Source organism: Microvirga lotononidis (assembly GCF_034627025.1).
Classification (GTDB): domain Bacteria; phylum Pseudomonadota; class Alphaproteobacteria; order Rhizobiales; family Beijerinckiaceae; genus Microvirga; species Microvirga lotononidis.
In genome coordinates this window covers 789,507-845,882 of record NZ_CP141048.1, presented here as the reverse complement: position 1 = coordinate 845,882, position 56,376 = coordinate 789,507, and the positions used below count along the sequence as shown (strand labels likewise).

Here is a 56,376-nt window from a genome sequence, read left to right as displayed (position 1 = left end):
ACAGACTGAATGCCTGGCGCCCGAAGCGAGGATTAACCCATGAGCTGGCTTCCGTCGAACGATCCCATCCTCGGTGACACAAAATCCTGCGACGCCCTCGAGTTGATCATCATCCCGCGCGTCCGCGATCTAGGCGGGTTCGAGGTCCGACGGGCGCTGCCGCACGGCAAACGCCAGATGGTCGGGCCGTTCATCTTCTTCGATCACATGGGCCCGGTGCAGTTCCTGGCCGGGAGCGGCATGGACGTGCGACCGCACCCGCATATCGGCCTCGCCACGGTCACCTACCTCTTCGATGGCCGGATTCTGCACCGGGACAGCGCAGGCAACGTGCAGGAGATCGTGCCCGGCGCCATGAATCTTATGACGGCCGGACGCGGCATCGCCCATTCCGAGCGCACGCCGGAACCCGCGCGCGTGAGCGGGCAAGCCATGCTGGGGATCCAGAGCTGGGTCGCACTTCCGGCCGGCCGGGAGGAAATTGACCCATCGTTCCAGCATTTCGATGCGGACATACTCCCCGTCGTCGAGGCTCGCGGCGTTCGGGCACGGATCATCACCGGGTCCGCGTTCGGTGAGACCGCGCCCGTCCGTACCGTTTCCGACTGGTTCTATGTCGATGTCAGGCTGGAGGCCGGCGCCAGCGCACCGCTCGACCCGGACTATGAGGAACGCGCCATTTACCTGGTGGACGGCGAGATCCAGATGGCGGGCGATCGATTCACTGGCCCACGGCTTCTGATCTTCCGCCCGGGCGATCGCATCACGGTGCGGGCGGTCCGCGCCTCGCGTCTGATGTTCCTCGGTGGTGCGGCACTGGAGGGGCCACGTTACATCTGGTGGAATTTCGTGTCCTCGAGCCGGGAGCGCATCGAACAGGCGAAGGAGGATTGGAGGACCGGCCGCTTCGCCCCGGTGCCGGATGAAACGGAGTTCATCCCCCTCCCTGAGTAGACGCAGGCTGGTCGACGGAGCGCGGACGAGGGCCAAGCTTAGGTCGACGTACTCGGTTGGGAAAGGCGATGGGCAGGATGGATCGAAGAGGACGATCAGATAGCCCCTTGCAGTCAGCTTCTCGGCGCTGTCAGGCCCGACTACCGTAATCGAGCAACGGCGCGGACCTTCGTCGAAACCATGTCGCGCGTTCCGCGCCTCCGGCGTCGCAGAACGGAACACCGAAGCAGCGCGAATCCAGCTGTCCTCGCGGCTGCCGACGAGCCCGCAAGCATAAGGCGAACTGACCTTCAGAAATCAGGGCAACGGCTCAGCTCGACTCGATTTGCCAGCGTCCCGCTCGACCCTGATCGAGCCTTCATGCGCAATCCTCCAGCGGGGAACTATCCTCTTGATGGCGATCCAGGCGATGTGGGTTCTGCATCTCCATCCCGGTCGTGAAGCCAGACCAGGCAAACGCCTCCACCTGATGCCAACGTATATCTTTCCTCACGGCCAGAATGCTCGGGCGGGAGCAGCGCAGCGAGCCAACGGCGTACTTTTATCAGCATTGAAACCTCCAATGAAGCCGCCGGGTTCAAGCAAGTGCCATGCCAAATTCCCTGCATGAAATTTGCGCAGCGACTGACGTCGTGAGAGGCATCTCACTGCAATTGCTTCTTCGGAACCGTGTCTGAATCGTATACGAACATACGAATTGGCTACGATGAGGATGAAGAGTAATGCGGGTGCCGATTACTTATCCGGGAACGAAACAAGAGGACCGTCCGATGGGGTCGGCGCCTCTCTCGCCTGCCGTGCGTTTGGGGAACACGCTCTTCATCTCGGGGCAGGTCGCTATCGATCCGATAACGGGAGCGATCGTGGGTGACGATGTCGCGACGCAGACGCACCAGGTTCTGACAAATATCAAGACGCTGGTCGAAGCGGCCGGCCTGACCATGAAGAATGTCGGCAAGGTCGGTATCTTTCTCACCGACGTTGCCGATTTCGACACGATGAATGCCGTTTATGCAGAATTCTTCGATGCGCCGTTCCCTGCGCGCGCAACGGTGGGCATCACCTTGAACAATCCAAGCCTCCTCGTTGAAATGGATGCCATCGCGGTGGCAGTGTGACGATGCATTCCAATTTGCGCATCCACATCGAAAACGATCCGGCCACTCCCTCGCTGATGCTCGATGAGCAAGCGCTGCGGCAGCGTTTGAATGCCATCCCGGGCCTCTCAGTGGCGATCAGCGTCAATAGCACGGGACGAAGCGAGTCCATCGGACATAATGCCGATATCCTGCTCGCCTGTCGTAAACTGAATATCGACGAGGCAAAAGCCGCAAACCCGAACCTTCGCTTCGTGCAGACAATCTCAGCGGGCGTCGAGGCTTATCTCGATCATTTGCCGGCGGATGTTTCCCTCGCCAATGCCTCGGGGGTTCACGCCGCCAAGGGCGCTGAGTTCATCCTCTGCGCTGCGCTCATGCTCAATTTCAGCATTCCCCACTTCGTGACCGATAAGGAGCATTGCGTCTGGGCTCCAAAGTTCGGGGGAACGATCGCCGAGCGAAAGGTCCTGATGCTGGGTGTCGGATCCATCGGCTCTGCCGCCGCGCGTGCGCTGCGGTCCCAAGGGGCTTACGTCATCGGCATCACGCGATCGGGCGCCCCGCACAACGATTTGAACGAGTCGTATCCGATTGAACGGCTCGACCAGGTCTTGGATCAGGCCGACCTCGTGGTGTGCACGCTTCCGCTCACTCCGGGTACGCGCAACCTGATGAATGCGGAGAGGCTTGCCCGTCTGAAACCCGGTTGTGGAATCGTCAATGTCGGGCGTGCAGGAGTGATCGATTATCAGGCACTCGAAGACCGCTTGCGATCCGGTGATCTATCCGGCGCTGTCCTTGACGTCTTTCCCGAAGAACCGCTGCCGGTCGCTCACTCCCTATGGGATTGCCCGCGATTGGTGATCACGCCGCATTGCTCACTCGACGATCACACAACCTACATGAACGCCTGTCTCGACATATTCGCCGAGAACGTCGGCCGCTTCGCCCGTGGTGAGGATCTCATCAACGAGATTGATCGGCATGCTGGTTACTGAGGTGCCGGCTTAGAAGGCATCAATGCTCAAAATATGCACTCGACAATCCATCAAGGACGATGCTTGCTTCGTATACGATTAGACGAAAAATCCCACTTTCTCCTCGATGGCGGCGTCGGCGCACGTACGCCCCGCATTTGCGGCCTCAACTCGCGTCAGGAAAGCATGTCATGAAAAAGCTGGTTACCCCATTCTTCGTCTTCGCAGCAACATTGTCGGGAGCTTTCGTGGCCGCAGCAGCCGAGCCGATTACGCCGGATGCTTCCGCCTTTGCGGCCATGCCCGAATGTAAAGCTCTTCGGGCCAAGTATCCTGCACTGGCCGGGAAGAAGCTCATCATCGGCCTTGGTGGCTACAACAAGGGCTTTCAATCCCCAACTGCTGCCGATCCCAACAAGCTCGAAGGTCTCGATCCCGACCTGTTCGACCGCATCGGAGCATGCCTTGGGTTCACTTATGACTTCCAGATGGGTTCGTTCAACGTCCTCGTGACATCGATCGCGAGCGGCCGCGTCGATATGGGCCCGTCGCTCTACGTCACCGAACAGCGCATGCAACAGGTCAGCTTTGTCTCCACCTATCAGGTGATTAACGGCGCGGTCGTCCCGTCCGGCAACCCCAAGAAGCTGACGTCGCTGGACAGCCTGTGCGGTGTGACGGTGGCTGCTGCGGCTGGGACCTACGAAGCGGTCAATGTCGTGCCGCAGCAGACGGCTCTCTGCGAGAAGGAAGGCAAGCCGAAGGTGGAGCTTCTTCTCGTTCAGAATACTGACAACGCAATTCAAACCGTGCAGAGCGGCCGAGCCGATATTCACATGACATCCCTGGCCGTCGCGAGAGCATTGGTGGCCGGAGACCCGAAACTCGAGCTGGCGTTCAACGTCGACCTGCCCATCCGCAATGGATATCCCGTCGCAAAGAACAACGCCGAACTGAAGGATGCCCTTCGCGACGCATTCAAGGTTCTCCAAGCGACGGGCGTCGAGAAGAAGCTTCTCGAAAAATGGGGCCAAGGCGGTCACGCCGAGCGGCCGGTTGAGATCTTCGGCTGATCACCGCAACTGTAGAGATTGGATGAACGATGCAGACGTTCCTGCACTACCTGACGTTTCCGTTCCTCTGGCAAGGCGCACTCGTGGCCATCCAATTGATGATCGGGGCACTTGTCGGCGGGGTCGTCATCGGCTTCTTTGTCGCCCTCGCGAGCCTGTCGCCGCATGCGTGGATCCGGCTCCCCGTACAGGCCTATATCTATCTCCTGCGCGGAACCCCTGTCCTCCTGCAGCTGATCCTTCTCTTCAACGTCCTGCCACAGTTCGGCATTCGATTGTCGCCGTTCATGAGTGCCCTTTTGGCACTCATGATCAACGAAACCGCCTACTGCGCCGAGATCATCAGGGGCGGCATCTCATCGGTTGATCGCAACCAGAGAATGGCTGCGCAGGCCTTCGGGTTCAGCCGTACGGCCGAGATGACCCACGTGGTCCTTCCTCAAGCTCTGCGTGCCATTCTGCCGACTCTCGGCAACGAGGCGGTCGGCCTTCTGAAATCAACGGCCCAAGCCTCTGTTGTGGGCGTGAATGAACTGACCCTGCGCAGTCAGACCATCGTATCGGAAAACTTCCTGTTCATACCCGTGCTGATGGCATCGGGCATGATCTATGTCGCGCTTTCGACCTGCATTGCGGGTGTCCAGTGGTGGCTGGAAAGCCGTTTCGCCCTGGATATGCGGGCTCGCAGGGTCAAGCGGAAATTGGAACGCGGGGCCGTCACGCTTCCCACCGCGAAGCCCGTCATCACAGGGAAGTCGTCGGCATCGGGCCCGCCAGCCCTGACGGTCCAGAACCTGAAGATCGGCTACAATGGCAAGACTGTCCTGAAGGATGTCTCCCTAAAAGTGGACCGCGGCGAGGTGGTTGCCCTTCTCGGACGGTCAGGTTCCGGGAAGAGCACGCTGCTCAAGTCGATCGTTGCACTGACCCCCGTCGAGAGCGGTGACATCCGCGTCGGCGGCAAACGGATTGGGAAGGATGCCAACGGCAATCCTCTTCCGGCACGGCATCTTCCCCGCGACCGTGCAAGTTCCAAGGTCGGCATCGTATTTCAGCACTTTGCCCTCTTCGACCATCTGAGCGCCGAGGAGAACGTCATGACGATCCCGAGGATCGTCCAGAAGAGGTCGCATCACGAAGCTCATGCGGCCGCTTGTGCAGCTCTCGAAGCGGTTGGTCTGTCGGCCTTCAGGCATCACCTGCCGCACGAATTGTCGGGAGGGCAGCAGCAGCGTGTCGCAATTGCAAGGGCTCTCGCAGCCAATCCCGAACTCATCCTCTTCGACGAGCCGACATCGGCCCTCGACCCGGAACTCGTGCGGGAGGTGAATCAAACCATTCGCAAGCTGGCTCAAACAGGAATCACGTTGGTCATCAGCACCCACGACGTCGCCTTTGCGTCGACCGTCGCCGATCGCATCGTCTTCCTGCAAGGCGGGACGCTGATCGAGCAGGGGAGCCCGGATATCCTCCAGTCTCCCCGGACGGCCGAGTTCGCGGCATTCCTTCGCCAGGAGCGTGACCACCACCTACAGGACGCGACGCCATGACGCTGCCATTCGAGAGCGCCGCACGCGAAAAGCTCGGGGATCCCCTTTTCAGCTACCTTCTCGGTCGACAGGGGGAACAGGCTACAGGCGCCGACGCGAACCAGGAGGCTCTGGCGCCGTATCGACTCGTTCCGCATGTCCTTACAGGTGCCAATGGCATCTCTACGGAGACGAATTTGCTTGAGCAGACCTTTGCGGCGCCGCTCGCCGTGGGGGCTTTCGCAGGCGATCGGATTTTCCATGCGGAGGGCATCCTGCCGCTCGCCCGTGCCTGCGCCAAGGCGCGGCTTCCCTTGATCGTATCCGAAGAGACCGTAACCCCTCTTTCGGAAATCACGCAGGTGTGGCCCCAGTCCTGGTTCCAGGTCCGCGCCGCCGGGCCTGTTCGTCGTACGTTCGACCTCATCGATCTAGCGGCGCGCTGCGGCGTCAAGACTGTCGTCATGACTGTGCTGGCCCCGACACATCCGCGACCCGGGCTGCAGCCGGGCGGGTACAGCATCGCAGCCGAGATCAAGGCGCGCGGATGGACCACCATCGGTTCCGATGGGCCCGGCGTCATGGCGCTGCCGTCATTTCCCCAATGGTCCCACGCGGATTTCACGTCTGTCGTGGCGCATGCCAGCCGCGGCGGCATTCAAGTGGTTGCAAAGGGCATTCTGTCGACCGGTGATGCACATCGGGTTCGCGAAGCCGGATGTGGCGCGATTATGGTGTCCAACATCGGTCTGCGGCAGACCGGTGAATGGATTCGGTCATCGGACGCCCTGCAGGAGATGGCCGGGCAGGTCGCGCAGGTTCCGCTTCTCCTGGATGGCGGTGTCCGCAGAGGGACGGACGTCATCAAATCCCTGTGCCTAGGAGCCTCGATGGCCGTGGCCGTGCGCCCCTTCGTGACGGCTCTGGCGGCGGCGGGCCAGAGCGGGGTGGAGGAGGTCATACAGGCATGGCTGGACGAGATCGCGGCAGTCTCAGCCTGGATGGGGGTCGAGCGAACCCATGACCTGGACCGTTCTCATCTTTACTGCGAGCGAGACTCACGATGAAATCCCAACGCCCCCTCAAGCTGAACCTCGGCGATCCCAGCGAGAGCCGCGTCTACTACATTCCTCATTATGTCGCTCAAAGCCGAGGATATTTCACAGAAGAAGGCGTCGAGGTCATTTTCACGTCCACCACGTCCGGCGGCACAACCGTCCAAGGAGGGCAGATTCCGGCCATTGTCTCAGGTGCCGCAGATCTGACCGTCGGTGGGCCGATGGTCATCATGAGGATGCGACAGGACCACGAGGCGCATCTTGTCGCGTTCTGTGCGACCGTGAACGTGAATCCGTGGTTTCTTGCGGGCCGATCGACCTGCATCGGCTTCGACCTGACGGATCTGGCCGGCAAACGCGTCATCGACATATCGAACATCACCACGGCCAATCTGTGCTTCCGGTGGCTTCTGAAAGCCGCCGACGTGAAGGGTGTGACCATCCTGCCCGGGAGCCGCGATGAAGCTGGGGACCTTGCATCGGTCCTGACCGGTGAGGTCGACTATGCGCTTCATTCCTTGCATGGATTGGCGCCTCATCTCGTTGCGAACTCCAAACTCGCGTTGGTGGCCGATCTTGCGGGCGCAACCGGCCCGGTGCCGTGGAGCGCCTACATCGCAGATCCTCGGATATTGGCTGAACGACGGGGTGATTTCCAAGCATTTACCCGGGCCATCGAACGTGCGCTCACCGATATCGCGAACGCTCCGCCGCAGGAGATCGCCCAGTGGCTCAAACCCTATTATGACGGCTACCCGCATCCCGCGTTAACGCTTGCGATCGAACGCTATCGCGCTGTTGGCGCTTGGCCGAGGGAGAGCCTCATCCCTCCCGAATCGTTTCATCGCTTCAGCGGCATTCTGCAGGAGATCGGCTGGCTCGCCGAACCGGCCGACTATGCGGCCAACATCGACACGTCCTTCGCAGAGGCGCATCAATGACCACGACCGATCGGAGATATGAAACGCTCGTCTGCGGCGGCACGGTCGTCACGGAAACGGGGGCATCGATCCTGACGATAGCCATCACGGACGGCCGGATCGTCGGCATCCTGGATGATACGTCGCTGCATCCAGCCGCCAAAGAGATCATCGACGCGACAGGGCTCATCATCGTTCCCGGCGCAATCGACGCCCACACCCACTTCACGGGATCCAATCCGTTCCCGAGAGAGGAGGTGTCGGAGGGTACGAAGGGTGCTGCTCGCGGGGGAGTGACTACCTATCTGGAAATGCCGCATTCCAACCCTCCGGCGACGACGCTGGCAGGCTTCCTGGCGAAGCGAGAACTGTTGAGCAACCACTCGGCTGTCGATTTCGGCCTCTGGGCGGGTCTGACCGGGGCGAATCTCGATGAGATCCCGGCGCTTGTCGACGCAGGAGCGGCAGGCTTCAAGGCGTTCCTGTGCAGCCCGGACCCCGGCGGCGACGCACCTGACCCCAGTGGCCTGCCTCGCCTCAAAGACGGCGATCTTCTCAAGGCCATGCGAGTGATCGCTCGATACGATTGCGTTATCGGCATTCACGCGGAGAACCACGATCTTCTGCAATCGGCCGGGCAACGGCAGCGGCGCGACGACCGGCACGATGCGCGCGCCCACGCGCTCGCTGGTCCTGAAATCGCCGAGATCGAGGCCGTCAATCGCGTCGTGCTTCTGGCTCAGGAAGCTGGGGTTCGCGCTCATATCGTGCACCTGAGTTCGGCGCGGGCCGCCGCCGATGTGCAGCATCGTGAGCGAGGGGCTCGGGTCAGCATCGAAACATGTCCGCAATACTTGCTGCTGACAGAAGACGATCTTGCCGAGATCGGGCCTTTCGCGCGCTGCGGGCCGCCTCTGAGAAGCGTCGGAACTGTCGAGGAGCTTTGGGCCGCTTTGAAGCAAGGCCTGATCGATACCCTCGCGTCCGACCACTGCCCTTACCTGGTCCAGGACAAGGAGCGCGGCAGGTCGTCCATCTGGGAGGCCGGAATGGGGTTGACCGGGATCGAGACAGCCGTCCCGCTCTTCTTCTCCGCCTGTCGGGCGCGAGGGGTCGGGCTCGTCCAATTTGCCCGAATGACGGCGACCAATCCGGCCAAGGTCTTCGGGCTCTATGGACGGAAAGGTGCGATCAGCGTCGGATTCGATGCCGATCTCGTGTTCTACGACCCAGACCAGGATTGGACGGTCCAGGGCCGGACATTCCTCGGACACGGCAAGTGGAGCGCTTTTGAAGGAAGGCAGTGCCAAGGGAAGGTTGTGCGAACGATCTTGCGTGGAAAGACGATTTTCGAAGATGGCCAGCACAGGCAAATGATTGACACTGGGCGTGAGGTGCTGCGGACAAGCCCCGGCTCCGTGGTCCAAGATCCAGAAAGCGGAAACCATGATTGCCAGCCATCCTAGTTCCATCCTCGAGACCGATGAAAATTGGGGCATCACTCGACCGAGGACACTCGTCGATCACGCCGTCGACGCCATCATATCGGCCGCGGCTCGTGGGCATATCCTTCCCGAGGACCGCATCTCGGAACCGGATCTCGTCAGTCAACTCGGCATCAGCCGCGTTCCCATTCGGGAAGCACTTCGGCTGTTGGAGAGCCAAGGTGTCGTGACCAGCGAACCCTATAAGGGCATCCGCCTTATGAAGGTCACCAACGAACGTCTTGATCACATCATAGACGTTCGGATCGCGCTGGAGACACTTGCCTGCCGCCGTGCCATCGAGCAGGGCCGGATCGGCCCGCAGGAGCGCAGAGAACTCGATGGGGCGATCCGTGGCCTCCGCAAGGCGGCTGCGGACAACGACGCTTATGCCTTCGGTCTCGCCGATACGGCATTTCATCGAACACTTTGCGGCTTTGCCCGAAATCCCGTGACGGGCTTTCTGTGGGAATCGCTGGCACGCCAGCTGACCATCATTTTCGGCCTGGCCACGCTGGGCAAGTCGATGAAGGCGATCGTAGCGGAGCATACGATGCTGCGGGATGTCTTCCTCTCGGGAGATGTCGCTGCCACGGAAGCAGCTGTCCGCGAGCACATCTTCGATCAGGCCCATGACATCGATATCGAGACGGTCATCGCGAAGCGCCGTTCCGCGTCCACTCCGACTACCAAAGTTTCAGCGAAGAGAAGAAACAGAAAATGAAAATCACAGATGTCGAAGCCTTCAACCTGCGCCTGCCCGATATTCAAGCTCGCACCGACAGCTCGCAAGATGCCCTTTTGATCAGGATCACGACCGATGCCGGCATCGTGGGATGGGGCGAAGTGGACGGTTGCCCTTCGGTGGTCAAGGCGATCATCGATGCCCCCTATTCCCATACGCTCGTTACCGGTCTGAAGTCGCTGCTCATTGGCGAGAACCCGCTCGAGACGCGGCGGCTCTGGGATAAGATGTATCGAGCGACCCTGTTCTACGGCCGCGGCGGGGCGGTCGTGCAAGCAATGGCCGGCATTGACATAGCCCTATGGGACATCAAGGGAAAGGCACTCGGTAAGCCGATCGTGGAGCTGCTCGGCGGCGCGATTCGGAGCCGGATGCGCGTCTATTCGTCCAACATGTTCCAGTTCAGCGTCGAGGATACCGTCGCCCGCGCAAAGCATGCCGTCGATACCGGGCATACCGGGGTCAAGTTTGGTTGGGAACCTTTCGGCCAAAGCGAGGCGATGGACCTCAAGTATGTCGAAGCTATCCGACGAGCGATCGGTGACGAGACCGATTTCATGCTCGATGTCGGATTGATTTGGGACGCGAAGACGACGATCCGCAGGTCCTCGCTGTTCGAACCTTACAACCTGTTCTGGATTGAGGAGCCGCTCCACCCCGATGATTATGCCGGTTATGGAAAGGTCTCGGCAGGCTGTTCTCAGCGGATCGCCGCGGGTGAGGAGGAATGTACGGTCGTTGGATTTGAGCGCCTGATCGATGAAGGTGGCATCGACGTCGTCCAGATCGACCTGACGCGGACAGGCTTCACACAGGCGATGCGGATCGCCGACTATGCAGCAAGCCGCCGCAGGAAGGTCTGCAACCACAACTTCACCACCGACATCAATACCGCCGCATCACTCCATTTCCTCTGTGCTCTCGAGAACGCACTCGTCATGGAGTACTGCGTCGAACCCGGCGAGCTTTCGAAGAACCTCGCGGTCGAGCCCGTCAAGATCACGGATGGCTTCGCTCAACTACCGGATGCGCCCGGACTAGGGGTTGAACCCCGGATGGATATCATCGAGAAATATCTCGCTTAATCCGGCATAGGGGCTCCGCCGGTCTGCCTTGGCTTCTGACCTGGACATGTGTGACCGAAGGGCCCCGTCTGCACTGGCGGGCCCCGTTGAGGGATATCGTCCTCGCCGATGCGGCCCAAGACTCTCTTCGCAGTCTGCTCTCCTACCGGAGATGTCTCCCAATACACGGGTCCTTTGCAAGTCCTGATCGATCATGCGAGGGCGGGACGAAAACGGAGGTCATGCGGATGAGTCGAACAATGTAGGTTTTCTTGACTGAGGTTTCGATCCAACTCCAAACCGCGAGGATCGCTGTTCTAGCTGTTCCATCCGATATATCGTGATTTTCCAGCGGTGTTTGATCGACCATGGGTTCGGTCAGGCGCCGGCATCTAGCGCTTTATTCCTTCGACGGGGCTTGCGTCAAAGCCAAGCGTGACAATCCGTTTCCCGACATGGTCCAGCCATACGTCCAGGTGGAATGCGTCTTAGCAGCCATGAAGCGCAGGCCGGGTCACACCAAAGGTGGGGCTATCCCGCTCCGGCGAATTGCCATAGGAGCTTGGCGAGCGGGAGACCTCGCAAGGCCTGCCCTCCATGAAACGGGCAAGGTCAGAGGCTAAAACATGGTGACAGCGGCAACGCCTTCCGAGGTACAGCGGGCACGTTCCGGGGTTTTTTACGCCTTGGCGGCGTTCTTCATGTGGGGCTTGGCCGTTCCGCTGCATTTCAAGCTCGTTTCGGCTGTGCCGGCGCTTCAGATTCTTGCTCATCGGATCGTCTGGGCAAGCGTGTTCGCCCTCGGGTTGATCCTCGCGGGCTGGCAGTGGCGCAAGCTCATCGAGGCGCTGACCTCCGGGCGTCGGCTGTTGCTGCTGTGCCTGTCGGCTGGCCTCATCGCGATCAACTGGCTCATCTATATCTGGGCCGTCAATTCGGGTCACCTCGTTCAGACGAGCCTCGGTTATTTCATCAATCCGCTCCTGAACGTCGTGCTCGGAGTTCTTTTCCTCCGTGAGCGACTGAACCCGGCGCAGGTCGCCGCCTGCCTGATTGCAGCCCTGGGTGTGCTGGTTCTCGCCATCTCCTCGGGCGAAATGCCCTGGGTGGCACTCGCGCTGGCCTCCAGCTTCGGCTTTTACGGCCTCGTCAGGAAGATCGTGCCGGTGGCTCCGCTCATCGGCTTCTGCGTCGAGTCGCTTCTGCTCACCCCCTTGGCCCTGGGCTATCTCACCTTCATGGCGGCCGATGGCCAGTCTGTCGCCTTCCGTGGCGATTTGCGCCTGGACGCGCTTCTCATCCTCACCGGGCTCAGCACCGCATTGCCGCTGATCTGGTTTGCAGCGGCCGCTCAAAGGCTCAAGCTCTCCACCATCGGTCTGCTGCAATATCTGGCACCGTCCGGCCAGCTCGCTCTCGGCGTTCTCGTTTACGAAGAGGCTTTCGGATGGATCGACGGCATGGCGTTCAGCCTGATCTGGATCGCTCTCGGGGTTTATACCGCCAGCGCCCTGCGATCTTCGGCACCGAAGCCCGTGGAGGCCAGTGAGACAGCCCGCTGAGGGCGCCCTTCCATGACAGACGCCCTGGAGAGAGGCCTCTCCAGGGCGCGGGTCCGCCAGTGATTGAAGCGTCAGCTCATTTGAGCATGGACGCGACGTTGTCCTTCGTCACGCGGTCGATGCCCGCATAGACGATGTCCTGGACCTTCTCGCCTTTCTTGAGCTGCATCAGGATGTCCATGGCCTTCTCGCCCATCTCGTAGGGACGCTGTCCGACGAGGGCATTGGCATAGCCGTCGCGCAGCAATTCGAGCTGCACCTTCAAGGTATCGGCCACCACGAGGCTGAACTTGCCCTGATCCATGGCCTCCTTGTTTTTGTTGACGAAGCTCTTGTAGGCCTCGGGAACGAACATCGGCCAGCCGCCGACCGGTACGATGGCCGCGAGATCCGGGTTGGCCGTCTTGAGGTCCTGCATCTGCTGCACGGCGAGGGCGAGGTCGTCGTTGCAATAGGTGGGCGAACCGGAGACTTCCGTCCACTTCGAGCCTTTCAGCGCATCGCGCACGCCTTCGACACGCTCCTTCAGGTTGGCGGCCGCCGGACCGCCGGACACCATGGCGTATTTGCCGCCTTCGGGGCGCAGCTTCAGGAGCTCCTCGCCGAGGGCGCGGCCCATGGCCCGATTGTCGGTGCCCACATGCGCCTGACGCGCGGAGTTCGGAGCATCGGCGTCGAAGGTGATCACCGGAATGCCCGCGTCGCGTGCGGATTTGATCACGCGCACGGCAGCCGCCGCATCGGAAACGGAGATGGCGATGCCGTCGACCTTTTGGCTGATCAGGTCCTGGATGATCTGGGCCTGGCTCGCCGGTTCATGCTCCACCGGGCCCTTGTAGATGCACTCGACGTTCCCGAGCTCCTTCGCGCGCTTCATGCATCCGTCGCGGGAGAGGTCGAAGTAAGGATTGTTCATCGCCTTCGGCACAATGGCGAACTTGTAGGTCTGCTGCGCCATGGCCGGGGCGGTGAGTGCCGCGGCAGCGACCGCGGCAAGGATCAGGCGTTTCATCATGTCTTCCTCCTGGTTGGTTCTTTGCCCCATGTTTGGGGTCTCGCGACCGGCTTCTGTCGTCCGGTCTTTCCATGTCCGCTTTCGAGGCAGGTCATCCTTGCCTCCGACAACGGTGTTCAGGATGTCATGCGCAGAGTCCGCAGTCGGTCGACCAGCACCGCCAGGATGATGATCCCGCCCACGAGGACGATCTGCCAATAGGCGTTGATGCCCGCGAGCACGAGGCCGTTGCGGATGACTTCGATGAGAAGGGCGCCGATGACCGCGCCTGCCGGCCCGCCAATGCCGCCGCTGAGGTTCGCGCCGCCGATGACCGCTGCGGCGATGATCGTCAGCTCGTAGCCCGTCGCGAGGTTTGCCGGCGCGGAACCGAGCCATCCCACCATCAGGATGCCGGCAAATCCTGCCGAGAGGGCAGACAGCACATAAACGGCGATCTTGACCCGCTCGACCGCGACGCCCGTGAGCGCCGCGGCCTTCTCGTTGCCGCCGAGCGCGAAGATGTGGCGCCCAAACGCCGTGTGATGAAGGACGACGCCGATGATCGCCGCGAGAACGAGCAGATATATGATGGCCACCGGAACACCGGCGATGTTGCCGTCGGTAATGTCGTAGAAGAGGTTCACGTCCGGCCCAGTCGGCGCCTGCCCGCGTCCCTCCGTGACCGCATAAGCGAGGCCGCGGACGATCGACAGCATGCCTAGCGTCGTCACGAAGGGCGAGAGGCCCACGCGGGCGATGAGCAGGCCGTTCGCCAGCCCGATCAGGAGCGCAACCCCGAGACCGGCGCCGAGGGAGACCAGCATGCCGGCGAGCGGGATGTTGTCGAGCGCCGTGCCGCTCAAGGCCTGCATGACGATGGCGCAGGTGATGGCCGACAGGGCCATGGTCGACCCGACGGAGAGATCGATGCCGCCTGTGACGATCACGAGCGTGACGCCCAATGTCACGATGCCCACGAAGGAGAAGTTCTTCGCCACGTTGGCCAGGTTGCCGGGGCTCAGGAAAGCCGAACTCAGGAACGACATCACGATCATGATGACGATCAGCGCCGCCGCCACATAGGCTGTCTGGCTCGCGAAGAAGCCGCGTCGCCACCAGCGGGCCCGGCCCACGTTCGAGAAGTCGCTCGTGTCGGAGCTTGTTGCCGGAGAAAGTTCGCTCATCACGCGGCTTCCTTGGCGCCCGTAATCAGCGCGGTGACTTCCTCGGGGCTCGACTGGTCGATGGGCTTGTCCGCCACCTTGGTTCCGCGTCGCATCACGACCACCCGTTCGCAGACGGAGAATACATCCGGCATGCGGTGTGAAATCAGGATCACGGCGATGCCTGCATCCTTCAGGCGGCGGATGAGGTCGAGAACTTCGGCGACCTGTCGGACGGAGATCGCCGCCGTCGGCTCGTCCATGAGGATGAGCTTGGCCTTGGCGAGGCGCGTGCGGGCAATCGCGACCGCCTGCCGCTGGCCGCCCGACATGGCACGGACGACATCGTCGGGGCGTGTTTCGGATTTGAGCTCGCGGAAGAGGGCTGCCGTCCGGTGGTTCATGGTGGCATGGTCGAGGAACGAGAAGGGGCCGACCCTGCGCCGCAGCTCTCGCCCCAGAAACACGTTGGCGGCGGCCGTTAGGTTGTCGGCGAGGGCGAGGTCCTGGTAGACGACCTCGATGCCGACAGAACGGGCGTCGACCGGTCTCGTGAAATGGACCTCCTGATCCTCGAACAGAACCTTGCCGTGCGAGGGGGGGAAGTTGCCGGCGATGATCTTCACCAGGGTCGACTTGCCGGCGCCGTTGTCGCCCATCAGGCCGACGACTTCGCCGGGTTTGATTGTGAGATTGACGTGGGACAAGGCTCGGATGGCGCCGAATTCCTTCCCGACGTCTTGCAGGACGAGGAGTGACAAGATCGTTCCTCCCTTTATGTCAGGCTTTCGCCTGTGCGGCGTCTTTGCGCCATGGTTGATCTAAGCACGGGACCGCAGGCGATGTCATCTGCACCTTCGGGGGAAGAGGCATGAGTGGCGTCATGCGCGATTCTCCTTTCGGTCGAGCTTGTAGAAGCGGATGGCATTCGTGCCGAAAACCGCCTCGTGATGGCGAGGCGGCACGAATGCCTCGCTCATCGCGAGCCAATCCTCGTAGTCCGCCGCAAGCCTCAGAACCGGCCAGTCGCTGCCCCAGATCAGGCGCTCCGGGCCGAACAATTCGAGCAGAGTCTCGGCATAGGGCCTGATCGCTCCCGCATCGCGCCGCTGGCCCGCTTCGGTCAGAAGGCCCGACAACTTGCAATGAACGTTCGAGAGAGCGGCCAACCTTGCCATGGCATCGCGCCATGAATCGATCTCTCCGGACGCGATGCGAGGCTTCGCTCCATGATCGATGACGATGGGGAGATCTGGGTGCCGCCCCGCGAAGGCGGTCAAGGCTCTCAGATGCTGCGGCATCACCAAGGCATCGAAGCATAGATCCGCTTCCTTCATGGCCGTGATGGCGGGGTCGAGGTGCGGATCGGCGATCCAATCGACATCCGGAATGTCCTGCAGCATGGGCCGCAGGCTCTTCAACTTCGGATGCGCCGCGAGCCGGGCGACATGGCCTGCCGCATCGGCCGCCTTGAGATCGACCCAGCCCACGACGCCGAGGATGAACGTGTGGCGGTCCGCCAGATTCAGCATGAAGTCGGTATCGGCCATCGTGGGGAGCGACTGCACGAGGATCGTGCCGTCGATGCCGCATGCCTCCAGAAAGGGTCCAAGGTCCTGCGGCATGAAATCGCGATGAATGTCAGCGAGGTCCGGCGGCGGCCATTGGCCCTGTCGGTTGCGCATCAGCCAGAAGTGCTGGTGGGCATCGATCCGCATGGAGCCTATTCACTTTCACGCGGGAGGGGGGCGGCTTCGTCGAGCAATCCGGCTCTCCGCAGTGCCGCCCAGAGTTCGTCGGGAATGGGTCTCTCGAACCAGGCCACATTGGTCTGAAGCTGCTCCGCGTCCCGGGCTCCGGTCACGCAGGAGACGACCGCCGGGTGAGCCATGGGAAAGCGAAAAGCCGCGGCCGGGAGCGGGACGTCGAACTCGTCGCATACCGCCTTCAGGGACTGAACGCGCCGGACGACATCCGGCGGCGCATCCGCGTAATCGAACTTGTTGTTGCCGACCAGGATGCCGGAATTGAACGGGCCGGCAATGACGATCCCGGTTCCTGCACGCGCGCATTTATCGAGCAGGGGAAGGCTCATCTGCTCCAGCAGCGTGTAGCGGCCCGCAAGCATGACGACGTCGAGATCCGCTTCCCCCATGGCATCGTGAACTACCTCGGCCTCGTTGACCCCAAGCCCGATGGCCGTGACATGCCCGCTGTCGCGCAGTTCCAGGAGAGCCCGGAACCCGCCACCGGCGGTCAGCTGGCGCCAGTAATGCTCATGCCGGTCGCCGTGGGTGTAGCGGCCGATGTCGTGAATGTAGAGGATGTCGATCTTGAGAATGCCCAGACGCTGCCGGCTGTCCTCGAAGGACTTCAGGATCGCGTCGTAGGTGTAGTCGTAGACGGGACGGAACGGAAGAGGATGCACCCAACCGTTCTCTCCGGCGCTGACGTTTCCATCGGGCTCCATCAGGCGCCCGGCCTTCGTGCTGAGTACGTAGCTGTCCCGCTCGCGGTCGCACAGCAGGGCACCGAGCCGGCGCTCGGAGCGCGTGTAGCCGTAATAGGGTGCGGTATCGAAATAGCGGATGCCGTGAGCCCACGCCGCGTCGGTCGTCGCTTGAGCCTCCGCGAAGGTCGTGGTGCTGTAGAGCCCACCCATGGGCGCGCTGCCGAGCCCAAGCACCGTGAGCGACAGGTCTCTGCGGGGGAGGGGGCGGCGCTCAGAGACTTTCATGGAATGCCCTAGGCCATCGCGCGACGAAAGACAGGCAGCCGCGCTGCCTCATCGGGCAGTTCCGGCGTGCCGGTGCAATGGTGGAGATGGGCCGTTACGCCGAGCATGCTTCCTCCCTCTGCGACTTGTCTCCCAGCGTGGCCCCCTTCTTCGCAGGGCTCTTTCGCTTGAATTGGTCAGGCCAATCCAGGAGCAATAGGATTATGGCTCGTGCTGACGATCGGTCAAGTCAAATTGAGGGGGGAGAGATCACAAGTGCGCTCCGCATTGTCAGGCATCGGAGCGGGGTCTATGGTCAGGCCAATTGCAGGTTCCAGCCCATGTCCCTCTCTCTTAAATCAACAGAGCCCCGGCGCCTTTATCAGCAGGTTGCCGATCAGATCCGCAGCCTGATCCAAGGCGGCCAGTTCCAGCCTGGAGGCCGACTTCCCGCCGAGCGCGACCTCGCGCAGCAGCTGGGCGTTTCGCGTCCATCGCTCCGCGAGGCCCTCATCGCCCTCGAGATCGATGGCAGCGTCGAAATCCGGTCCGGGTCCGGGGTCTATGTCTGCGGCCCGGACGAGCGCGCCGCCGGCACGATGCATTCGATGGGCGACAGCCCTTCCGAGCTCATGCAGGCGCGTTCCGCCATTGAAGGGACGATTGCAGCCCTTGCGTGCGCCCGCATGACTCCGGAAGGGCTCGCTTCCCTTCAGGCGACGATCCAGGGGATGCGAGCTGACATCGCGGGTGGGCGCGATCCGCTTGAGCAGGATCGGCAATTTCACCTCGCCATTGCGGGTTTGTCCGGCAATTCGGTGCTCATGCGCATCGTGCGCGAATTGTTCGACGAGCGTCATAGTCCGATCTCCTCCCAGATGCGGATCCGGTTCGACAGCCGCGAGGGCTGGCACACGGCGCTATTGGAACACGAGGCGATTTATGCAGCCTTCGAGAGTTCCGATCCTCTGTTGGCTCAGGCTGCGATGCGGGTTCATCTCGATGCATCGAAGAAGCGGTGGCTCGGGATCGAGGTATTGGGTTGACGCCGCTCTCTCTTCCGCAAATGCTGGAAACCGCGCAAAGAAAAAGGCCGGGATGCAATCCCGGCCTTGGGAGTTCGAACCACACACTGTGAGCAATGCTTTCACAGAGTATGATTGGAATCGCAATTCAATGACGATGAAATCGGATGCGTCGGTTCGGTGAGGTTCTCGACCTAAAAAGTGCAAACGCACTATTCACGTCGGATTCTCGAGACCCCGTACCGCCCGCCTCGTGAAATGATCTCCGTCCTAGTGTCGTACGTGATGTAAACGTTGGAGAAAGAGAGCTCGGGTTTCCCGAGAGAGGCAACCAACCCGCATCGTCGCCTGCAAGCGCCGTCGCGCTTCTAGGCGACACCTGAAGCCGCCGGATTGGAAGGCCCAGTCGGTGATGCCCTTGCCGCTTACGTCGTGCAGCTCGGTGCGATAGAATAACTCAGTGTCATTTGTTCTGCCCCGAATTGAATGAGCCTCTTTAGTGGGCCCTTTGAGTAAAGATATGAACTTATATGGAGAGATTGCCAGGAAGACGGCAAGAGGAAAACGCAGTATACTTATAGGTGGGGCCGCGTGCTGAAACTAAACGCTCGAAGCCCTTCGGATATCGAATTTAACGTCTCGATAACCATTAATAGTGTTCTGCTAGCTGAATAAGGCAACATCGTGGCGCCGTGAGAAAAAGCTCACGTAAAGCTTAGAGTGCGATCTTTTCATAAGATACTATGGCTACTAGAGGATTATAAACCAGCAATCGAGCTCGACAGAAAGTGTTCTGCGGCGATACGGATGTTTGAAAATACGCCTGTCGAGTATCGAGCGTCACGCAAAAAGTTTGGTCCCTTGATCGTGCACATCTTTGCGCCTTGGCAAATAACTTCATTGGCCAAGTTTCCTGCGCCAGCGGTGTCACGCGGGACACAATCCAACTTTCGTGCGTATAAGCACGGGAGCTAGAGCATTTTTCGGTGAAGCGGATCCGGTTCACCGCTAAAAAACGCGGCCCAACAAAGACAAGAGATGCTTCCACGCAAGTGGAAACAGCTCCAACCATCTATGCCGAACGCCGGGCAGGCGCGGCGATATGCGATTGATCCTCCAGGATCATCGCGGCTCCTCTTTCGGCGATCATCAGGGTCGGCGAGTTCGTGTTGCCGCTCGTGATGGTCGGCATCACGGACGCATCGATGACACGCAGACCCTCGACGCCGCGCACACGCAGGCGCGAATCCGTAACAGCCATTGGATCGCTGTCGATTCCCATCTTGGCGGTACCTACGGGGTGGAAAATCGTGGTTCCGATGTCCCGTGCTCCGTTCAGGAGCTCCTCTTCCGTCGTCAGTTGAGCGCCGGGCTTGTATTCCTCCGGCCGGTATTTCTGAAGAGCGGGCATCGATACGATGCGCCGGACCAGGCGCAGCGAATCCACTGCTACCCGCTGGTCTTCCGACGTCGACAGATAATTCGGCCGGATGAAGGGGGCATCGTCCGCCGCGCCGCTGCGGATCTTGACGCTGCCCCGGCTGGTCGGTCGCAGGTTGCAGACGCTCGCCGTGAAGGCCGGGAAGGGATGCGGATCTTCTCCGAACCTGTCGAGCGACAAGGGTTGGACATGGAACTGGAGGTTCGGTGTCGCATATTCGGGCGATGAACGCGTGAAGGCTCCCAGTTGAGAGGGAGCCATCGTCAGCGGACCCCGGCGAAAGAGCGCATATTCCAGTCCCATATGGGCCTTCTTGAGAAGGGACCGGTAATCCTCGTTGAGCGTTCGCACCCCATGGACTTTGTAGATCGGGCGTAGCTGGAGATGATCCTGCAGGTTCTCTCCGACCCCCGGCAGGTGGTTGATCACGTCGATGCCGTGCTGCTGGAGATATGCTCCGTCCCCGACCCCCGACAATTGCAGAAGTTTCGGGGACGCGATGGCGCCGGCGGAAAGGACAACTTCCTTCCGAGCGAAAATGCGCTTCAGAGCGCCGTTCTGAAGGATTTCGACCCCGACGGCGCGCTTGCCTTCGAACAGGATGCGCGTGGCGTGAGCCTGGATCTCCACCTTCAGATTGGGGCGCGACAAGGCCGGTTTGAGGAAGCCACGCGCCGAGGACCAGCGCCGTCCGCTCTTCTGGTTCACATGGAAATAGGAAATTCCCTCGTTGCTGCCCGTATTGAAATCGCTGACCCGGGGGATGCCGGCTTCGACGGCGGCTTCGATGAAGGTGTCGAGCAGGTCCCAGCGGGTCCGAGGCGCCTCGACGCGCCATTCGCCGCCGACGCCGTGGTGCTCGCCGGCTCCCAGGTAGTGATCGAGGTGCTGCCGGAAGATCGGCTTCACGTCGTCCCAGCCCCAGCCCGTCAGTCCCATCTGGCGCCAGTTGTCGTAATCCTCGCGCTGGCCGCGCATGTAAATCATCGCATTGATGGCCGAGCAGCCGCCCAGGACCTTGCCGCGTGGATAATTCAGGATGCGACCGTTCAGGCCCGGCTCGGCCTCGGTCTTGAACATCCAGTCGGCCCGAGGATTGCCGATGGCGAAAAGATAGCCGACCGGAATGTGGAACCAGATCCAGTTGTCCTTGCCGCCGGCTTCAAGAATGCAGACCGAGTTCCGCGGATCCTTGGACAGACGGTTCGCCAGGACGCAGCCGGCGGAACCCGCACCGACGATCACGTAATCGAATGTATCGCTGTCCGACATGGCATGGCTCGATGAATAGGAGAGCGCTCGTCGGATCGAGCGCCCGCAGAGTTTTCGTCGCTCTCAGGAAGCGCCCTTGGTCCGGCGCCTCATCAATTCCAAAATCTCTCCCACGATGCCCCGGCGGAACAGGAGCACGCAGATCACGAAGATGATGCCGATCAGCACCGTCACGGGGAAAGCGGAGGCCGCCAGATAATTCTGCAAGGCAATGACGAGACCGGCGCCCACGATGGGGCCGATCATCGTGCCGATACCGCCGAGCAGGGTCATGAGAATGACCTCGCCGGACATCTGCCACTGCACGTCCGTGAGCGTCGCGAACTGGAACACGATGGCCTTCGTGCCGCCTGCCAGCCCCGCCAGTGCGGCCGACATCACGAAAGCGCCGAGCTTGTAGCGATCGACCCGGTAGCCGAGGGAGACGGCGCGCCGCTCGTTCTCGCGAATCGCCTTGAGAATATTGCCGAAGGGCGAGTTCACGATACGCCAGATGGAGAAGAAGCCGAACAGGAAGATCGCCAGCGTGACGTAATACATGGTCAGGGGCTGGTTGAGGTCGATGAAGCCGAGCAGATGGCCGCGCGGCACGCCCTGAATGCCGTCCTCGCCGTGGGTGAAGGGCACCTGCAAGCAGATGAAGGCGAACATCTGCGACAGGGCGAGCGTGATCATGGCGAAATAGATACCCTGACGGCGGATCGCCACGAAGCCGATCACGAGCCCCATGGCGGCGGCTCCCGCCACGCCTAGCAGGATAGCGGTCAGGGGCTCCCACCCCCACACCTTGGCCGCATGGGCGGTGAAATAGGCCGCGCCGCCGAAGAAGGCCGCATGGCCGAAGGAGAGAAGGCCCACATAGCCGATGAGCAGGTTGAACGCGCAGGCGAAGAGCGCGAAGCAGAGCACGCTCATCAGCATCACGGGGTAGAAGACGAAGGGCGCCACCAGCAGGGCCGCGATGGCGACCGCTCCGAAAACCATGGAGGATGTGCGGAGCCGGGGCTGTTGTGCGAGATACTGGGTTCCTACAGCCATGATATCACTCCTCCCGCCCGAAGAGACCCGCCGGCCTGACGAGCAGAACGATGGCCATGATCACGAAGATAACGATACTCGAGGCTTCCGGATAGAAGACCTTCGTCAATCCCTCGAGAACGCCGAGCACGTAGCCGGTCACGATGGCGCCCAGGATCGAGCCCATGCCGCCGACGACGACCACGGCGAACACGATGATGATGAGGTTCGAGCCCATGAGCGGGCTCACTTGGTAGATCGGCGCCGCCAGCACGCCGGCGAGACCCGCCAGCGCCGCGCCGAGGGCGTAGGTCAGCGTCAGGAGCAGCGGCACGTTCACGCCGAAGGCCTGGACGAGCGTGGCATTTTCCGTCGCCGCGCGGAGATAGGCGCCGAGGCGCGTCTTCTCGATGAGAAGCCACGTGCCCAGGCAGATGACCAGAGACGCGATGACCACCCAGCCGCGATAGATCGGCATGAACATGAAGCCCAGGTTGATCGCTCCCGTCAGTTGCGGGGGAGGGGAATAGGGTTGGCCTGCGGCGCCGAACCAGTAGCGGAAGGCGCCTTCGAGGATCAGGGCGAGGCCGAAGGTCAGGAGAAGGCCGTAGAGCGGATCCACGCCGTAGAGCCGGCTCAGCATCGTCTTCTCGATCACGACCGCGATGGCGCCGACGATCAGAGGGGCCAGGATGAGCGCCGGCCAATAGCCGATCCCGAGCCAGCTCAGGAGCAGGTAGGCGGCGAAGGCGCCCAGCATGTATTGCGCGCCGTGGGCGAAGTTGATGACCCGGAGCAGACCGAAGATCACTGCTAGGCCGAGGCTCAGCATGGCATAGAAGGAGCCGTTGATCAGGCCGATGAGGATCTGCCCGTAGAGGGCCGGGGCGGGTATGCCGAAAATGGTGCTCATGATGCTCTACACCCCAAGAACTTCGTGGAGTTCGTCCATGCGCGCATCGAGCTCGTGCCCGGGGAACGAGTTCACCATACGCCCATCTTCCATGAGGTAGAAGCGATCAGCCACTTTCTTCGCGAAGCGGAAGTTCTGTTCCACGAGCAGGATGGTCATGCCGCGCTTCTTCAAGGCGACCAGCACATCGCCGATGCGCTGGACGATGACGGGAGCCAAGCCCTCCGTCGGTTCGTCGAGAAGGATGATCCGTGCACCGGTGCGCAGCACGCGGGCGATGGCGAGCATCTGCTGCTCGCCGCCCGAAAGCTTCGTACCCTGGCTCGAACGGCGCTCGTGCAGGTTGGGGAAGAGAGTATAGATCTCCTCCACGCTCATGCCGCCTTCGGACACCGTCGGCGGCAGCATCAGGTTCTCGGAGACGTTCAGGCTCGCGAAGATGCCGCGCTCCTCTGGCACGTAGCCGAGGCCGGACTGCGCGACCTTGTGGAGCGGCAATCCCAGGAGATCCTTTCCACGCAGACGGATGACGCCCTCACGACGGCGCAGGATGCCCATGATGGCACGCAGCGTGGTCGTCTTGCCCGCGCCGTTGCGACCGAGCAGGGTCACCGTCTCGCCCTCGCGGATGTCGAGATCGACCCCATGAAGGACATGGCTTTCGCCGTACCAGGCGTTGAGCCCGCGGACTTCGAGAAGAGGAGCGCTACTCATGCTCGGTTCCCATATAGGCTTCGCGCACGCGCGGGTCCTGGCTGACCGTGTCGTACGAGCCGTCGGAGAGGATCTCGCCGCGTGCCAGAACGGTGACGCGGTCGCAGAGGTCGGACACCACGTTCAGGTTGTGCTCGACCATCAGGACCGTGCGGTTGCGGGCGATGCGCCGGATCAGGTCGGAGATGCGGCCGATGTCTTCATGGCCCATGCCGGCCATGGGCTCGTCGAGCAGAAGCATGGCGGGATCGAGGGCCAGGGTGGTGGCGATTTCGAGGGCGCGCTTGCGTCCGTAGGACAACTCGACGGCCGGCAGATGCGCATAGGCCCTGAGGCCGACCGCGTCGATCAGCTCCATGGCGCGATCATTGAGCGCCGAAAGGGACGAAGCGGAGCGCCAGAACTGCGTCGCGAGGCCCGAGGGGCGCTGCAGGGCGACGCGCACGTTGTCGAGCACCGTGAGGTGCGGGAACACGGCCGAAATCTGGAAGGAGCGCACGAGCCCGAGCCGCGCGACCTCGGCGGGCTTCAGGTTCGTGATGTCCGAACCCTTGAACGCGATCTGACCGCGGGTCGGCGTGAGAAACTTGGTGAGCAGGTTGAAGACGGTGGTCTTCCCGGCGCCGTTGGGGCCGATGAGGGCGTGGATCGTGCCTTCATTGACGGACAGCGTCACGTCCTTCACGGCCACGAAGCCCCGAAACTCCATGGTGAGGCCGGTGGCGCTCAAGATAGGTTGCGTACTGACCATTGAATGATCCGACACTCTCTTGATGAGGATGCAACGGCTGGTTCGGGCGCGAGGCTCGAGACCAGCCGTTGTCGGATGATGAAGCGGGGCGGCTTGTACCGGCCCGCGCAGCCTGGAGATTACTGCGTGAGCTGACAGCCGCTCTCGGCCATGGACAGATAGGCCTGATCGCCCGGAACCTTGGCGAGTTGCTTGTACATGTCCCAGTCGCTCTTGCTCTCTTCCGGCTTCTTCACCTGGAACAGATACATGTCGTAGACCATGCGGCCGTTGGGCAGAACCTTGCCGTTCTTGGCAAAGACGTCCTGGACGGGCATTTCGTGCAGGAGCTTGGCGACCGGCTCGGTCGCGTCCGTGCCGGCCTTGTCGACCGCCTTCAGGTACTGCGTCACGGCCGAGTAGGTGCCCATGTGGATCATGTTCGGCATGCGGCCGGTCTTTTCCTGGAACTTCTTGGCGAAGGCGCGGTTCTCGTCGCTCTGATCCCAGTACCATCCTTCCGTCAGGGTCAGGCCCTGTGCGGCCTTCAGGCCGAGGCCCTTCACCTCGGCAAGAGTGAAGAGCAGCGCCGCCAGACGGGTGCCGCCCTGGGTGATGCCGAACTCCGCCGCCTGCTTGATGGCGTTCGCGGTATCGAGACCCGCATTGGCGAGGCCGATCACGTTGGCGCCGGAACTCTGGGCCTGCAGCAGGAAGGACGAGTAGTCGGTGGCCGCCAGCGGATGGCGGACGGAGCCGAGAACCTGACCGCCCTTCGACTTCACGAACTTCGAGGTCTCGCCTTCAAGGGAGTAGCCGAAGGCATAATCGGCCGTGAGGAAGAACCACTTGTTGCCGCCGTTCTCCACCAGCGCGCCGCCGGTGCCGACCGCGAGGGCGTGGGTGTCGTAGGCCCAGTGGAAGCCGTAAGGCGTGCACTGCTTGCCGGTGAGGTCGGTGGTCGCGGCTCCGGTGGTGATGGTGATCTTCTTCTTGTCCTTGGAAAGACCCTGGACCGCGAGAGCGACGGACGAAGTGGTCAGTTCCATGATGGCATCGACCTTCTCGGTGTCGTACCATTGCCGGGCAATGCTTGCCGCTACGTCAGGCTTGTTCTGGTGATCCGCGCTGACGATCTCGACGGGCACGCCAAGAACCTTGCCGCCGAAATCCTGCACGGCCATGCGGGCGGCCTCGACCGACGATTTGCCGCCGAAATCCGCATAGACGCCAGATTGATCGTTCAGGATGCCGATCTTGACGACGCCGTCGGAGGCCTGCTGGGCGTAGGCCGACTGCGCGGCCACGGTGCAGCTGAGGGCGAACAGAACTTTACTGAGAACTCGCATCGATTTCCTTCCCTTCCTTCTGGAGCTGGTTGATCCAGCCATCGTTCGGGCCGCCGCATGAGAATGCGGTCGGCGGTGGTCAGAAAGGTATAGAGACTTCTGTCTTGTGCAATGCGATATGGGGTCATCCTTAAGTCGCAGCTATTCTCCTGTTTCTGCCTTATTTTCAGGCATTTCCATCTGGTCGGCCGACGAGCCTCGGCCGCAAGGCCGGCAATCCTGCTCCGCATCTCCTGTGGTTCACAGGGCCGGGTCTAGCCCCTATATCTCGCTGAAGCGTCCCGTCCTCCCCTTGTCGAGATTGGAGTCTTTCAAGATGACCGTTCATGCGAAACCTGTGGATCGCCGCGTTGTGGACCTGAAGGACCCCTCGCTGCTGGTGGGGCAGGCCTATGTGGCGGGCGAGTGGATCGACGCGCCGGACGGCAAGACCATTCCCGTCACCGATCCCTTCGACGGCGCCCTCATCCTCGAAGTGCCCGATCTCGGCCCCGACGCCGCCCGGCGGGCCATCGACAAGGCCCACGCGGTCCAGAAGGACTGGGCCAAGCGCACCGCCAAGGAGCGCAGCGCCATCCTGCGCCGCTGGTACGACCTGATCGTCGCCAATGCCGACGACCTGGCGCTCATCCTCACCACCGAGCAGGGCAAGCCGCTGGCCGAAGCCAAGGGCGAAGTGATCTCGAACGCGGCCTATATCGAGTGGTTCGCCGAAGAGGCCAAGCGCATCGACGGCGACGTCATTCCCGGGGCCACACCGTCCCAGCGCATCGTGGTGCTCAAGCAGCCGGTCGGCGTGTGCGCGGCGATCACGCCCTGGAACTTTCCCAACGGCATGATCACCCGCAAGGTGGGACCGGCTCTGGCCGCCGGCTGCACCATGGTGCTCAAGCCCGCCGCCCAGACCCCGTTGTCGGCCCTGGCGCTCGCCGTTCTAGCCGAGCGGGCCGGGGTGCCGAAGGGGGCGTTCTCGGTGGTCACCGGCGAGGCCAAGCCCATCGGCGAGGAATTCTGCCATAACCCGAAGGTGGCCAAGATCACGTTCACCGGTTCCACGGGCGTAGGCCGCTGGTTGATGAAGGAAGCCGCCGACGGGATCAAGCGCCTGTCGCTGGAGCTTGGCGGCAATGCCCCCTTCATCGTGTTCGACGATGCCGATCTCGACGCGGCCGTCGAGGGCGCGATGGCGTCCAAGTTCCGCAATGCCGGCCAGACCTGCGTCTGCGCCAACCGGATCTACGTGCAGGAGGGCGTGGCCGAGGCCTTTGCCGAGAAGCTTGCCGCCAAGGCCGGAAGCCTCAAGCTCGGCCGGGGCACGGACGCCGGCGTGACCATGGGGCCGCTGATCGACGACCGCGCCGTGGCCAAGATGGAGGAGCACGTCCGGGACGTGCTCGACAAGGGCGGCAAGCTGCTGGTGGGCGGCAAGCGTTCGGATCTCGGCAGCACCTTCTTCGAGCCGACTGTGATGACCGGTGTGACGCAGGCGATGAAGGTGACGAAGGAAGAGACCTTCGCGCCCTTGGCGCCGATCATCACGTTCAAGGACGAGGCGGACGTGATCGCGATGGCGAACGACTCCGAGTTCGGCCTGGCGTCGTATTTCTATGCCAAGGACATGGCCCGCGTCTGGCGCGTGGCGGAGGCGCTGGAGAGCGGCATGGTGGGGGTGAACACGCCCGCGCTCGCCAACGAGATGGCGCCGTTCGGCGGCGTGAAGCAGTCGGGGCTGGGCCGCGAAGGATCCAAGTACGGCATCGAGGGCTTCCTCGAAATCAAGTACATCAACCTCGCCGGTCTCTGAGCGACAGAAAAAGCCCGGCCGCTCACAGCGGCCGGGCTTTTCAACTGATCGGTCCAAGGCCGAACGTTTCTATCCCCTCAGCGTGATCGCCACCGGCTGGTGATCGGATGCCGTGGTTTCGACATCGACCCGAACATCCACGATCCGACGGGCGAGATCCTCCGAGACGAAGATGTAGTCGCGGGAATGCGGTCCCTGGGGCCATTGCCGGTGGTCCGCGACGCCGGTGGTCGGCGGATGCGGGATCGTGCCGTGCCGCGCCGTCCAGGCGTCCAAGAAGGCCGGAATATCCGATGAGAAGGGTCGCTGCATGCCCGCATGAAGGGGATCGTGCGGCTCGATATTGAAATCGCCGCAGACGATGGAGCCGATGGGCGCCGGCAATGTGCGGTAAGGCCCGTCCGAGATTTCCCGAAACGCGAGCCGTGCCCGTAGAGCGGCATCCTCGTACAAGTCCCGCAGGCGCTGGATTTGAGCCTGCCGGTGCTCGTGCGAATGATATTCGAGATGGCAGGTGGTGACGCGGATCGGGCCTGCGTCCGTCGCGACGAACACTTCCAGCGCCTGACGCTGCATGCTGCGCACTTCGCTGGCGGGCCAGGGCAGCATGTGGCTCGTGACCTGCAGGACAGGCAGGCGCGACAGGATCATGTTGCCGAAGACCTGCGGCCTGCCGTCTTGATCCCTCATCTCGACGGCGGGGCGGAAGATTGCCGCATGGTCCGGCAGGAGCGCCGCCAACCGCGCAGGCTGATCGTCATGGCCGTCATGAGCGGCGAAGCCGTGGGAGATCTCCTGGAAGCAGAAGACGTCCGCGTCGCAGAACGCGCGCGCCTCATCGACGATGCGCGCGAGATCGACCCTTCCGTCGCAACCCAGGCCCCATTGAACGTTCCAGGTAACGAGCTTCATCGCGATCGGTCCTATCCGCGTCTTGCGTCCAGCAGCAGGCGGGCGAGTTCGGCGAAGCCGTCGCCCGAATGGCCCTTCGTGATATAGGCGGGCTTGCTGGTCAGGCGATGCGCGAAGGCCTCGATATTGGCGACGCCGACGCTCAAGGGAAAGGCCGCGAACATCGGCTCGTCATTCGGCGAGTCGCCTGCATAGACCACGGCATTCTTCGCTTCGTCCCAGTCCATCCCGAACACGTCGGACAGAAGGGTCCTGGCCATGCTCAGCTTGTTGTAGTCCCCGAACCATCCGTTCACATGAATGGAACTGACCTTCGCCTGCGCGCCCGCGCGCTCGAAAATGGACACGATCCTGTCCACCTCCGACTCAGGCAGAGCGGGCACATCCTCGCAGAAGTCGATGGCGAGATCCGCCATGCGATAGGCCTGGTCGCTGGCGAGCGCCGAACCGGGGACACTCGCGAGCACTTCCGCCTCGATGGCATCGAGCTTGGCGCGGTTGCGCTTCAGTTCCTCGGGGCTTGCCCAGAAGCGCTGCTGCATCGTCTTGCGTTCGCGGTCATAGCGGAAATAGAACGCGCCGTTCTCTCCCACCACAGCATCGACCGGCCACATGCGGGCGATGTGATCGCACCATCCGGCCGGCCGACCTGTCACGGGGATGACGAGGAAGCCTGCGCGATGAAGCTCTTCCAGCGCGCCGTAGGCCGAGGCCGTCAGCATTCCTTCGGACGTGACGGTGTCGTCGATATCGGTCAGAACCACACGAATGGAGCGTGCCGTTTCCAGCGGCATCTGTGAAAGGGGCGTCATGGTCATCCTTGAGAGAGCGAGAAGATCGTGAGGCGGCTAATTGCCTGCCTTTAAGCATGATCCTGCCGTGAGGTCCAAGGGCTTTGACAGGGATACGGGCCGCCTGTGTGCAATCTGCCGCTCGAGGCTTCACGTGCGGGATTTCTGACGTAAAGTGGCACCATGCCAAACGATGCCGAAATTCTCCTCGCCCTGTTCGACGCCGCCCTCAAGGCGGCGCTTCCCGATGGACAGTTCGATGGTCGTCTGCCTCTTCGGCCGAAAGGACGAACGATCGTCCTCGGCGCCGGAAAGGCCTCGGCCCGCATGGCGGCGGCCTTCGAGGAGGCCTGGACCCGCGCGGGAGGAATCTGCGAGGGACTCGTGGTCACGCGGTACGGACATGCGGTGCCGACGCGGAGCGTCGAGATCGTCGAGGCCGCTCATCCTGTCCCGGACGAAGCCGGGCTGAAGGCCGCCGGGCGCATCCTGACCCTGGCTCGCGAGGCCGGTCCCGACGATCTCGTCGTGTGCCTCATGTCCGGTGGAGCCTCTGCGTTGTTGTCGCTGCCGGCCGAGGGGGTGACGCTCGCCGACAAGCAGGATCTGAACCGGGCGCTGTTGAAATCAGGCGCTCCCATCGGGGAGATGAACCTGGTGCGAAAGTCGCTCTCCGCCATCAAGGGCGGCAGGCTCGCGGCCGCCATCGGCAAGGCAAAGCTCGTGACCTATCTGATCTCGGACGTTCCCGGCGACGATCCCGGCAGCATCGGGTCCGGCCCGACGATCCCCGAGCGCGTCGATCCGGACGTGGCCCTCGAGATCCTGCGCAAATACGGCATCGACGTGCCCGACCATGTCCTCCGGACCATCCGGTCCAATGCCGTCACCGAGCCGGTGGCCGGCGGCGCGGTGCATATGCTGTCGACGCCCAAGATGGCGCTCGACGCGGCTGCGACAAAGGCCCGTGAACTGGGGCTGACGCCGCTCATCCTGGGCGATGCGCTCGAAGGCGAGGCGAGGGAGGTCGGGCGCGTCATGGCCGGCATCGCCCGTTCTGCGCTGCTGCACGGGGAGCCCGCGAAAGCGCCATGCGTCCTGCTCTCCGGCGGTGAGACGACGGTGACCGTGCGCGGGCAGGGGCGGGGCGGGCGCAATGCCGAGTTCCTGTTGGCTCTGGTCCTGTCCTTGAAGGGCGAGCGCAGAATCTCGGCCATCGCCTGCGATACTGACGGCATCGACGGCTCCGAGGACAACGCGGGCGCCTGGTTTGACGCAAGCCTGTTCGAGAATGCCCGCGCGAAGGGAATCGATCTGGCGGCACACCTGGACAGGAACGATGCCTACACGGCTTTCGCGCAGCTCGACCGCCTCGTCGTGACCGGCCCGACTCTGACGAACGTCAACGATTTCCGGTGCATTCTCATTCGCCCCTGAAGGACGCGAAACGAAGGTTCATCGGGATGACCGCGCCTCGTTGTTCCCGGCACAAGCATCGTGATTTCCAATCCCGGCCTTCCCGTCTTTGGGTTCCCACCTTGGAGGCATGAATCGCGAGATTGTGTTAGATGACATTGGGGGCTGACCAAGGCGTTCCCGGCTGATGGGCGAGAGAAGTGATGTGCTCAAGATAGGACGGGTTCGGTAAGGCGTCGCAATCGCCCCGAAAAATGTCTTGTTCGTTAAAAAGAAGAGCCGTTCGGGAAATAGGCTGTAAAGCGCGCTTTCCGATCGATTTTGCGCTGGCTGCGCGGATTTAATGCCGCTCGTGTGAGAAATTTGCTCTCGAAATAATTCGTTTAGCTCGCTTTCGGTCGGAATCGTCGCAGGCCGCGGTTTGTTGAAACCAACCTTCCAGACCGGCGTTGCCTCAGCTGAAGTCCAGTTTCAGGAGAACCATCATGGATAACGATCGCGCCGAAGGCAGCATGAAGAACGTGAAGGGCCGCATCAAGGAAGGCCTGGGCAAGGCTCTTGGCGATTCGAAGATGGAAGCCGAAGGCAAGATGGATAAGGCCGAAGGCAAGATCCAGAACACCGTCGGCGGCATCAAGGATTCGCTGCGCAAGAATCCTTGATTGCGGTCAATGGAACGGGCCCGGCGCATGCCGGGCCTTTTCATTTGGAGTGACCGGCCTTGCGGATCAGGAATGTGATCCGTGAGGCTTCCTGCTTCTGCTCTTCCAGAATATCGCCGGTTTCCCGGATCAGGTTCGGCACATCGATCCCTGCGAGCGGATCCGTGCAGATGACATGCAACGTCTCGCCGGGCACCATGGAGCGCAGCGCTTTTCGTGTGCGAAGCACCGGCAGCGGGCACTTCAGGCCGGATAGGTCGAGCTCGGTCATCATCCGCCCCTTTGTAATGCCAGCACGCCCGCCTCGGTCAAATCCTCCGGCGTATTGACATTGAAGAACGGATCGATCGGCTCGACGGGCCATGAGGCCGTTGCATATCCATGGAGCTGCACCCAGTCTCGGATGCTGCGGATCTCTTTGTCCAGGAGCGCCTGACGCAGATCGTTTCGCAGGGAAACAGGCCAGAGGCCGACCGCGAAATGAACCTGCGAGCCCGACAATGCGCAGGCGAGGGGCTGTCCCGAATCGATACGTGCGCCATGCAGCCGCCGAACCAGATCCGCCGGAATGAAAGGCGTATCGCCGGGAACGCTGACGACCCAATCGATATCGGGACGATGGACAGCGCTCCATTCGAGGGCGGTCAGGATACCGGCCAGCGGCCCCAGATGACCTTCAATCGTGTCCGGCACGACAGGATGGAGCGATGTTCCGAGGCGAGAGATGTCGCCATTCGCGTTGACGATCATGCCGTCGCATTGCGGCGCAAGACGCTGCGCCGCATGCTCGAGAAGCGTGAGCCCAGCGACGCTGAGGAGGGTCTTGTCGCCGCCTCCCATCCGCCGCGAAAGGCCTCCCGCGAGTACGGCGCCGAGAGTGGGAGGCTGCACCATACCGGACTTTCTCACTCGATCACGATGCGCGGCGCAGGCCGTGCGGCCGCGCCGCCCGCGAGGGACGCCCAGACCTGCTGCGCCATGTCCTTGTAGATCTTCGCATGCGGCCCGTCGGGATCGGTGACGACGACGGGACGGCCGGCATCCGAAAGCTCGCGGATCGTCATGTTGAGCGGAACCTCGCCCAGGAAGGGCACGCCCAGGCGCTTGGCCTCCTCGCGGGCGCCGCCATGCCCGAAGATGTGGGAGCTCTGGCCGCAATGGGGACAGACGAAGGTCGCCATGTTCTCGACGATGCCGAGGATCGGGATCTCGACCCGCTTGAACATGGAGACGCCGCGTCGCGCATCGATCAGTGCGAGATCCTGCGGCGTGGAGACGATCACCGCGCCGGCCAGGGGCGTCGCCTGCGCCATGGTGAGCTGCGCATCGCCCGTGCCGGGCGGCATGTCGACGACGAGCACGTCGAGATCGCCCCAGGCCACCTCCCGCAGCATCTGGGTGATGGCCGACATCACCATCGGCCCGCGCCAGATCATGGCGGCCTCTTCCTCGACGAGGAAGCCGATGGACATGACCTTGAGGCCGTAGGCCTGCATGGGTTCGAGAACGCGGTTCTCCAGCAGGCGCGGCTTGCCGTGAATGCCGAGAAGCTTCGGCATGGAGGGGCCGTAGATGTCCGCATCCAGCAGGCCGATTCTCAACCCGAGGGATTTCAGCCCGAGCGCCAGGTTGCACGCGGTGGTGGACTTGCCGACGCCGCCCTTGCCCGAGGCGACGGCGATCACATGCTGCACGCCCGGAATGCGCTGGTTCTTGGGCTGGGCCGCCGCTCTCGGATGCGGCTGCGCGGTCGGGGAGGGGGCGGCCGCGCCGGAGCCGGCGGGCCGGTCGGCGGTGAGGCTGGCGAAGACGCCCTTCACGGTCGGCAGGCCCTGGACGGCCGCGACGGCGGCTTGGCGCACCTGCTCCATGGCGGGTGCCTCGGACGGCTCGATGGTGATCGAGAACATCACGCGGCCCGCATCGTCCACCACCACGTCGGACAGGCGGCCCGATGCGACGAGATTGGTTCCGCCTGCATCGACCGGAACGGTCGACAGAGCCTGCAGCACGTGCTCACGGGTTATTGCCACGATGAAGTCTCCTGAATGGCTCCGAGGTTCCAAGACCCTCATGTATAGACCAAGAGCGCGTCCGTTAAGACGCTCTCGATGGGCCGGGTACGATATCCCGAACCAAACTGCACCTTGTCCGTTGTTCACCGGACCCCTCGGGAGCCGGTTCGACCGGTCGTGGCGCTGCCTTCGATGATCGTTCCCGAGAACCTGTCATGCAAGATCGAGGAGACGAGGATGCACCAGCACGGCCATAACGATCCGAATGCCGGAAAGCTCTATGAGCTGATCAAGGACGTGAAGATCGCCATGATGACCACCGTCGATACGGACGGGACGCTTCACAGCCGGCCCATGCACAACCAGGAGGCGGACGAGCATGGCGACCTCTGGTTCTTCACCCAGATCCAGTCTCCCAAGACGACCGAACTCTCCCGCGACAACGAGGTCAACCTCGCCTATTCCGATCCGAGCAGCCAGACCTACGTGTCTGTAACCGGCAAGGCCGAGATCGTGCGCGACAAGGCGACGATCGAGAAGAAATGGTCTGAGCCCCTGCGCGCCTGGTTCCCGAAGGGCGTGGACGATCCGCAGATCGCCCTGATCCGCGTTCATCCGGCCAAGGGCGAATACTGGGACAGCCCGTCCTCGACCCTGGTGCATCTCTACGGTTACGCGAAGGCTGCGATTACCGGCGAGCAGCCAAAGCCGGGCGATCAGGCCAAGGTCAATTTGAGCTGAGGTCTGTTGCAGCGCGAAATATTCAGGGGCCGCGCGCGGCCCCTTTTCTTTGCTCTTATTCGCTCCTTCTGCCGTGGAAGTGGCTTGAATATGATCTATGTTAAGAATTGGCTGGGGAGCGCATTCAAACACGGAACGACAACGACAAAATCATAAGGGGCAGTCCCTCGGAGGAATCGATGAAGTTCATCTGGCTTGCTGCTGTCTCAACGGTTGTTCTTGCGTCCTCGGCTTTTGCCCAGCCTGCTGTCCAGGGAGGCGGCGCGAATACACCATCGGCGACGCAATCGCCGACCGGCAACCTGGAGCGCCTGAGCGGCTTCCGCACCACCGACACGCCGTCGCCCAAACCGGTTCCGCAGGAGGGCCGCAGGGCCGACGCTCTCAGGCGCAATCTCGAGAAGATCAAACTGCCGGACGGCTTCAAGATCGATCTTTACGCCGTCGTTCCCGATGCCCGCCATATGGCCGTCGGCCCCAATGCCGGTGTCGTTTTCGTCGGAACCCGCAAGAGCAACGTCTACACGGTGACGGATCGCGACAAGGATCGCGTGGCCGACGAGGTCGTCCCGTTCGGGGCTGCCGTCACCTTCAAGATCCCCAACGGCGTTTGCTTCTCACCGGACGGGATCCTCTACGTCGTCGAGCAGAACCGGGTGATCCAGTTCCCGGCCGCCGAGTTCTTCTACGAGGGCGGCGCCGACGTTCCCATCTTCCAGGTCGTGAAGCAGGGCGATCTCATTCCACCTGCGGAAGAAAGCTTCAACCACACCGCCCGCGTCTGCCGGATCGGCCCGGATAACAAGCTCTACATCGCCCTCGGACAGCCCTTCAACGTGCCGCCGAAAGACAAGCTCGATCTCTACAAGAAATTCGGCATCGGCGGCATCATCCGCATGGATCAGGACGGCAAGAACCGCGAGGTCTATGCGACGGGGATCCGCAATTCCGTCGGCATAGATTTCAATCTCGCCGACAAGTCGCTCTGGTTCACCGACAACCAGGTCGACGGCATGGGCGACGACCAGCCTCCCGGAGAACTCAACCGCATCGCCAGCATGGGGCAGAACTTCGGCTTCCCCTATTATGGCGGCGGCACCATCCACACGGTCGAGTACAAGGACGATCCGGTTCCGGCCGGCGTGATCGGCCCCCAGGCCTTGATGGATCCGCACGCGGCCGATCTCGGCATGATGTTCTACACGGGCAAGATGTTCCCGCAGACCTATCAGGGCGGCATCTTCTCGGCCCAGCACGGGTCCTGGAACCGCACGAAGCCGATCGGCGCGCGGGTCATGTTCACGCCGGTCAAGGCGGACGGCACGGCGGACAAGCCGCAGGTCTTCGCGGAGGGGTGGCTGACGGAGAACGGCGAATATCTCGGCCGCCCGGTCGATGTCGCCATGCTGCCCGACGGCTCCCTCCTGATATCCGACGATACGGCGGGAGCGATCTATCGCATCTCCTACGAAGGACGCTGAGCACTTCTCGACGGGCGCCTCATCCGGGGCGCCTGCTTCTCCTGGGACCATCCGTCATGACATCGATCCATGCCCTCGCCCTGGCGGGTCTCCTCCTCGGCGGCCTCGCCGCCGACCCAGCCCTTGCCGGAGATGCCAGGGCAGGACGCCAGAAGCTCACCACCTGTCAGGGCTGCCACGGTCTCGATGGGCTCTCGAAAAACCCGGAAGCGCCCAATCTGGCCGGCCAGGTCGAAAGCTATCTTGTCAGAAGCCTCGAAGCCTATCGTTCGGGCGACCGCAAGAACGAATCCATGAACATTGTAGCGAAAGACCTGTCGGACGAGGATATCGCCGATGTGGCGGCCTATTACGCCTCGATCCAGGTCGATGTCCTGCCGCCCTGACGGGGCTGCATGGAAGTCTTGTAGCCGGCACTCTTTCATCCCGGACGGCCCTTCGCTATTGTCTCGCCTCCTTTGAGTGGCAAGGAGCAGGCGATGGTGGACATCGCGACCCGGGTCTACAACCATACCTGGAAGATCGACCCGATCGTCCGGTCCGTCCTGGATACGGATTTCTACAAGCTCCTGATGGCGCAGACGATCTTTCGCCGCCACCGGGACGTGCAGGTCACGTTCGGCATCCATAACCGCACCACCCGCATCCGCTTGGGCGACATCATCGACATCGGTGAACTGCGCGAGCAGCTCGACCATGTGCGCAGCCTCTCACTGACGCGCGGCGAATCCACGTGGTTGCGCGGCAACACCTTCTACGGCAAGCGGCAGATGTTCTCGCCGGAATTCATGGACTGGCTCGAGACCTTCCGCTTTCCGGAATACCTGCTCGAAAAGGAAGACGGCCAATATGTGCTGACCTTCCACGGCCGCTGGATCGAGACCACCATGTGGGAGATCCCGGCTCTCGCCATTCTCAACGAGCTGCGCTCGCGCGGCGTGCTCAAGGGCATGGGCAAGTTCGAGCTTCAGGTTCTCTATGCCCGCGCGATGACGCGGGTCTGGGAGAAGATCCAGCGGCTCAAGCAGCTTCCCGATCTATCGATCTCCGATTTCGGCACGCGCCGCCGCCACGGCTTCCTGTGGCAGGATTGGTGTGTGCAGGCGATGATCGAGGGCCTGGGCGCTTCCTTCCTCGGCACGTCCAACTGCCTCATCGCCATGCGGCGCGAGGTCGAGGCCGTGGGCACGAACGCCCACGAGCTGCCGATGGTCTACGCGGCCCTTACCGACAGCGACGAGGAACTCGCCGAGGCGCCATACCGGGTGCTGGCGGATTGGCAGCAGGATTACGAGGGCAACCTGCGCGTGATCCTGCCCGATACCTACGGCACCACGAATTTCCTGCAGAACGCTCCCGAATGGGTGGCGTCGTGGACGGGCATCCGCGTGGATTCCAAGGACCCGATCGAGGGCGGCGAGGAGGCCATCGAGTGGTGGCGCCAACGCGGGCAGAATCCAAGGGAGAAGCTCGCGATCTTCTCCGACGGCCTCGACGTGGATGTGATCGAGCGGATCCACCGGCATTTCCGCGGGCGCATGCGGATGGGTTACGGCTGGGGCACGCTTCTGACCAACGATTTCCGCGGCCTTGCGCCCGAGGGCGCGCTCGACCCGATCTCCATCGTGTGCAAGGTCATCTCGGCCGATGACAGGCCGACGGTGAAACTCTCCGACAATCCGACCAAGGCCATGGGGCCGAAGGCGGAAATCGAGCGCTACAAGCGCATCTTCCATGTGGGCCAGCAGACGGCCAAACCGGTTCTGGTGTGACGGACATGAACATCGATCTCAATTGCGACATGGGGGAGGGCTTCGGCCCCTGGCCGATGGGGGACGACGAGGCGATGCTCGACATCGTTTCCTCGGCGAACATCGCCTGCGGCTATCATGCGGGCGATCCGTCCATCATGTTCCGCACCGCCGAGATGGCGAAGCAGAAGGGCGTCGCCATCGGGGCGCACCCGGGTTTCAACGATCTGCACGGCTTCGGCCGCCGCGTCATCCGCGGCGACAGCCCGGCCGAGATCGAGCGCATGGTGGCCTACCAGATCGGCGCCATGCAGGCCCTCGCGGCGCTTGCCGGGCACAAGGTCACCTATGTGAAGGCGCATGGCTCGCTCAACAACATGGCGAACGAGGACATGGATCTCGCGCTCGCCATCGCCCGCGCCATCAAGGGCGTCGATGCCAGCCTCGTCAACGTGTGCATGCCCGGCCTTCTGATGGAAAAGGCTTCCGAGCAGATCGGCGTGAAGGTCGCGCGCGAGATTTTTGCCGACCGGACCTACGAGGACGACGGCACGCTCACCAGCCGCAAGAAGCCCGGTGCCGTGCTCCACGATGCGGAATTCGCCGCCGAGCGCATTCTCCGGGCTGTCCAGGACAAGGCGATCACGACGGTGTCCGGAAAGCGGATCCCGCTCGAGATCGACACGATCTGCGTGCACGGCGACGAGCCGAGCGCGGTCGCGATGGCGCGTACGGTTCGCGCGAAGCTGGAGGCGAACGGCATCACCATCGCGCCGTTCGCGAAGGCTGGGTCGTAGAGTTCTCAACTCATCCTGAGTGGCCCGCCCAGAGAGGACATAGCGTGTTTCCCTCCCTTGGTGAGAGGATCAAGGGTGGGGGCCAGCGCTGGGTTGGCCACGTGTGGCACGGGTTTACCTCTCCCTGAGGGAGAGGGCGTAACCCCTCACCCGGACCTGACGGTCCGACCTCTCCCCATGGGAGAGGTGAAGCTGCGGCATCGTCGCGCAACATCTGCATAGGCTATCGCTCACCCCGCACCTCCATCTCCAACCCACAGGCGGGAGGAGAGCCGTCGGCGTATTGTGGTGAGTGAGGGCTAACAGCAGTCGCGGGTGTTTCAGCCTTTGAACGCTCTCGCCAGGAATGGCTCCAACGCCGCCAGCGTTTCCTCCGGCGCTTCCTCGGCGAGGTAATGGCCGCAATCGATGCCGTGGCCTTCCACGCGGTCGGCCCAGTCGCGCCATACGGCGAGAACGTCGTACCAGCGCTCCAGCCCGTTCTTCAGGCCCCAGAGGGCCTGCACCGGACAGGCGATTCGGCGCCCGGCCTTCTGGTCCTCTTCGTCGAGGCGCATGTCGATGGTCGCGCCGGCCCGGTAATCCTCGCACATGGCGTGGATCGTCTCGGGGTTGGTGTAGCAGCGGCGATATTCGGCCAGCGCAGCTTCGTCGAAGAGCGAGCGTCCCCGGCGCAGATAGAACACGTCCGGGTCCGATGCGATCAGGCGCTCGGGGATGGGATGGGGTTGAGCGAGGAAGAACCAATGCCAATAGCCCATGGCGAAGGCCATGTCGGTGCGCTGGAAATGCTCGGCCGTGGGAATGATGTCGAGAACCGACAGTGCGACGATCCGGTCGGGGTGATCGAGCGCCATGCGATAGGCGCAGCGCCCGCCGCGGTCGTGGCCGACGACAGCGAAGCGCTCGAAGCCGAGGGCCCGCATCGCTTCGACCTGATCGCGCGCCATGGCGCGCTTGGAATAGGGCTCATGGTCGGGCGTGGTCGGCGGCTTCGCGCTGTCGCCGTAGCCGCGCAGATCGGCACAGACAATCGTGTAGCTCTCGGCGAGCTTCGGAGCCACCTTGTGCCACATGACATGGGTCTGCGGATGTCCATGCAGCAGAAGGACGGGCGGGCCGTTCCCGCCGTGGCGGAGGTTGATGGTCGCGCCGGAGGTTTCGATTTGGCGATGGGTGAAATTCTCGAACATTCTGCCGTTGTATCGGAGCGGGCGTTCGTCGTCACCAGGAACGACGTTCGCCGTTATCGATATGGATGATGCCGTTTCGATAGATCTTAAGGCCGCCGACCTGGGGGAGCCCCCGCAGATAGGCCATGACGCCCCGCGCTCGGGCATGCACGCGAAAATCGACGGCACGGCAGGCGAGATGCAGGGAATGGCGGGCTCCTCCGGCCCGCCAGTTGCGACCGCGGCTGCGATGGGTCGACTCGACGCTGACGGGGCCGAACTTCTCGGCCACGGAGGCGACCACTTCGCGCAGGTGACCGGGGATGCAGTCCGTCGGAGCGCTGTCGCGCAGGGTGATCGTTCCATGAGCTACCAAGGACGTGAAGCGGGAGAGCGCTTTGGCATCCGGCAGACTTCCGGTGACGTCGGCATCGTCGAGGCCATTATCGGACGGCAGGCTGGCATACTGGGCAGGCGGAACGACCCCGCCGCCCCCATCATCGGCCTTGAGCGCGGCCGGGGACAATCCGGTCAGAAATGCTCCCATCATGATCGCGACCCTGGACACGTGACGAACTCGGGCATCGGTGCTCATCGGGTTCTCCCGTTCTGAGCCCCCACAGAGTGACTGCCGCCGAAACGATATCCGGCGGACCTCGCTGCTGGTTGGTCGCCGGTGGCGGAGGTCGCAGCGTTAGGCACCGCTACCTAAAGTGAGCGTGGTCTTAGGCAAGAACACCTATCCAGATTCGGCCCGGCGGCAGCCTCCCTTGGTCGGCAAAGCTTTGCTCTGCAACGAATCCTATGAGAGGAAATTATGGGTGAGTTATGGGATAACGGGCCCTGAATCTTGCGGAAGGGGCCTGGAATGCACACATCACTGACCGTTGTGCCGGTCACGGGACCGGCCGCTTGGAGATGGGAATGACCACTGCTCGCAGCGCTGCTTTCGACGCCCTCAAGGCCGCCGGCCCGACACAGGCCGACGCGATCGCGCGTGTCACGCTCGTTGCAAGATTGCTGGACGACGCCGTGCTGATCCCCGGCTTGAACCGGCGCGTCGGCTTCGATGCCCTGATCGGCCTCGTGCCGGGCATCGGCGATGCGGTCTCGGCGGTGCTCGCCAGCTACATCATCTGGGAGGCCCGTCGGCTCGGCCTGCCGCGCTGGAAGATCGCGCGCATGATCGGCAACGTCGCGTTCGATACGGCCATCGGGGCGATCCCGATCGCAGGCGACGTGTTCGACGTGTTCTTCAAAGCCAACCGGCGCAACCTGCGGATCATCCACGAGCACCTGGGCATGCCCAAGCGCGGCCCGGCCGAGATCGACGGCACGGCCGTTCGGGTGAGCGAGCGGTCATGAGGCGGATCTGACGTTCTACCCGACACGTCGTCACCAGCCCAGTGCCGGTGATTCCGATCCTATGAAACGCTGAGCCTCACCGTATCGAGATGGCCGGCACAGGGCCGGCCATGACGGGCAACCGAGTCATGACCGTCAGTGCTTCATCGATGGCTCGAGATGAACTGCTTGAAGCGTTCCGATTTCGGGGCGCCGAACACCTCGGTCGGCGCGCCTTCCTCCTCCACCACGCCCTTGTGCAGGAACACGACGCGGTTCGACACGTCGCGGGCGAAGCCCATTTCGTGCGTCACCACAAGCATGGTGCGGCCTTCCTCGGCGAGCGAGCGCATGACGCGCAGCACCTCGCCGACGAGTTCCGGGTCGAGCGCGGAGGTCGGCTCGTCGAACAGCATCACCTTCGGGTGCATGGCGAGCGCCCGCGCGATGGCCGCGCGCTGCTGCTGGCCGCCGGAGAGGTGCGAGGGATATTGATTGCGCTTGTCGACGATGCCGACCTTCTTCAGCAGCTCCTCGGCCTCGGCGATGCACTCCGCCTTCGGACGCTTCTGCACATGCACCGGCGCTTCGATCACGTTCTCCAGGATCGTCATATGGGACCAGAGATTGAAGCTCTGGAACACCATGGCGACGCGCGAGCGGATGCGGTCCACCTGGCGCTGGTCGGCGGGCTCCATGCCCTTGCGGCCCTTCTTGAGGCCGATGGTCTCGCCGCCGATGCGGATCTCGCCGGAATCGGGTACCTCCAGCATGTTGATGCAGCGGAGCATCGTGGACTTGCCGGAGCCGGAGGCGCCGAGGATCGAGATGACGTCGCCTTCCTTCGCGCTCAGCGACACACCCTTGAGCACCTCGAGATTGCCGAAGCTCTTGCGGAGATTGTTGACGGAGACGGCGGCAGCGGCCCCGGAGGCCGCGGATTGGGTCGACAAGGATGCAACTCCGTTAGACATGGGCGGCCTCCAGACGCGGCTCGATGGCCGGGGGGCGGCGCAGATGCGGCGAGAGCCACCATTCGATGGCCATGATGATGCGCGTAATGATGAAGTTGAGGATGAGGTAGATCAGGCCCGCCACGATGAAGACCTCGACCGCGCGGAACGTCTGCGAGATGAGCTTCGCGGCAAGACCGGTCACTTCCATCATGGTGATGATGGAGGCCAGCGACGTGGCCTTCACCATGAGAATGATCTCGCTGCCGTAGGCGGGAAGCGCCTGACGGACCGCGATGGGGAAGACGATGCGGCGGAAGAGCAGGAGGCCCGACATGCCGCAGGCTCTGGCGGCCTCGACCTGGTTGTGCGGCACCGATTGCAGGCCGCCGCGCATGATCTCGCTGGCATAGGCGGCGGTGTTGAGGGTGAGCGCCAGCACGGCGCACCAATAGGGCTCGCGGAAGAACGTCCACAATCCCCATTCCTGCAGCGTCGGACGGAACTGCCCGAGTCCGTAATAGATCAGGAAGATCTGCACGAGCAGGGGCGTTCCCCGGAACACGAAGACATAGGCTTGCGCCGGCCAGTCGAGCACCTTGACCCGTGACATGCGCATGAGCGCAAGCAGCATCGCCAGCACGGCCCCGAGGGCGACCGACATGAAGGCCAGGTTGAGCGTCAGCGGCACCCCGCCCATGAGGGTCAGGAAGGTGTCCCGCATGAAGGCGAAATCCATCAGGAAGCCCTCCGCATGCCACGCATCGAATGAGCCTCTGCGCGCTGGAACAGGTAGGTCGAAACCCAGGTGATGAGCAGGTACAGGATCGCCGCCGTAACGTAGAAGTCGAAGGGCCGGCGGGTGGAGCCCGCCGCGATATGCGACTGGCGCAGCAGCTCGACGAGGCCCGTCACGGAGATCAGGGCCGATTCCTTGAGCACCAGCTGCCAAGTGTTGCCGAGGCCCGGGATGGCGTAGCGCAGGACCTGCGGGGCTATGATGCGGCGGAACATGAGCCAGCGGTGCATGCCGACCGAACGGGCGGCCTCGATCTCGCCGCGGCTCACGACCTGATAGGCGCCGCGGAAGACCTCCGCCTGATAGGCGCCAGACACGATGCCGATGGCGAGCGCGCCGGTGACGAAGGCCGGCACGCCGATGAAGCCCTGGGCACCGAACAGGCTGCCGATGGCACCGAGCGCCGCCGAGCCGCCGAAATAGAAGAGATAGATCACGAGAAGATCGGGAATGCCGCGCAGGACGGTGGTGTAGCCGTCCGCCAGGCTTCGGATCACAACATTGCCGCCGATCTTCCCCCAGGCCACCAGGGTCCCGACGACGGAGCCCGCAAGGAAGCCGCATATGGCGACGGCAATGGTCATCCCCGCCGCGGTGAGAAGGGCCAATCCCCATCCGTTGGGGCCGAACCCGACGAGCTCGAAATAGCTCAGCTGCTGCACGCTTCAACTTTCCTGAATATGTCTCCCCTCCCTGACAGGGCGAGGGGAGACAGGATCCGTCAAATCCGGCCTCCGCCGGATCATGTCCCGGGTCCGTGTAGCAGGATCCGGGACTTTTTTTCCAGTGGGCTAAGGGACCGAATGGATCCCGAAGCGCCAGTCACCTCCGCGGCCGGGCCCGATGTCAGGCCTGCGGGGTCGCGTCGATCTTGAACCACTTCATCGACAGCTTCTGGATCGTGCCATCCTTGATCGCCGCCTGGATCGCCTCGTCGAAGGACTTCTTCAGTTCCGTGTCGTCCTTGCGCATGCCGACGGCGACGCCGCGGCCGAGCAGGCCCCCGCGCATGCCCGTGCCGGCAATCACCATGTCCTTGAACTCGGGCTTCTCCTGCGTGGCCTTCAGCGCCCCCTGGCCGGCGAAGATCGCGTCGAGGCGACCGGCGGACAGGTCGAGGTCGTGCTGCTCCGTGGTCTTGTACTCGCGGATCGTGACCGTGTCCTTCAGGTAGGTCTCCACGAATTGTGCGTTCACGGTCGCGGTCTGGACGCCGACGGTCTTGCCCTTCAGCAGCGGCTTCCAGGCCTCGATCGCCTTCTTGGCACCTTCCGGATCCTTGTCGAGGTTCACGGTCGTGCCGGTCCCCGCCAGCTTGGCGAGGGGAGAATCCTTCATCACCCCGAAGCCATGCGGAGTGGCCGCATAGGCAATGGAGAAGTTGATGGTCTCAAGGCGTTTGTCGGTGATGTTCATGCCGGCCATGATGGCATCGTACTTCTTGGCCTGGAGCGCCGGGATGATGCCGTCCCAGTCCTGGGCGACGATCTCGCATTTCACCTTCATGCGGGCGCACAGGTCGTTGGCGAGGTCGATCTCGAAGCCCTCGAGCTTGCCGCCCGCGCCGGTGAAGTTCCACGGCGCATAGGCGCCTTCCGTGGCGATCTTGACGGTCTTTTCCTGCGCGGAGGCCGCGCCGATGGCGAGGGCGGAGGCCAGCAGGCCGAGACCCAATGTCTTGAAGAATGTCATCGTCTTCCCTCTGGTCAGCTTCAACTGATCCTATTGTCGGATGAGGATCGGTGCCCCCATCGCGCGTCCAGAAGCTAACATTCAAAAGCCAAGCCGGCGCAAGTGCTAAACATGCTGAATAAAGCGTCCAAGCTGGCGAATTCGGTCGCAGTTGATATCCACGGATACAAAAAGGGCGCGACCGAAGCCGCGCCCTGGATATTTCGGTCTCCTGCTACGTCAGAGCCGTCCCCGGACCTGATCCGGGCATCAGTCCCGGCCCTCTCGTCTGGAGAGGCGTCGCGCCTTTCAGCATCGGGATCACCGGCACAAGGCCGGTGACGACGTGGGCGGCGAAATTCCCGCGAGAGGCTGGACGATCAGGAGCGGGGAGTGGTGTCGATCTTGAACCACTTCATGGACAGCTTCTGGATCGTGCCGTCCTTGATGGCGCCCTGGATGGCTTCATTGAAGCTCTTCTTGAGTTCCGTATCGCCCTGACGCAGGCCGACGCCGACGCCGGCACCGAGCAGGCCGCCGGTGATCGACGGGCCGACCAAGGCGTAATCCTTGAACTCGGGCTTCTCGAGGGTGCCGATGATCGCGGTCGCGTCGGCCAGCACCGCATCGATGCGGCCGGCTGCGAGATCGAGGTCGTGCTGTTCCGTGGTCTTGTACTCGCGGATCTCGGCCGTGCCCTTCAGGTACTTGTCGGCGAAGTTCGCGTGGATGGTCGAGCCCTGGACGCCGATGGTCTTGCCTTTGAGGAGCGGCTTGTAGGCCTCGATCGCCTTCTCGGCGGCGGCCTGCTGGCTCGTCAGGTTGAAGGCCTCTCCGGTGCCCGGCATCTTGGCGAGCGGGGAGTCCTTGGCGACGAGGAAGCCGTTCGGGGAGTTGGCGTAGGGACCGGCGAAGTCGATGGTCTTCTTACGCTCGTCGGTGATGCTCATGCCGGCCATGATGGCATCGTACTTCTTGGCCGTGAGGGCGGGAATGATGCCGTCCCAGTCCTGGGCGACGATCTCGCATTTCACCTTCATGCGGGCGCACAGGTCGTTGGCGAGGTCGATCTCGAAGCCCTCGAGCTTGCCGCCCGCGCCGGTGAAGTTCCACGGCGCATAGGCGCCTTCCGTGGCGATCTTGACGGTCTTTTCCTGCGCGGAGGCCGCGCCCATCGCAAGAGCGGAACCGAGAAGAGCCAAGCCGACGGTCTTAACGAATTTCATAGTCGTTCCCTTGTTCGTGGACCCCGGCTCGCACCGGGGCCTGATGTAACGGCAGCCGTCTCCGGCCGCGCCGTGACGCAGTAACAGCCAAACTCGCCAAAAAGGCAAGGGGTGGCCGGGCAGGCCTCAAACGACCTGCAGCTTGATCTCGCCGAGGCCCTCGACGGCCCCGACCATGGTCTGGCCCTTCGTCACCGCACCGACGCCATCGGGCGTCCCGGAGAAGATCACATCGCCGGGGGCAAGCTCGAAATAGGAGGATAGATAGGCGATCTGCTCGGCGACGGACCAGATCATGTCGGACAGGTCGGCCTTCTGCTTCGTCGTTCCGTCCACGGACAGGGAGATGGCCCCGCCTGCCGGGTGTCCAACCTGCGAGACCGGGTGGATCGGCCCGACCGGACCTGAATGATCGGCCGCCTTGCCGAGCTCCCAGGGGCGGCGAAGCTGCTTGGCCTCGTCCTGGAGGTCGCGGCGGGTCATGTCGAGGCCGACCGCATAGCCGAAGACATGGTCGAGGGCCTGCGCGACGGGAATGTCCCGTCCGCCCTTGGCCAGGGCCACCACCATCTCGATCTCGAAATGGTAGTTCCCGGTCTTCGGCGGATAGACATGGTCCGTCGTCTCGCCATCCCTGACGGGCTGGAGCGCATCGGCGGGTTTCATGAAGAAGAAGGGCGGCTCGCGTGTCGGGTCGCCGCCCATCTCCCGCGCATGGGCCGCATAGTTTCTGCCGACGCAATAGACGCGGCGGACCGGGAACAGGTCGGCGGTGCCGGCAACGGGAAGGGCGGGGAGCGAAGGCGCGGGAATGACGTAGGTCATGGAAGCTCGCGGAAGGTCGGAGGGTGGTCGGACACGGTCCGAGAAGAAGGACCTGCTGCTCCCTTCCTACACCTTCGAAGAGGCATCGCAACCCGTCGCGATTGGGATGCGGATAGGGCTTTCGACGAACATGAAAACGCGAGGCCAACCTCTCACACGGCAACTCAACCCGGGACTTGATCCGGTGATCCCGATGCGAGCGTCCCATCCATGTCATTCCCGGAAGGACGCGCAGCGCAGGGGAAGGGAACCCATCGCGCAGCACTTGACCATGAATCTCCGTCCCGAGACTTCGGCTCGCCGGAGATGGCAGCGGAGTGCGTTCTCATGATGCGGGACGGACAAGGAAATGGCCGGCACGAGGCCGGCCATGACAGGGAAGGGATTTATCGGCGGGGCACCGACGACCTGCCGAAAGTGCCTTAGCGGCGACGGGCCGTACCGCCCGGGAGACGCTGAGCGTCTGCCGCATGGTGCTCCAGGTGCGGAACCACCGAGGCCGCGAACTGGCGCAGACCGGGATCGTTGCCGGCCTGGGCGTAGCCCGCATGGAGCGCCAGGGCCTCTTGGTGGGCCATGCGCTGAGCCTGACCATAGAGGCGGTCAAACTGCGGACCCGAGGTCGAGGCGAGCTGGTTCAGCATGGCCATCTTGTCCGGCGGAAGCGGAACGCCGAGGCGCACCGGGCTCACGGAACCGGTCGCCCGCACGTCGGCCGCGGTCCCTGCGGCAGCGCCCGTGGTCGCCCCGACGCCGGCCCCGACAGCCGCGCCGACCGGGCCGCCCACCAGGGCTCCGACGCCCGCGCCCGCAAGCGCGCCGGTCGCCGTGCCGCCGGACGTTCCCGGAGCACCGCTGGCGGCCGCGCCGGCCGTGGCACCGGCGGTCGCTCCGACACCGGCGCCGACGGCCGCGCCGACCGGGCCACCGACGAGGGCGCCGATGCCCGCACCCGCAAGGGTGCCGCCCATGGTTCCGCCGAGGAACTCACCGGACGCGGAATAGACCGGACGGCCGCCGTTCAGGGCCTGGCTGGTCATGCCGTGATCCCTGATCATGTTCTCGGCATAGCGGCGCACCACGGGGTTGCGCGAGCGTTCGAGGGCAAGCTGGCTCGATGCAATCTCGAAAGCGTCCGACTGAGCCGCCATGGTGCGGTAGGTCTGGCTGTCCAGGATCTGGGCAGAGGCCGGAACGGCCGAGACGGACGCAAGCAAAGCTGCGAGAGGAAGATACTTCTTCATCGGGTGACTCCTGTTTCCGGGATCGCAGAACACCGTGCGAAGCCGAGCAGGCTTGCGGAACTCATGGGTGGCTGCTGCATCCGTTCAACGGAGTGCGATCGGGGCGGTTCCAGAAAACCTAAGGATATATTGCCAGTCGAGCTGGATCTTCGTGGCTCAGGCGGAATGAAGGCCTTGAAGAAGCCAGTACAGTCCAGGTTTATACTGGACCTTCTCTCTGCGATCACCGTGCAATGATCTGCCGGTTCGGCAGGGCTTTAAGAGGTCCGCCGGTCAAAGCTTGTCTATAGGCTTGCGAATGCGTGCGAGCGAAAGCATGCCCATGCCACCGACCGTCCCGTCCGGCCTCAAGCCCCGTAGCTCGGCTGTGAGGAGGAAACCGGTCTCGTCCTGTCCGATGGTGAAGAGATGGTAGCCGGCCTTGTGGGTCAGCGTTCCCCCCCGGGCGGAGGCCGAGGGCGCGCCGATCACCGGGATGGGGCCGCGCGGGCCGTCGAGATGGGCGAGCGAGCCCACGTGGTTGTGCCCGTGCAGCACGAGTTCCGCGCCGACCCGGCACAGCATCTTCTCGAAGCGCCGTGCATCGGTGAGGTTTCGCCCTGCTTCGGCGCCGCCCACATGAGGCGGGTGGTGGATCAGCACGATCCGGAAGCAGCCCGGATCGCGCCCCAGCTCGCCGAGAATGTCCTCGACGGCCTTCATCTGCTTCGACCCGACCCGGCCGCTCGCCACGAAGGGCAGGGTCGGGATGGCGGAGGACAGGCCGACGAGGGCGATGGGCCCATAGCGGCGCAGATAGGGGAAGGTGCCCTCGCGCCCGTCGTCGCCCCGGGTCCAGGGCGCGACCTCCCGCAGGAGGCCTTCGAGCGATCCTCGGACATAGGCGTCGTGATTGCCCGGCACGAAGGTGACGCGGGACGGGTCGCCCAGGCCTTCGAGGAAGACGCGGGACGTCGTCCATTCATCGGGCAGGCCGATATTGCAGGTGTCGCCCGTGCAGGTGATGTGGTCGGGCTGCTGCGCATGGATGTCGGCGACGAGCTCTGCCAGGAGCTCCATGTCGTGGAGATCGTGCCGGCTGCGGTGCCAGTTGTACCAGCCGGTCAGGCGCTTGCTGAGGAGCTGCTTGAGGTGCGGCCGGGGAAGAGGCCCCACATGGGGGTCGGTCAGGTGAGCGATGCGGAACATGGCGGCCGGGTTGATGCGAGCGGAAGCGAGAGTTCGCGCGCCACGTCCCGTGCGTCAAGCGCTGCCGATGAAGATACCGGCCAGAAGCACCAGAACGCCGCCGAAGACGACCTGCATGGTTGCGCTCCAGAACGGCGTCTCCATGTAGCGCGTCCGGATCCACGAGATCGCCACGAGTTCGACCGCCACGACGACCGCCGCGATGCTTGTGGCGAGCAGGAAGGCGTTGGGCCAGGAATCCGGGACGAGATAGGGTAGGGTGTGGCCGAGGCCGCCCGCCGCCGTCATGACGCCGCAGATCAGGCCGCGCAGCCAGGGCGAGCCGCGGCCCGTGATCTCGCCATCGTCCGAGAGAGCTTCCGTCAACCCCATGCTGATGCCCGCGCCCACGGAGGCGGCAAGCCCGACGAGGAAGGTCTCCCAGTTGTTCTGGGTGGCGAAGGCGGCCGCGAACAGGGGCGCGAGCGTCGAGACCGAGCCGTCGATGAGCCCGGCCAGTCCCGGCTGCACGTATTGCAGCACGAAGAGCCTGCGGCGGGCGTGCTCCTCGGCGGCCTCGGCATTCTCGGTCAGGTGGGCGGCGTGCAGCTCGCTGGCCTTGCGCTCATGGCCGCGCTCGACCTCCGCGAGCTTGGTGAACAGCTCGCGCACCGATACGTCGAGGGTCTGCTGGGCGGCCTTTTCGTAGAAGCTCGCGGCCTGCAGCTCCATGACCTCGGCCTCCCGGCGCATGCGGTCGAGGTCGAGATGGGGGCTCCACCAGACGGCGCGGCGCTTCAGGAAGCCGCGCACGTCCTCCCGGCGAATGGGCGGGAGGTGCTCGCCGAAGCGGGCGCGGTAGAAATCATAGAGGGAGTTGCGATGGGCCCGCTCTTCCTCGGCCATGTCGTTGAAGATATCGGACGAGGCAGGGAAATCGACACGAAGGCGGTCCGCGAAATCCTGGTAGATCCGCGAATCTTCCTCTTCGTTGGCGATGGCGAGCGCGATGACCTCACGCTCGGAGAGTTCGGACAGAGACTTCATGGCCGCTCCTGTCTAGAAGTATTCTAAACAACAAGCTGTGCCTTCGCCAAGCCCTTCCAGGAGGGCAGGGCGATCAGACGGAGCACCGGGCGCGGACATGGGTTTGCACCCTTCGGGAACACGCCGGTGCGCCGGAAGATCAGTACTGGGCGCCCGGGATCAGGGTCGAGTAGATCGAGCGGTCCTCGAGGTTGAGGGCCGGGGACCAGGAGAAGCGGGCGGAACGGTTGAGACGGGACAGGATCAGCGCGAGAAACATTGGAACACCTTTGGTTGGTGCTGTCTTAGACCTTTGTCTAATGCGGGTCACGTGCCGAATCGCCGGAACAGCTATGCAATTGATGAATGACTACATTCATCCTTCTGTAATCTTGTTGTGATCGACTGGTTCGATGTCTGACTCTCCTCCGCCCCGCCGGGGTGCGCGATTCGTCTCCTGGGGCCTCCACACTTATTGGCGCTTCTCCCGCGGCCTGACGCTGGGTGTGCGCGGCGCGGTTCTCGACGACCGGAACCGGGTCTTTCTCATCCGGCACACCTATGTTCCCGGCTGGCACCTGCCCGGAGGAGGGGTCGAGACCGGCGAGACGGCCCTCGACGCGCTCGGCCGCGAACTCCGGGAGGAGGCCTGCATCGCGCTCGACGGGACGCCAGAGCTGTTCGGGGTGTATTTCAACCGCAGGATTTCCCGGCGCGACCACGTGCTGGTCTACGTGATCCGGCGCTTCACGGTCGTGGAGGTCAAGCAGCCGGACCGGGAGATCGCCGAGGCGGGCTTCTTCCCTCTCGACCGGCTGCCCGAGGGCACGACGGTCGCCACCCTCAACCGCCTGGCCGAGATCCTGAAGGGGCAGCCCGCGTCGGCGAACTGGTGAGAGAGGGTTTGCGCCGCGTTCCCGACGCTGCTATGGCCTAACCGCCTGAGGAAACGCCGAGCTCATGACCGACACCCGGATTTTGCGACGACGACACGGCTGACGTTCATTCAGCCGCCATTCCCGTTTCCTCGTCCCGAGTCCGTCATGACCGAGCTCTCGCTCCTGATCCGCACTGAACAACCCATCGATTCCGAAGCCATCGAGCGCCTGCACGAGCGCGCCTTCGGCCCGGGGCGCTTCGCCCGCACAGCCTCCCGCCTGAGGGAAGGGGCGTCCCACCGGCTCGATCTGTCCTTCACGGCCATGGTCGGCACGCTGCTCGTCGGCTCCGTCCGCATGACGCCGGTGAAGGCCGGCGAAGTCCCGGCCCTGATGCTCGGCCCGCTCACGGTCGAGCCCGCCTTCGAGAGCCGCGGCATCGGCGCGGCCCTGATGCGCCGCTCCCTCGACGCCGCCAAGGCCAAGGGCGACACCCTGGTGCTGCTCGTGGGCGACGAGCCCTATTACAGCCGCTTCGGATTCAAGCGCATCCCGCCGCAGCAATTGCAGCTCCCGGGCCCGGTCAACCCGGCGCGATTCCTGGCGCTGGAACTGGTCGAGGGGGCGATGGCCGGCGCGAAGGGGCTCGTGAGCCCGCTGCCCGATACGGGCGAGTAGGCGGCCCAGCACCGAGGCTGCCGCAGCTTCCCTCTCCCGGATCTCGGGTGTTCCCGAGATCCGTTCCTGCAAGCTCAAGTCGGGAAAACCCGACTTGGGATGGGGAGCGGTCGAGCGCAGCGAGGGTGAGAGCGGCTTCCGGAGAGGGCGTAACCCCTCACCCGCCGTGCTGACGCGCGTCGACCTCTCCCTCAAGGAGAGGTGAACACGCGCCACGCCTTCACAGGCCGCGCCTGCTTTGACCGCGAACTCGCTTATCCCCTCCGGCGTCCCTCGATCAGCCAGGCGGCAAGCGTCGAGCCGATCAGGAGCACGAGGCCGACGAAGCCGAGCGCCATCGGGAAGACCGAGACGCCGCGGACGATGGCGCTGTCGCTGGGCCGGATCCCGATCCAGTCGCCGCCCGACAGGCGGGTGCCGGAATGCACCGCCAGGATGCGCGGCACCGTGATGCTCTGATCGCCCGCCATCGCGACGCGCCGCACCGATCCGCCCGTCGCTTCCGCGATCGGCGTCAGGGCCTCCGTGTTGCTGAACACGTCCATCAGCTCGCGGGGATTGGCCGGTCCGATGCTCACGAAGGCGACGAGGTCGCCCGAGCGGAGCGTGTGCAGCCCGAGTTCGCGGCTTTGCACCTGGGCGGTGAAGAGGCCGGGGCGGCTCTCGGTGAGCGGAACGCTGCTTTCCTGGCCGCTCGGCGCCGTGAGGGTCACGGGATCGGCGGTCTCGGCCATGGTCTGGCGCTCGATGCGGATCGAGCGTCCCTGGGCGCTGGCGCGCAGCGCTTCTTCCTCGAGGGCGGGCTCCTTCATGAGCCAATGGGCGAGGCGACGCAGCAGGTCGAGATGCGGCCCGCCCTCCTGATAGCCGCGCGCCCAGAGCCAGGCATGGTCGGAGAGCAGCAGCGCCACGCGCCCCTTCTCCTCCCGGCGCAGTACCAGGAGCGGCAGGTCGTCGGCGCCCGACATGAGGGTGTCGCCGGACTGCACCTGCGAGCCGATGATGCGCAGCCACTCGCCCCAGGCCGGCGGCGATTGCTCGGAGCCCGGCAGGTCGCGGGTGACCGGGTGCCGGTCGCCCGTCTCGGTGATGTGCGCCTTGTAGGGCTGCTCGACGATGGTGCCGTTGGGCTGGCCGGGAATGATCGGCGCGAGCCGCGTCTGCGCGAGGCTGCCGTAGCTGGCGAATTCCGGCCCCGCCGCCACCAGGATCGCGCCGCCCTCGCGCACGTAGCGCACGATGTTCTCGAAATAACTGGAGGGCAGGATGCTCTGGTTGGCGTAGCGGTCGAAGATGATCAGGTCGAACTCCTTGATCTTCTGCTGGAACAGCTCGCGGGTCGGGAAGGCGATCAGCGAGAGTTCGTTGATCGGCGTTCCGTCCTGCTTCTCAGGCGGGCGCAGGATGGTGAAGTGGACGAGGTCCACATTGGCGTCGGATTTCAGAAGATTGCGCCAGGTCCGCTCGCCCGCATGGGGCTCGCCTGAAACCAGCAGCACGCGCAGCTTCTCGCGGATGCCCTCGATGGGAACGACGGCCCGGTTGTTCGCCAGCGTCAGCTCGCCGGGCAGGCCTTCCACTTCGAGTTCGACCACGTTGGTGCCGCCATGCTCGATGCGTACGTCGAGGGAGAAGGGCGTGTCGGCCGGCACCTGCTGGCGGGTGAGGACCTGCCCGTCGCGCCGCACGGTCACGAGGGCCGAGCCGGTGCCGCCGCGCTCCATGATCTGCGCCCGGATGGTCTGGTCCTTGCCGACGATGCCGAAGCGCGGTGCCTCGAGAAGCTTGATCTGCCGGTCGCGCTCGTCCGGGCGGCCGGTGATGAGGGCGTGGAGCGGTGCCTTGAAGCCCAGACCCTCGACCGACGACGGGATGTCGTGCACCACGCCGTCGGTGACGAAGATGACGCCGGCGAGCCGGTCGGGCGGCACGTCGGCCAATCCGTTGGACAGGGCGGTGAACAGGCGCGTGCCGTCATCGCCGTTGCCGTCATCCGCCTGGATGAAGCGGGGCTCGACATCGGCCAGAGAGCCGAAGCGGCGCTCCAGCTCGGCCTTCACCTGATCGGTCATGGCCGGACGGTCGCCGAGCGTCTGCGAGGTCGAGCGGTCCATGACCACCGCCACGATGTCCTTCACCTTCTCCCGGTCTTCCTGAACGAGCGCCGGGTTGGCGAGAGCGAGGAGGACGAGCCCGAGAGCGATCGCCCGCAGGATCGCCACGGGGCCGCGGGACAACAGCGCGAGGATCGACAGCAGCACCACGACCGCGCCGAGGGCCCAGAGGGCGTAAGCCGGGACGAGGGGGGAGAAGCCGATGGAAAGCAACGATGATCCCCTTACTGCCCGAGGCGTTCGAGCAGGGCCGGCACGTGGACCTGATCGGCCTTGTAGTTGCCGGTCAGCGCGTACATGACGATGTTGACGCCGCTGCGATACGAGAATTCCCGCTGGCGCTGGTCGCTGCCGACGACCGGAAACAGCCACTCGCCCCGCTGGCCCACGGCCCAGGCGGCGGCGAGATCGTTGGACGTGATGATGATCGGCGAGACGCCGTCACCCGAGCGGGCGGGGCGGCTGGCCTCTCCCTCGGGAGCAGGCGGCAGGGCCTCGACCCAGGTCTGGCCCGTGGCATAGCGGCCGGGGAAGCTGTCGAGGATGTAGAAGGTCTTCGTGAGCACGTGGTCGGACGGCACGGGCTCGAGTTCTGGAATGTCGAGGCTCGCCAGCATCCGGCGCAGGTACTGGCCTTCCGCCGTGGGGGCGCCGTCCGGGCGATTGCCGAAGGCGTCGCGGGTGTCGAAGATCACCGTGCCGCCGCCCTTCATGAAGGCGTCGAGCCGCCGGATCGCGGCCTCCGACGGTGCGGGGCGCGAGGCCACGATGGGCCAGTAGATCAGCGGATAGAAGGCCACCTCGTCCCGCGAGAGATCGATGCCGATCGGCTCGCCGGGCGAAAGGGCCGTGCGTTGGCTGAGCACCTGCGTCAGGCCGGTCAGGCCCGCCTTGCTCGTATCGTCCACCTGCGTGTCGCCCGTGATCACATAGGCCAGGCGCGTCACGAGGGCCGGATTCGAGCTATCCGTCGCCATCGAGGGCCGGCGGTCCTGCGCGCTGGCGTCCGAGGCCGGGTTCAGGAGCAGGAACGCGCCCAGGACGAGCGCCGCCGTCGCGCCGGCGCGGCGCAGGCGGCCGGTGAGGTTCGACAGATGGCCCCCGAGCCACAGGGACGCGAGGGTGTCGATCAGCAGGAGCGCCAGGGCGAGCATGAAGAGCGGCGTGCGCAGGTCGATGGTCTGTGCTCCGGCCAGGGGAGCGACCTGCGCATTGAGCGGGGCGTAGTTGAGGGGCGCGAGCCGGTCTCCCGGCAGGAGCGCATTGACTGCTAGGCTCGAATCCACCGGCCCGTAGAAACCTGGCGGATGTTCCCCGTTCGCGCGCTCGGCATAGGTGCGCGCAATGGCGCGGGCGGTCGCCGGGGGCGAGGTGTAGATGCCGTATCCGTCGAGAGTCAGGCGTGGGGCCACTGTCTCGTTCTCCGCATTGCGGGCTTCCGCATTCACATCGCCCGGCGCGCCCGCGAGGGCCGTGGTCCGGCGCAGCATGTCGACGAAGAGGCCCGACAGGGGCAGGTTCGACCAGGTCGTGTCGGCGGTGACGTGGAAGAGCACGATCAGGCCGTCGCCGCGTTTGTCGGCGGTCACGATCGGCGTGCCGTCGGCGAGCGACGCCCAGGTCTTCGCCGGCAGGTCGCCGTCGGGCTCCGCGAGGATCTGGCGGCGGATGCCGATCTCCTCCGGCACCTGAAGGCCGAAATAGGGGCTCTCGCGGGTGAACGGCGCGAAGGTCTTGGGCGTGTCCCAGGACAGGGTGCCGCCGAGGCTGCGGCCGCCCCGCCGCAGGCGCACCGGCACGAGGTCGTCGTTGCCGGCCGCCAGCCGGGAGCCCGCGAAGCGCAGCAGCATGCCGCCCCGCTCGACGAAGGCCGTGACCTTGCCGAGGGTTTCCTGATCGAGGCCGCCCACGTCGGCGAGCACGAGAACGGAGACCTGCTCGTCTATGAGCTGGCTCACCGCGTCGGCCACCGCGCCGCGGCCGTTGCGGATCTCCGAATAGGGCGCGAGCGCGCGCTCGATATAGTAGAGTGGCGAGAGCAGGGGCTGGGCCTGATCGGAGGTTCCGCCGAACACGAGGCCGACCCGGCGGCGCTTCCCGCGCTCGTCGAGAAGATGCACGGCGCCCGCGGATCCCTCGCCCAGGATCTCGATGCGTGCGATGGCGTTGCGGATCTCGGTGGGCAGATCGAACGCGACGCTCGTCTCGGTGGCGTTCGGATCGAAGGCATAGCGCATGTCGGCGAGCGGCAGGCTCTTCAGGTCGAGGGCTCGCACGGTCCCGGCATCGCGTCCGTTCGGCTCGGGCCGCACGAGCCTGACGTTGAGCTGGCCACCGGCATTCTCGACGCCTGCGACGGCCAGGGCCGGAGCGAGCTCCGCTTTCAGAACGGTGATCCGGTGCCCGTTCGCCATCTGCGCCAAACCGTCGATGAAGCCCTGACCGTCAACGCCCGCGACCCCGTCGCTGATCCAGACAATGTTGGCCTCGGGCGTGGATTCCAGGAAGCGTTTGATCGACTCGAGATGGGCCTGCCGGTCCTGCAGATGCGGCAGCGGCTTGAGGGAGCGCAACCGCTCCAGGGCCGTGGCCGGGCTCGTGGGCTCGATGGCGGCGGGCGCCTCCGCGGTCGCCACGAGCGCGACGGTGCGTCCGTCGCGTCCCGCCGCCTCGATGCGCTCGGACGCGAGGTTCATGCGGTCGCGCCAGTCGTGCGCGGCGGCGAAGCCGTTGTCGAGCACCATCAGGAGCGGCGAGCGGTTGTTGTCTTCCGCCAGCGGATTCCAGATCGGGCCGGCTGCCGCGAGAATGAGGAAGGCGGCGAGCAGCAGCCGAAGCAGCAGGAGCCACCAGGGCGTGCGCGCGGGCAGCTCCTGCTCGGGCCGCAGATCGGCCAGGATCTTGAGAGGCGGAAAATCCACGCGTCTCGGCTGCGGCGGCGTGATGCGCAGCAGCAGCCAGATCGCAGGCAGGGCCGCAAGCGCCGTCAGGACCAGCGGAACGGTGAAGGTGAGGGGAAGGCCGAACATCGATCAACGCCCTCCCGGGCCGGTGCCCCGCGACGTCGACACCAGGGTCATGATGCGCAAGGCGGCCTCGCTGGCGG

At 63.8% G+C, this 56,376-nt stretch carries 53 protein-coding genes (1 of these 53 cut by a window edge); 23 read left to right on the top strand and 30 right to left on the bottom strand.

Annotated elements, in window-relative coordinates; genetic code table 11:
* The first annotated feature begins 39 nt into the window (after nt 1–39).
* From U0023_RS03945 to rarD, 11 genes are all read left to right on the top strand, one after another.
* On the top strand, nt 40–954 hold the full coding sequence (locus U0023_RS03945) for a pirin family protein (RefSeq protein WP_009763638.1): 915 nt from the start codon (nt 40–42) through the stop codon (nt 952–954).
* 722 nt (nt 955–1,676) lie between these two features.
* The gene (locus U0023_RS03940; RefSeq protein WP_009763639.1) at nt 1,677–2,072 is read left to right on the top strand and encodes a Rid family detoxifying hydrolase; all 396 of its coding nucleotides are present in this window, start codon (nt 1,677–1,679) and stop codon (nt 2,070–2,072) included.
* A 2-nt stretch (nt 2,073–2,074) separates the two neighbouring features.
* On the top strand, nt 2,075–3,052 hold the full coding sequence (locus U0023_RS03935) for a D-2-hydroxyacid dehydrogenase (RefSeq protein WP_009763640.1): 978 nt from the start codon (nt 2,075–2,077) through the stop codon (nt 3,050–3,052).
* A gap of 170 nt (nt 3,053–3,222) precedes the next feature.
* Nucleotides 3,223–4,104, top strand: coding sequence for a transporter substrate-binding domain-containing protein (locus U0023_RS03930; RefSeq protein ID WP_009763641.1), 882 nt, complete (start codon nt 3,223–3,225; stop codon nt 4,102–4,104).
* 29 nt (nt 4,105–4,133) lie between these two features.
* On the top strand, nt 4,134–5,654 hold the full coding sequence (locus U0023_RS03925) for an amino acid ABC transporter permease/ATP-binding protein (RefSeq protein WP_009763642.1): 1,521 nt from the start codon (nt 4,134–4,136) through the stop codon (nt 5,652–5,654).
* On the top strand, nt 5,651–6,700 hold the full coding sequence (locus U0023_RS03920) for an alpha-hydroxy acid oxidase (protein WP_009763643.1): 1,050 nt from the start codon (nt 5,651–5,653) through the stop codon (nt 6,698–6,700). The genes U0023_RS03925 and U0023_RS03920 overlap by 4 nt, the downstream gene beginning before the upstream one ends.
* A complete protein-coding gene (locus U0023_RS03915) occupies nt 6,697–7,632 on the top strand; it encodes an ABC transporter substrate-binding protein (protein WP_009763644.1) in 936 nt (311 codons plus the stop codon). Before U0023_RS03920 ends, U0023_RS03915 begins: the two co-directional genes overlap by 4 nt.
* Entirely contained in the window at nt 7,629–9,077 is a 1,449-nt protein-coding gene (gene allB / locus U0023_RS03910; protein ID WP_009763645.1) for an allantoinase AllB, read from the top strand. The genes U0023_RS03915 and allB overlap by 4 nt, the downstream gene beginning before the upstream one ends.
* Complete coding sequence (locus tag U0023_RS03905; protein ID WP_009763646.1) at nt 9,058–9,819, top strand: GntR family transcriptional regulator; 762 nt, start codon at nt 9,058–9,060, stop codon at nt 9,817–9,819. Before allB ends, U0023_RS03905 begins: the two co-directional genes overlap by 20 nt.
* Complete coding sequence (locus tag U0023_RS03900; protein WP_009763647.1) at nt 9,816–10,925, top strand: mandelate racemase/muconate lactonizing enzyme family protein; 1,110 nt, start codon at nt 9,816–9,818, stop codon at nt 10,923–10,925. Before U0023_RS03905 ends, U0023_RS03900 begins: the two co-directional genes overlap by 4 nt.
* A gap of 605 nt (nt 10,926–11,530) precedes the next feature.
* A complete protein-coding gene (gene rarD / locus U0023_RS03895) occupies nt 11,531–12,466 on the top strand; it encodes an EamA family transporter RarD (protein WP_009763648.1) in 936 nt (311 codons plus the stop codon).
* A 76-nt stretch (nt 12,467–12,542) separates the two neighbouring features.
* On the opposite strand, the gene U0023_RS03890 is transcribed toward rarD, so the two are convergent.
* The 5 genes from U0023_RS03890 to U0023_RS03870 all read right to left on the bottom strand — a co-directional run bounded on the left by U0023_RS03890 (nt 12,543) and on the right by U0023_RS03870 (nt 17,363).
* The gene (locus U0023_RS03890; RefSeq protein WP_040639047.1) at nt 12,543–13,478 is read right to left on the bottom strand and encodes a sugar-binding protein; all 936 of its coding nucleotides are present in this window, start codon (nt 13,476–13,478) and stop codon (nt 12,543–12,545) included.
* A 119-nt stretch (nt 13,479–13,597) separates the two neighbouring features.
* Nucleotides 13,598–14,647, bottom strand: coding sequence for an ABC transporter permease (locus U0023_RS03885; RefSeq protein WP_009763650.1), 1,050 nt, complete (start codon nt 14,645–14,647; stop codon nt 13,598–13,600).
* Nucleotides 14,647–15,387: an ATP-binding cassette domain-containing protein gene (locus U0023_RS03880; RefSeq protein ID WP_009763651.1), complete on the bottom strand. Its 741-nt coding sequence runs from the start codon at nt 15,385–15,387 to the stop codon at nt 14,647–14,649. The genes U0023_RS03885 and U0023_RS03880 overlap by 1 nt, the downstream gene beginning before the upstream one ends.
* Nucleotides 15,388–15,507: 120 nt before the next feature.
* The gene (locus tag U0023_RS03875) at nt 15,508–16,344 is read right to left on the bottom strand and encodes an amidohydrolase family protein (RefSeq protein ID WP_009763652.1); all 837 of its coding nucleotides are present in this window, start codon (nt 16,342–16,344) and stop codon (nt 15,508–15,510) included.
* 5 nt (nt 16,345–16,349) lie between these two features.
* Nucleotides 16,350–17,363, bottom strand: coding sequence for an aldo/keto reductase (locus tag U0023_RS03870; protein ID WP_009763653.1), 1,014 nt, complete (start codon nt 17,361–17,363; stop codon nt 16,350–16,352).
* Between the two features lie 320 nt (nt 17,364–17,683).
* Between U0023_RS03870 and U0023_RS03865 the strand changes: the two genes are divergently transcribed.
* Nucleotides 17,684–18,388, top strand: a complete 705-nt coding sequence (locus U0023_RS03865; RefSeq protein WP_040638713.1) for a FadR/GntR family transcriptional regulator — start codon at nt 17,684–17,686, stop codon at nt 18,386–18,388.
* Nucleotides 18,389–19,439: 1,051 nt separating this feature from the next.
* Here the strand turns inward: U0023_RS03865 and U0023_RS03860 are convergent.
* The 6 genes from U0023_RS03860 to U0023_RS03835 all read right to left on the bottom strand — a co-directional run bounded on the left by U0023_RS03860 (nt 19,440) and on the right by U0023_RS03835 (nt 25,803).
* The gene (locus U0023_RS03860; RefSeq protein WP_009763656.1) at nt 19,440–21,080 is read right to left on the bottom strand and encodes a GMC family oxidoreductase; all 1,641 of its coding nucleotides are present in this window, start codon (nt 21,078–21,080) and stop codon (nt 19,440–19,442) included.
* Nucleotides 21,081–21,143: 63 nt separating this feature from the next.
* On the bottom strand, nt 21,144–22,064 hold the full coding sequence (locus U0023_RS03855) for a branched-chain amino acid ABC transporter permease (RefSeq protein WP_407667406.1): 921 nt from the start codon (nt 22,062–22,064) through the stop codon (nt 21,144–21,146).
* A 58-nt stretch (nt 22,065–22,122) separates the two neighbouring features.
* On the bottom strand, nt 22,123–23,010 hold the full coding sequence (locus U0023_RS03850) for a branched-chain amino acid ABC transporter permease (protein WP_009763658.1): 888 nt from the start codon (nt 23,008–23,010) through the stop codon (nt 22,123–22,125).
* Between the two features lie 6 nt (nt 23,011–23,016).
* Nucleotides 23,017–23,724: an ABC transporter ATP-binding protein gene (locus tag U0023_RS03845; protein ID WP_009763659.1), complete on the bottom strand. Its 708-nt coding sequence runs from the start codon at nt 23,722–23,724 to the stop codon at nt 23,017–23,019.
* Nucleotides 23,717–24,475 (bottom strand): ABC transporter ATP-binding protein, encoded by a 759-nt coding sequence (locus U0023_RS03840; protein WP_009763660.1) that lies wholly within the window; start codon nt 24,473–24,475, stop codon nt 23,717–23,719. The genes U0023_RS03845 and U0023_RS03840 overlap by 8 nt, the downstream gene beginning before the upstream one ends.
* A 119-nt stretch (nt 24,476–24,594) precedes the next feature.
* Complete coding sequence (locus tag U0023_RS03835; protein ID WP_009763661.1) at nt 24,595–25,803, bottom strand: ABC transporter substrate-binding protein; 1,209 nt, start codon at nt 25,801–25,803, stop codon at nt 24,595–24,597.
* 316 nt (nt 25,804–26,119) lie between these two features.
* On the opposite strand from U0023_RS03835, the gene U0023_RS03830 reads away from it, so the two are divergent.
* The gene (locus tag U0023_RS03830; protein WP_009763662.1) at nt 26,120–27,607 is read left to right on the top strand and encodes an NAD-dependent succinate-semialdehyde dehydrogenase; all 1,488 of its coding nucleotides are present in this window, start codon (nt 26,120–26,122) and stop codon (nt 27,605–27,607) included.
* A 69-nt stretch (nt 27,608–27,676) separates the two neighbouring features.
* Here the strand turns inward: U0023_RS03830 and U0023_RS03825 are convergent, their stop codons facing one another.
* Both U0023_RS03825 and U0023_RS03820 read right to left on the bottom strand, forming a co-directional pair.
* Nucleotides 27,677–28,519, bottom strand: a complete 843-nt coding sequence (locus U0023_RS03825; RefSeq protein WP_009763663.1) for an endonuclease/exonuclease/phosphatase family protein — start codon at nt 28,517–28,519, stop codon at nt 27,677–27,679.
* A gap of 11 nt (nt 28,520–28,530) precedes the next feature.
* Nucleotides 28,531–29,331, bottom strand: a complete 801-nt coding sequence (locus U0023_RS03820; RefSeq protein ID WP_009763664.1) for an HAD family hydrolase — start codon at nt 29,329–29,331, stop codon at nt 28,531–28,533.
* Between the two features lie 162 nt (nt 29,332–29,493).
* Between U0023_RS03820 and U0023_RS03815 the strand changes: the two genes are divergently transcribed.
* Both U0023_RS03815 and U0023_RS03810 read left to right on the top strand, forming a co-directional pair.
* Nucleotides 29,494–30,747 (top strand): glycerate kinase type-2 family protein, encoded by a 1,254-nt coding sequence (locus tag U0023_RS03815; protein WP_009763665.1) that lies wholly within the window; start codon nt 29,494–29,496, stop codon nt 30,745–30,747.
* A gap of 464 nt (nt 30,748–31,211) precedes the next feature.
* The gene (locus U0023_RS03810) at nt 31,212–31,388 is read left to right on the top strand and encodes a CsbD family protein (protein WP_009763666.1); all 177 of its coding nucleotides are present in this window, start codon (nt 31,212–31,214) and stop codon (nt 31,386–31,388) included.
* Between the two features lie 40 nt (nt 31,389–31,428).
* On the opposite strand, the gene U0023_RS03805 is transcribed toward U0023_RS03810, so the two are convergent.
* The 3 genes from U0023_RS03805 to U0023_RS03795 are packed head-to-tail and all read right to left on the bottom strand — an operon-like array spanning nt 31,429 to nt 33,421.
* Complete coding sequence (locus U0023_RS03805) at nt 31,429–31,662, bottom strand: sulfurtransferase TusA family protein (RefSeq protein WP_009763667.1); 234 nt, start codon at nt 31,660–31,662, stop codon at nt 31,429–31,431.
* On the bottom strand, nt 31,659–32,282 hold the full coding sequence (gene mobA / locus U0023_RS03800) for a molybdenum cofactor guanylyltransferase MobA (protein WP_009763668.1): 624 nt from the start codon (nt 32,280–32,282) through the stop codon (nt 31,659–31,661). Before mobA ends, U0023_RS03805 begins: the two co-directional genes overlap by 4 nt.
* Nucleotides 32,283–32,293: 11 nt before the next feature.
* On the bottom strand, nt 32,294–33,421 hold the full coding sequence (locus U0023_RS03795) for an Mrp/NBP35 family ATP-binding protein (RefSeq protein ID WP_009763669.1): 1,128 nt from the start codon (nt 33,419–33,421) through the stop codon (nt 32,294–32,296).
* Nucleotides 33,422–33,640: 219 nt separating this feature from the next.
* Between U0023_RS03795 and U0023_RS03790 the strand changes: the two genes are divergently transcribed.
* The 5 genes from U0023_RS03790 (at nt 33,641) to U0023_RS03770 (ending at nt 38,173) form a co-directional block, all read left to right on the top strand.
* On the top strand, nt 33,641–34,144 hold the full coding sequence (locus tag U0023_RS03790) for a pyridoxamine 5'-phosphate oxidase family protein (RefSeq protein ID WP_009763670.1): 504 nt from the start codon (nt 33,641–33,643) through the stop codon (nt 34,142–34,144).
* A 179-nt stretch (nt 34,145–34,323) separates the two neighbouring features.
* Nucleotides 34,324–35,625: a PQQ-dependent sugar dehydrogenase gene (locus U0023_RS03785; protein ID WP_009763671.1), complete on the top strand. Its 1,302-nt coding sequence runs from the start codon at nt 34,324–34,326 to the stop codon at nt 35,623–35,625.
* A 56-nt stretch (nt 35,626–35,681) separates the two neighbouring features.
* Nucleotides 35,682–36,011, top strand: coding sequence for a c-type cytochrome (locus U0023_RS03780; protein ID WP_009763672.1), 330 nt, complete (start codon nt 35,682–35,684; stop codon nt 36,009–36,011).
* A 93-nt stretch (nt 36,012–36,104) separates the two neighbouring features.
* A complete protein-coding gene (gene pncB / locus U0023_RS03775; protein ID WP_009763673.1) occupies nt 36,105–37,397 on the top strand; it encodes a nicotinate phosphoribosyltransferase in 1,293 nt (430 codons plus the stop codon).
* Nucleotides 37,398–37,402: 5 nt separating this feature from the next.
* A complete protein-coding gene (locus U0023_RS03770; protein ID WP_009763674.1) occupies nt 37,403–38,173 on the top strand; it encodes a LamB/YcsF family protein in 771 nt (256 codons plus the stop codon).
* A gap of 320 nt (nt 38,174–38,493) precedes the next feature.
* Here the strand turns inward: U0023_RS03770 and U0023_RS03765 are convergent, their stop codons facing one another.
* Both U0023_RS03765 and U0023_RS03760 read right to left on the bottom strand, forming a co-directional pair.
* Entirely contained in the window at nt 38,494–39,366 is an 873-nt protein-coding gene (locus U0023_RS03765) for an alpha/beta fold hydrolase (RefSeq protein WP_009763675.1), read from the bottom strand.
* 31 nt (nt 39,367–39,397) lie between these two features.
* A complete protein-coding gene (locus U0023_RS03760) occupies nt 39,398–39,940 on the bottom strand; it encodes a D-Ala-D-Ala carboxypeptidase family metallohydrolase (RefSeq protein ID WP_009763676.1) in 543 nt (180 codons plus the stop codon).
* Nucleotides 39,941–40,269: 329 nt separating this feature from the next.
* On the opposite strand from U0023_RS03760, the gene U0023_RS03755 reads away from it, so the two are divergent.
* Entirely contained in the window at nt 40,270–40,710 is a 441-nt protein-coding gene (locus tag U0023_RS03755; RefSeq protein ID WP_009763677.1) for a DUF4112 domain-containing protein, read from the top strand.
* A gap of 143 nt (nt 40,711–40,853) precedes the next feature.
* Here the strand turns inward: U0023_RS03755 and U0023_RS03750 are convergent, their stop codons facing one another.
* The 9 genes from U0023_RS03750 to mbfA form a co-directional block, all read right to left on the bottom strand.
* A complete protein-coding gene (locus U0023_RS03750; RefSeq protein WP_009763678.1) occupies nt 40,854–41,663 on the bottom strand; it encodes an ABC transporter ATP-binding protein in 810 nt (269 codons plus the stop codon).
* Nucleotides 41,656–42,381, bottom strand: coding sequence for an ABC transporter permease (locus U0023_RS03745; RefSeq protein WP_009763679.1), 726 nt, complete (start codon nt 42,379–42,381; stop codon nt 41,656–41,658). The genes U0023_RS03750 and U0023_RS03745 overlap by 8 nt, the downstream gene beginning before the upstream one ends.
* Nucleotides 42,381–43,103 (bottom strand): ABC transporter permease, encoded by a 723-nt coding sequence (locus U0023_RS03740; protein ID WP_009763680.1) that lies wholly within the window; start codon nt 43,101–43,103, stop codon nt 42,381–42,383. Before U0023_RS03740 ends, U0023_RS03745 begins: the two co-directional genes overlap by 1 nt.
* A 184-nt stretch (nt 43,104–43,287) precedes the next feature.
* Nucleotides 43,288–44,133 carry a lysine/arginine/ornithine ABC transporter substrate-binding protein gene (locus U0023_RS03735; RefSeq protein ID WP_009763681.1) on the bottom strand — a complete coding sequence of 282 codons (846 nt, stop codon included), beginning with the start codon at nt 44,131–44,133 and terminating at the stop codon, nt 43,288–43,290.
* A 359-nt stretch (nt 44,134–44,492) separates the two neighbouring features.
* Nucleotides 44,493–45,338 (bottom strand): lysine/arginine/ornithine ABC transporter substrate-binding protein, encoded by an 846-nt coding sequence (locus U0023_RS03730; protein ID WP_009763682.1) that lies wholly within the window; start codon nt 45,336–45,338, stop codon nt 44,493–44,495.
* A gap of 126 nt (nt 45,339–45,464) precedes the next feature.
* The gene (locus U0023_RS03725; protein ID WP_009763683.1) at nt 45,465–46,163 is read right to left on the bottom strand and encodes a fumarylacetoacetate hydrolase family protein; all 699 of its coding nucleotides are present in this window, start codon (nt 46,161–46,163) and stop codon (nt 45,465–45,467) included.
* Nucleotides 46,164–46,585: 422 nt separating this feature from the next.
* Nucleotides 46,586–47,407, bottom strand: coding sequence for a DUF4142 domain-containing protein (locus U0023_RS03720; RefSeq protein ID WP_009763684.1), 822 nt, complete (start codon nt 47,405–47,407; stop codon nt 46,586–46,588).
* 273 nt (nt 47,408–47,680) lie between these two features.
* A complete protein-coding gene (locus U0023_RS03715; RefSeq protein ID WP_009763685.1) occupies nt 47,681–48,595 on the bottom strand; it encodes a metallophosphoesterase family protein in 915 nt (304 codons plus the stop codon).
* Nucleotides 48,596–48,649: 54 nt separating this feature from the next.
* A complete protein-coding gene (gene mbfA / locus U0023_RS03710) occupies nt 48,650–49,621 on the bottom strand; it encodes an iron exporter MbfA (protein WP_009763686.1) in 972 nt (323 codons plus the stop codon).
* A gap of 392 nt (nt 49,622–50,013) precedes the next feature.
* Between mbfA and U0023_RS03705 the strand changes: the two genes are divergently transcribed.
* Nucleotides 50,014–50,496, top strand: coding sequence for an NUDIX domain-containing protein (locus U0023_RS03705; RefSeq protein WP_009763688.1), 483 nt, complete (start codon nt 50,014–50,016; stop codon nt 50,494–50,496).
* A gap of 147 nt (nt 50,497–50,643) precedes the next feature.
* Nucleotides 50,644–51,156, top strand: a complete 513-nt coding sequence (locus tag U0023_RS03700; protein ID WP_009763689.1) for a GNAT family N-acetyltransferase — start codon at nt 50,644–50,646, stop codon at nt 51,154–51,156.
* 254 nt (nt 51,157–51,410) lie between these two features.
* Here the strand turns inward: U0023_RS03700 and U0023_RS03695 are convergent, their stop codons facing one another.
* The 3 genes in view from U0023_RS03695 to U0023_RS03685 are tightly spaced (at most 11 nt apart) and all read right to left on the bottom strand, a layout consistent with a single transcriptional unit that may run on beyond the window.
* Nucleotides 51,411–53,483, bottom strand: coding sequence for a membrane protein (locus U0023_RS03695; protein WP_009763690.1), 2,073 nt, complete (start codon nt 53,481–53,483; stop codon nt 51,411–51,413).
* 11 nt (nt 53,484–53,494) lie between these two features.
* A complete protein-coding gene (locus U0023_RS03690) occupies nt 53,495–56,299 on the bottom strand; it encodes a DUF4159 domain-containing protein (protein ID WP_009763691.1) in 2,805 nt (934 codons plus the stop codon).
* A 3-nt stretch (nt 56,300–56,302) separates the two neighbouring features.
* Nucleotides 56,303–56,376: the end of a DUF58 domain-containing protein gene (locus U0023_RS03685; RefSeq protein ID WP_009763692.1), read on the bottom strand. It continues 853 nt past the right edge of the window; 74 of the gene's 927 nt are visible here — the last part of the coding sequence; its start codon lies off the right edge, out of view; its stop codon occupies nt 56,303–56,305.

What these genes read in the sequence shown, in the direction of transcription:
- U0023_RS03885 (WP_009763650.1), bottom strand. Translation starts at nt 14,647, where the DNA reads ATGAGCGAACTTTCTCCGGCAACAAGCTCCGACACGAGCGACTTCTCG.
- U0023_RS03810 (WP_009763666.1), top strand. Translation starts at nt 31,212, where the DNA reads ATGGATAACGATCGCGCCGAAGGCAGCATGAAGAACGTGAAGGGCCGC.
- U0023_RS03865 (WP_040638713.1), top strand. Translation starts at nt 17,684, where the DNA reads ATGTCCCTCTCTCTTAAATCAACAGAGCCCCGGCGCCTTTATCAGCAG.
- U0023_RS03905 (WP_009763646.1), top strand. Translation starts at nt 9,058, where the DNA reads ATGATTGCCAGCCATCCTAGTTCCATCCTCGAGACCGATGAAAATTGG.
- U0023_RS03860 (WP_009763656.1), bottom strand. Translation starts at nt 21,080, where the DNA reads ATGTCGGACAGCGATACATTCGATTACGTGATCGTCGGTGCGGGTTCC.
- U0023_RS03935 (WP_009763640.1), top strand. Translation starts at nt 2,075, where the DNA reads ATGCATTCCAATTTGCGCATCCACATCGAAAACGATCCGGCCACTCCC.
- U0023_RS03785 (WP_009763671.1), top strand. Translation starts at nt 34,324, where the DNA reads ATGAAGTTCATCTGGCTTGCTGCTGTCTCAACGGTTGTTCTTGCGTCC.
- U0023_RS03735 (WP_009763681.1), bottom strand. Translation starts at nt 44,133, where the DNA reads ATGACATTCTTCAAGACATTGGGTCTCGGCCTGCTGGCCTCCGCCCTC.
- U0023_RS03760 (WP_009763676.1), bottom strand. Translation starts at nt 39,940, where the DNA reads ATGAGCACCGATGCCCGAGTTCGTCACGTGTCCAGGGTCGCGATCATG.
- rarD (WP_009763648.1), top strand. Translation starts at nt 11,531, where the DNA reads ATGGTGACAGCGGCAACGCCTTCCGAGGTACAGCGGGCACGTTCCGGG.
- pncB (WP_009763673.1), top strand. Translation starts at nt 36,105, where the DNA reads ATGGTGGACATCGCGACCCGGGTCTACAACCATACCTGGAAGATCGAC.
- U0023_RS03705 (WP_009763688.1), top strand. Translation starts at nt 50,014, where the DNA reads ATGTCTGACTCTCCTCCGCCCCGCCGGGGTGCGCGATTCGTCTCCTGG.
- allB (WP_009763645.1), top strand. Translation starts at nt 7,629, where the DNA reads ATGACCACGACCGATCGGAGATATGAAACGCTCGTCTGCGGCGGCACG.
- U0023_RS03715 (WP_009763685.1), bottom strand. Translation starts at nt 48,595, where the DNA reads ATGTTCCGCATCGCTCACCTGACCGACCCCCATGTGGGGCCTCTTCCC.
- U0023_RS03945 (WP_009763638.1), top strand. Translation starts at nt 40, where the DNA reads ATGAGCTGGCTTCCGTCGAACGATCCCATCCTCGGTGACACAAAATCC.
- U0023_RS03825 (WP_009763663.1), bottom strand. Translation starts at nt 28,519, where the DNA reads ATGAAGCTCGTTACCTGGAACGTTCAATGGGGCCTGGGTTGCGACGGA.
- U0023_RS03930 (WP_009763641.1), top strand. Translation starts at nt 3,223, where the DNA reads ATGAAAAAGCTGGTTACCCCATTCTTCGTCTTCGCAGCAACATTGTCG.
- U0023_RS03875 (WP_009763652.1), bottom strand. Translation starts at nt 16,344, where the DNA reads ATGCGGATCGATGCCCACCAGCACTTCTGGCTGATGCGCAACCGACAG.
- U0023_RS03925 (WP_009763642.1), top strand. Translation starts at nt 4,134, where the DNA reads ATGCAGACGTTCCTGCACTACCTGACGTTTCCGTTCCTCTGGCAAGGC.
- U0023_RS03720 (WP_009763684.1), bottom strand. Translation starts at nt 47,407, where the DNA reads ATGAAGAAGTATCTTCCTCTCGCAGCTTTGCTTGCGTCCGTCTCGGCC.
- U0023_RS03845 (WP_009763659.1), bottom strand. Translation starts at nt 23,724, where the DNA reads ATGAGTAGCGCTCCTCTTCTCGAAGTCCGCGGGCTCAACGCCTGGTAC.
- U0023_RS03830 (WP_009763662.1), top strand. Translation starts at nt 26,120, where the DNA reads ATGACCGTTCATGCGAAACCTGTGGATCGCCGCGTTGTGGACCTGAAG.
- U0023_RS03855 (WP_407667406.1), bottom strand. Translation starts at nt 22,064, where the DNA reads ATGGTTTTCGGAGCGGTCGCCATCGCGGCCCTGCTGGTGGCGCCCTTC.
- U0023_RS03815 (WP_009763665.1), top strand. Translation starts at nt 29,494, where the DNA reads ATGCCAAACGATGCCGAAATTCTCCTCGCCCTGTTCGACGCCGCCCTC.
- U0023_RS03770 (WP_009763674.1), top strand. Translation starts at nt 37,403, where the DNA reads ATGAACATCGATCTCAATTGCGACATGGGGGAGGGCTTCGGCCCCTGG.
- U0023_RS03700 (WP_009763689.1), top strand. Translation starts at nt 50,644, where the DNA reads ATGACCGAGCTCTCGCTCCTGATCCGCACTGAACAACCCATCGATTCC.
- U0023_RS03745 (WP_009763679.1), bottom strand. Translation starts at nt 42,381, where the DNA reads ATGGATTTCGCCTTCATGCGGGACACCTTCCTGACCCTCATGGGCGGG.
- U0023_RS03805 (WP_009763667.1), bottom strand. Translation starts at nt 31,662, where the DNA reads ATGATGACCGAGCTCGACCTATCCGGCCTGAAGTGCCCGCTGCCGGTG.
- U0023_RS03890 (WP_040639047.1), bottom strand. Translation starts at nt 13,478, where the DNA reads ATGAAACGCCTGATCCTTGCCGCGGTCGCTGCCGCGGCACTCACCGCC.
- U0023_RS03730 (WP_009763682.1), bottom strand. Translation starts at nt 45,338, where the DNA reads ATGAAATTCGTTAAGACCGTCGGCTTGGCTCTTCTCGGTTCCGCTCTT.
- U0023_RS03920 (WP_009763643.1), top strand. Translation starts at nt 5,651, where the DNA reads ATGACGCTGCCATTCGAGAGCGCCGCACGCGAAAAGCTCGGGGATCCC.
- U0023_RS03820 (WP_009763664.1), bottom strand. Translation starts at nt 29,331, where the DNA reads ATGACGCCCCTTTCACAGATGCCGCTGGAAACGGCACGCTCCATTCGT.
- U0023_RS03690 (WP_009763691.1), bottom strand. Translation starts at nt 56,299, where the DNA reads ATGTTCGGCCTTCCCCTCACCTTCACCGTTCCGCTGGTCCTGACGGCG.
- U0023_RS03870 (WP_009763653.1), bottom strand. Translation starts at nt 17,363, where the DNA reads ATGAAAGTCTCTGAGCGCCGCCCCCTCCCCCGCAGAGACCTGTCGCTC.
- U0023_RS03915 (WP_009763644.1), top strand. Translation starts at nt 6,697, where the DNA reads ATGAAATCCCAACGCCCCCTCAAGCTGAACCTCGGCGATCCCAGCGAG.
- U0023_RS03835 (WP_009763661.1), bottom strand. Translation starts at nt 25,803, where the DNA reads ATGCGAGTTCTCAGTAAAGTTCTGTTCGCCCTCAGCTGCACCGTGGCC.
- U0023_RS03940 (WP_009763639.1), top strand. Translation starts at nt 1,677, where the DNA reads ATGCGGGTGCCGATTACTTATCCGGGAACGAAACAAGAGGACCGTCCG.
- U0023_RS03765 (WP_009763675.1), bottom strand. Translation starts at nt 39,366, where the DNA reads ATGTTCGAGAATTTCACCCATCGCCAAATCGAAACCTCCGGCGCGACC.
- mbfA (WP_009763686.1), bottom strand. Translation starts at nt 49,621, where the DNA reads ATGAAGTCTCTGTCCGAACTCTCCGAGCGTGAGGTCATCGCGCTCGCC.
- U0023_RS03790 (WP_009763670.1), top strand. Translation starts at nt 33,641, where the DNA reads ATGCACCAGCACGGCCATAACGATCCGAATGCCGGAAAGCTCTATGAG.
- U0023_RS03840 (WP_009763660.1), bottom strand. Translation starts at nt 24,475, where the DNA reads ATGGTCAGTACGCAACCTATCTTGAGCGCCACCGGCCTCACCATGGAG.
- U0023_RS03750 (WP_009763678.1), bottom strand. Translation starts at nt 41,663, where the DNA reads ATGTCTAACGGAGTTGCATCCTTGTCGACCCAATCCGCGGCCTCCGGG.
- U0023_RS03850 (WP_009763658.1), bottom strand. Translation starts at nt 23,010, where the DNA reads ATGAGCACCATTTTCGGCATACCCGCCCCGGCCCTCTACGGGCAGATC.
- U0023_RS03780 (WP_009763672.1), top strand. Translation starts at nt 35,682, where the DNA reads ATGACATCGATCCATGCCCTCGCCCTGGCGGGTCTCCTCCTCGGCGGC.
- U0023_RS03900 (WP_009763647.1), top strand. Translation starts at nt 9,816, where the DNA reads ATGAAAATCACAGATGTCGAAGCCTTCAACCTGCGCCTGCCCGATATT.
- U0023_RS03725 (WP_009763683.1), bottom strand. Translation starts at nt 46,163, where the DNA reads ATGACCTACGTCATTCCCGCGCCTTCGCTCCCCGCCCTTCCCGTTGCC.
- mobA (WP_009763668.1), bottom strand. Translation starts at nt 32,282, where the DNA reads ATGGTGCAGCCTCCCACTCTCGGCGCCGTACTCGCGGGAGGCCTTTCG.
- U0023_RS03755 (WP_009763677.1), top strand. Translation starts at nt 40,270, where the DNA reads ATGACCACTGCTCGCAGCGCTGCTTTCGACGCCCTCAAGGCCGCCGGC.